Origin of the sequence: Streptomyces antarcticus, from assembly GCF_026627255.1 — a bacterium.
Taxonomy (GTDB): domain Bacteria; phylum Actinomycetota; class Actinomycetes; order Streptomycetales; family Streptomycetaceae; genus Streptomyces; species Streptomyces antarcticus.
The window spans coordinates 228,776-286,446 of sequence record NZ_JAPNLM010000007.1; the positions used below are offsets into that span (position 1 = coordinate 228,776).

The 57,671-nt window shown below is 68.9% G+C and carries 46 protein-coding genes and 4 pseudogenes (1 of these 50 cut by a window edge); 26 read left to right on the forward strand and 24 right to left on the reverse strand.

Translation table 11 applies throughout. The features are described 5' to 3' along the window. Nucleotides 1–338 precede the first annotated feature (338 nt). The 12 genes from OTB16_RS13820 to OTB16_RS13875 all read left to right on the forward strand — a co-directional run bounded on the left by OTB16_RS13820 (nt 339) and on the right by OTB16_RS13875 (nt 12,802). A complete protein-coding gene (locus tag OTB16_RS13820) occupies nt 339–1,241 on the forward strand; it encodes a ParB/RepB/Spo0J family partition protein (protein ID WP_267720433.1) in 903 nt (300 codons plus the stop codon). A gap of 115 nt (nt 1,242–1,356) precedes the next feature. Further along, nucleotides 1,357–2,280, forward strand: coding sequence for an aminoglycoside phosphotransferase family protein (locus OTB16_RS13825; RefSeq protein ID WP_267720434.1), 924 nt, complete (start codon nt 1,357–1,359; stop codon nt 2,278–2,280). Nucleotides 2,281–2,359: 79 nt separating this feature from the next. After that, nucleotides 2,360–3,406 carry an inosamine-phosphate amidinotransferase 1 gene (locus OTB16_RS13830; protein WP_267720435.1) on the forward strand — a complete coding sequence of 349 codons (1,047 nt, stop codon included), beginning with the start codon at nt 2,360–2,362 and terminating at the stop codon, nt 3,404–3,406. A 90-nt stretch (nt 3,407–3,496) separates the two neighbouring features. Then, the gene (locus tag OTB16_RS13835) at nt 3,497–4,342 is read left to right on the forward strand and encodes a glycosyltransferase (protein WP_267720436.1); all 846 of its coding nucleotides are present in this window, start codon (nt 3,497–3,499) and stop codon (nt 4,340–4,342) included. A gap of 9 nt (nt 4,343–4,351) precedes the next feature. Further along, the gene (locus tag OTB16_RS13840) at nt 4,352–4,951 is read left to right on the forward strand and encodes a streptomycin biosynthesis protein StrG (RefSeq protein ID WP_267720437.1); all 600 of its coding nucleotides are present in this window, start codon (nt 4,352–4,354) and stop codon (nt 4,949–4,951) included. Nucleotides 4,952–4,963: 12 nt separating this feature from the next. Continuing rightward, nucleotides 4,964–6,133 carry a dTDP-dihydrostreptose--streptidine-6-phosphate dihydrostreptosyltransferase gene (locus OTB16_RS13845; protein WP_267720438.1) on the forward strand — a complete coding sequence of 390 codons (1,170 nt, stop codon included), beginning with the start codon at nt 4,964–4,966 and terminating at the stop codon, nt 6,131–6,133. A gap of 14 nt (nt 6,134–6,147) precedes the next feature. After that, a complete protein-coding gene (locus OTB16_RS13850) occupies nt 6,148–7,176 on the forward strand; it encodes an NAD-dependent epimerase/dehydratase family protein (RefSeq protein ID WP_267720439.1) in 1,029 nt (342 codons plus the stop codon). 31 nt (nt 7,177–7,207) lie between these two features. After that, nucleotides 7,208–8,020, forward strand: coding sequence for a glucose-1-phosphate cytidylyltransferase (locus OTB16_RS13855; protein ID WP_267720440.1), 813 nt, complete (start codon nt 7,208–7,210; stop codon nt 8,018–8,020). A gap of 13 nt (nt 8,021–8,033) precedes the next feature. After that, complete coding sequence (locus OTB16_RS13860; protein WP_267720441.1) at nt 8,034–9,200, forward strand: Gfo/Idh/MocA family protein; 1,167 nt, start codon at nt 8,034–8,036, stop codon at nt 9,198–9,200. Continuing rightward, a complete protein-coding gene (locus tag OTB16_RS13865) occupies nt 9,197–10,579 on the forward strand; it encodes an alkaline phosphatase (RefSeq protein ID WP_267720442.1) in 1,383 nt (460 codons plus the stop codon). The genes OTB16_RS13860 and OTB16_RS13865 overlap by 4 nt, the downstream gene beginning before the upstream one ends. Nucleotides 10,580–10,694: 115 nt before the next feature. Beyond that, complete coding sequence (locus OTB16_RS13870; protein WP_267720443.1) at nt 10,695–11,831, forward strand: DegT/DnrJ/EryC1/StrS family aminotransferase; 1,137 nt, start codon at nt 10,695–10,697, stop codon at nt 11,829–11,831. A 26-nt stretch (nt 11,832–11,857) separates the two neighbouring features. Continuing rightward, a complete protein-coding gene (locus tag OTB16_RS13875; protein ID WP_267720444.1) occupies nt 11,858–12,802 on the forward strand; it encodes an aldo/keto reductase in 945 nt (314 codons plus the stop codon). 86 nt (nt 12,803–12,888) lie between these two features. Here OTB16_RS13875 and OTB16_RS13880 read toward each other — a convergent pair whose 3' ends face one another. The 8 genes from OTB16_RS13880 to rpmG all read right to left on the reverse strand — a co-directional run bounded on the left by OTB16_RS13880 (nt 12,889) and on the right by rpmG (nt 20,523). Next, nucleotides 12,889–13,956, reverse strand: coding sequence for a GNAT family N-acetyltransferase (locus OTB16_RS13880; protein ID WP_384130773.1), 1,068 nt, complete (start codon nt 13,954–13,956; stop codon nt 12,889–12,891). A 443-nt stretch (nt 13,957–14,399) separates the two neighbouring features. Continuing rightward, entirely contained in the window at nt 14,400–15,299 is a 900-nt protein-coding gene (locus OTB16_RS13885; protein ID WP_267720445.1) for a geranyl diphosphate 2-C-methyltransferase, read from the reverse strand. Nucleotides 15,300–15,314: 15 nt separating this feature from the next. Continuing rightward, on the reverse strand, nt 15,315–16,601 hold the full coding sequence (locus OTB16_RS13890) for a family 2 encapsulin nanocompartment cargo protein terpene cyclase (protein ID WP_267720446.1): 1,287 nt from the start codon (nt 16,599–16,601) through the stop codon (nt 15,315–15,317). Between the two features lie 95 nt (nt 16,602–16,696). Continuing rightward, nucleotides 16,697–18,109 (reverse strand): family 2B encapsulin nanocompartment shell protein, encoded by a 1,413-nt coding sequence (locus OTB16_RS13895; protein WP_267720447.1) that lies wholly within the window; start codon nt 18,107–18,109, stop codon nt 16,697–16,699. A gap of 400 nt (nt 18,110–18,509) precedes the next feature. After that, nucleotides 18,510–18,749 (reverse strand): 30S ribosomal protein S18, encoded by a 240-nt coding sequence (rpsR, locus tag OTB16_RS13900; RefSeq protein WP_267720448.1) that lies wholly within the window; start codon nt 18,747–18,749, stop codon nt 18,510–18,512. A gap of 106 nt (nt 18,750–18,855) precedes the next feature. Beyond that, nucleotides 18,856–19,998 (reverse strand): CobW family GTP-binding protein, encoded by a 1,143-nt coding sequence (locus tag OTB16_RS13905; protein WP_267720449.1) that lies wholly within the window; start codon nt 19,996–19,998, stop codon nt 18,856–18,858. After that, entirely contained in the window at nt 19,995–20,252 is a 258-nt protein-coding gene (locus OTB16_RS13910) for a type B 50S ribosomal protein L31 (protein WP_267720450.1), read from the reverse strand. The genes OTB16_RS13905 and OTB16_RS13910 overlap by 4 nt, the downstream gene beginning before the upstream one ends. Before the next feature lie 106 nt (nt 20,253–20,358). Next, the gene (rpmG, locus tag OTB16_RS13915) at nt 20,359–20,523 is read right to left on the reverse strand and encodes a 50S ribosomal protein L33 (RefSeq protein ID WP_079430716.1); all 165 of its coding nucleotides are present in this window, start codon (nt 20,521–20,523) and stop codon (nt 20,359–20,361) included. 69 nt (nt 20,524–20,592) lie between these two features. Here rpmG and rpmB point away from each other — a divergent pair, with 69 nt between their 5' ends. The 4 genes and pseudogenes from rpmB to OTB16_RS13935 all read left to right on the forward strand — a co-directional run bounded on the left by rpmB (nt 20,593) and on the right by OTB16_RS13935 (nt 22,922). Further along, nucleotides 20,593–20,829: a 50S ribosomal protein L28 gene (rpmB, locus tag OTB16_RS13920; protein ID WP_267720451.1), complete on the forward strand. Its 237-nt coding sequence runs from the start codon at nt 20,593–20,595 to the stop codon at nt 20,827–20,829. Beyond that, on the forward strand, nt 20,829–21,134 hold the full coding sequence (gene rpsN, locus OTB16_RS13925; RefSeq protein ID WP_267720452.1) for a 30S ribosomal protein S14: 306 nt from the start codon (nt 20,829–20,831) through the stop codon (nt 21,132–21,134). The genes rpmB and rpsN overlap by 1 nt, the downstream gene beginning before the upstream one ends. A 422-nt stretch (nt 21,135–21,556) precedes the next feature. Continuing rightward, nucleotides 21,557–22,332: pseudogene (locus OTB16_RS13930) on the forward strand (response regulator). 155 nt (nt 22,333–22,487) lie between these two features. After that, entirely contained in the window at nt 22,488–22,922 is a 435-nt protein-coding gene (locus OTB16_RS13935) for a VOC family protein (protein ID WP_267720453.1), read from the forward strand. 475 nt (nt 22,923–23,397) lie between these two features. Here the strand turns inward: OTB16_RS13935 and OTB16_RS13940 are convergent, their stop codons facing one another. Beyond that, complete coding sequence (locus OTB16_RS13940) at nt 23,398–26,535, reverse strand: DNRLRE domain-containing protein (protein WP_267720454.1); 3,138 nt, start codon at nt 26,533–26,535, stop codon at nt 23,398–23,400. A gap of 316 nt (nt 26,536–26,851) precedes the next feature. On the opposite strand from OTB16_RS13940, the gene OTB16_RS13945 reads away from it, so the two are divergent. Then, on the forward strand, nt 26,852–34,432 hold the full coding sequence (locus OTB16_RS13945) for a polymorphic toxin-type HINT domain-containing protein (RefSeq protein WP_267720455.1): 7,581 nt from the start codon (nt 26,852–26,854) through the stop codon (nt 34,430–34,432). A gap of 555 nt (nt 34,433–34,987) precedes the next feature. Here OTB16_RS13945 and OTB16_RS13950 read toward each other — a convergent pair. The 7 genes from OTB16_RS13950 to OTB16_RS13980 all read right to left on the reverse strand — a co-directional run bounded on the left by OTB16_RS13950 (nt 34,988) and on the right by OTB16_RS13980 (nt 40,763). Then, nucleotides 34,988–36,298 carry a tyrosine-type recombinase/integrase gene (locus tag OTB16_RS13950; RefSeq protein WP_267720456.1) on the reverse strand — a complete coding sequence of 437 codons (1,311 nt, stop codon included), beginning with the start codon at nt 36,296–36,298 and terminating at the stop codon, nt 34,988–34,990. Continuing rightward, a complete protein-coding gene (locus tag OTB16_RS13955; protein WP_267720457.1) occupies nt 36,298–36,522 on the reverse strand; it encodes a helix-turn-helix domain-containing protein in 225 nt (74 codons plus the stop codon). The genes OTB16_RS13950 and OTB16_RS13955 overlap by 1 nt, the downstream gene beginning before the upstream one ends. Then, nucleotides 36,519–37,952, reverse strand: coding sequence for a replication initiator (locus OTB16_RS13960; RefSeq protein ID WP_267720458.1), 1,434 nt, complete (start codon nt 37,950–37,952; stop codon nt 36,519–36,521). Before OTB16_RS13960 ends, OTB16_RS13955 begins: the two co-directional genes overlap by 4 nt. A gap of 150 nt (nt 37,953–38,102) precedes the next feature. Further along, a complete protein-coding gene (locus OTB16_RS13965; RefSeq protein WP_267720459.1) occupies nt 38,103–38,795 on the reverse strand; it encodes a DUF2637 domain-containing protein in 693 nt (230 codons plus the stop codon). Nucleotides 38,796–38,831: 36 nt separating this feature from the next. After that, nucleotides 38,832–40,223, reverse strand: coding sequence for a cell division protein FtsK (locus tag OTB16_RS13970; RefSeq protein WP_267720460.1), 1,392 nt, complete (start codon nt 40,221–40,223; stop codon nt 38,832–38,834). A 1-nt stretch (nt 40,224) separates the two neighbouring features. Further along, the gene (locus OTB16_RS13975) at nt 40,225–40,413 is read right to left on the reverse strand and encodes a hypothetical protein (protein WP_267720461.1); all 189 of its coding nucleotides are present in this window, start codon (nt 40,411–40,413) and stop codon (nt 40,225–40,227) included. Next, nucleotides 40,410–40,763, reverse strand: coding sequence for an SCO3933 family regulatory protein (locus OTB16_RS13980; protein WP_267720462.1), 354 nt, complete (start codon nt 40,761–40,763; stop codon nt 40,410–40,412). Before OTB16_RS13980 ends, OTB16_RS13975 begins: the two co-directional genes overlap by 4 nt. A 165-nt stretch (nt 40,764–40,928) precedes the next feature. Between OTB16_RS13980 and OTB16_RS13985 the strand changes: the two genes are divergently transcribed. The 3 genes from OTB16_RS13985 to OTB16_RS13995 all read left to right on the forward strand — a co-directional run bounded on the left by OTB16_RS13985 (nt 40,929) and on the right by OTB16_RS13995 (nt 44,162). Further along, the gene (locus tag OTB16_RS13985) at nt 40,929–41,819 is read left to right on the forward strand and encodes a GntR family transcriptional regulator (protein ID WP_267720463.1); all 891 of its coding nucleotides are present in this window, start codon (nt 40,929–40,931) and stop codon (nt 41,817–41,819) included. A 602-nt stretch (nt 41,820–42,421) separates the two neighbouring features. After that, nucleotides 42,422–43,669 carry a helix-turn-helix domain-containing protein gene (locus OTB16_RS13990; protein WP_267720464.1) on the forward strand — a complete coding sequence of 416 codons (1,248 nt, stop codon included), beginning with the start codon at nt 42,422–42,424 and terminating at the stop codon, nt 43,667–43,669. 154 nt (nt 43,670–43,823) lie between these two features. Then, nucleotides 43,824–44,162 (forward strand): hypothetical protein, encoded by a 339-nt coding sequence (locus tag OTB16_RS13995; protein WP_267720507.1) that lies wholly within the window; start codon nt 43,824–43,826, stop codon nt 44,160–44,162. Nucleotides 44,163–44,349: 187 nt separating this feature from the next. Here the strand turns inward: OTB16_RS13995 and OTB16_RS14000 are convergent, their stop codons facing one another. Beyond that, complete coding sequence (locus tag OTB16_RS14000; protein ID WP_267720465.1) at nt 44,350–45,378, reverse strand: IS630 family transposase; 1,029 nt, start codon at nt 45,376–45,378, stop codon at nt 44,350–44,352. 476 nt (nt 45,379–45,854) lie between these two features. On the opposite strand from OTB16_RS14000, the gene OTB16_RS14005 reads away from it, so the two are divergent. Continuing rightward, on the forward strand, nt 45,855–46,400 hold the full coding sequence (locus OTB16_RS14005) for a barstar family protein (RefSeq protein ID WP_267720466.1): 546 nt from the start codon (nt 45,855–45,857) through the stop codon (nt 46,398–46,400). Nucleotides 46,401–46,493: 93 nt separating this feature from the next. Here the strand turns inward: OTB16_RS14005 and OTB16_RS14010 are convergent. From OTB16_RS14010 to OTB16_RS14020, 3 genes and pseudogenes are all read right to left on the reverse strand, one after another. Further along, nucleotides 46,494–47,365 (reverse strand): annotated as a pseudogene (locus OTB16_RS14010) (tyrosine-type recombinase/integrase); the annotation flags it as partial. Nucleotides 47,366–47,685: 320 nt separating this feature from the next. Then, entirely contained in the window at nt 47,686–48,894 is a 1,209-nt protein-coding gene (locus OTB16_RS14015; protein WP_267720508.1) for an IS256 family transposase, read from the reverse strand. Nucleotides 48,895–49,331: 437 nt separating this feature from the next. Continuing rightward, nucleotides 49,332–49,736 (reverse strand): type II toxin-antitoxin system PemK/MazF family toxin, encoded by a 405-nt coding sequence (locus OTB16_RS14020; protein ID WP_267720467.1) that lies wholly within the window; start codon nt 49,734–49,736, stop codon nt 49,332–49,334. Nucleotides 49,737–49,902: 166 nt separating this feature from the next. On the opposite strand from OTB16_RS14020, the pseudogene OTB16_RS14025 reads away from it, so the two are divergent. The 4 genes and pseudogenes from OTB16_RS14025 to OTB16_RS14040 all read left to right on the forward strand — a co-directional run. Next, nucleotides 49,903–50,781, forward strand: a pseudogene (locus tag OTB16_RS14025) (IS701 family transposase); the annotation flags it as partial. Between the two features lie 96 nt (nt 50,782–50,877). Then, on the forward strand, nt 50,878–52,404 hold the full coding sequence (locus OTB16_RS14030) for an ISL3 family transposase (protein WP_420717690.1): 1,527 nt from the start codon (nt 50,878–50,880) through the stop codon (nt 52,402–52,404). 253 nt (nt 52,405–52,657) lie between these two features. Next, on the forward strand, nt 52,658–52,834 hold the full coding sequence (locus tag OTB16_RS14035; protein ID WP_267720468.1) for a hypothetical protein: 177 nt from the start codon (nt 52,658–52,660) through the stop codon (nt 52,832–52,834). 14 nt (nt 52,835–52,848) lie between these two features. Further along, nucleotides 52,849–53,187, forward strand: a complete 339-nt coding sequence (locus tag OTB16_RS14040; RefSeq protein WP_267720510.1) for a Tn3 family transposase — start codon at nt 52,849–52,851, stop codon at nt 53,185–53,187. A 248-nt stretch (nt 53,188–53,435) separates the two neighbouring features. Here the strand turns inward: OTB16_RS14040 and OTB16_RS14045 are convergent, their stop codons facing one another. Next, nucleotides 53,436–54,401: a helix-turn-helix transcriptional regulator gene (locus OTB16_RS14045; protein WP_267720469.1), complete on the reverse strand. Its 966-nt coding sequence runs from the start codon at nt 54,399–54,401 to the stop codon at nt 53,436–53,438. 63 nt (nt 54,402–54,464) lie between these two features. On the opposite strand from OTB16_RS14045, the gene OTB16_RS14050 reads away from it, so the two are divergent. Beyond that, complete coding sequence (locus OTB16_RS14050) at nt 54,465–54,851, forward strand: VOC family protein (protein WP_267720470.1); 387 nt, start codon at nt 54,465–54,467, stop codon at nt 54,849–54,851. 301 nt (nt 54,852–55,152) lie between these two features. Here OTB16_RS14050 and OTB16_RS14055 read toward each other — a convergent pair whose 3' ends face one another. From OTB16_RS14055 to OTB16_RS14065, 3 genes and pseudogenes are all read right to left on the reverse strand, one after another. Further along, complete coding sequence (locus OTB16_RS14055; RefSeq protein ID WP_267720471.1) at nt 55,153–56,496, reverse strand: IS630 family transposase; 1,344 nt, start codon at nt 56,494–56,496, stop codon at nt 55,153–55,155. 322 nt (nt 56,497–56,818) lie between these two features. After that, nucleotides 56,819–56,944: pseudogene (locus tag OTB16_RS14060) on the reverse strand (restriction endonuclease); the annotation flags it as partial. Nucleotides 56,945–57,248: 304 nt separating this feature from the next. Then, nucleotides 57,249–57,671: the end of a hypothetical protein gene (locus tag OTB16_RS14065; protein ID WP_267720472.1), read on the reverse strand. It continues 474 nt past the right edge of the window; only the last 423 of its 897 coding nucleotides appear in the window; its start codon lies off the right edge, out of view — the gene reads right to left on this strand; it ends in the stop codon at nt 57,249–57,251.

Below are 57,671 nucleotides of genomic sequence, written 5' to 3' on the forward strand. Positions count from 1 at the left end.
CCAGTCGCTTTACCTTACTTTACTAACGGCACGGCACCTGATAGGCATATGCGGGGGGAAAGATTGACGGGGGCGCTTCGGTATGCCGTGATGCGGCATTTCTTTTCATCGAAGGGGTGTCAGTGAATCCTGTTCTGGGAAATGATTCTCTCCGTGTACGCGCTCAGCCGGAACACTATCCGGACGAAGCCGAGGGAATTTCTCCGTTATTATCCGGCACGGTCAGCGTATCCATTTCTTCCCTCTACCCTTCCGATTCCCCGCGCAGCGCGGGCGAGGACATGGAACACGTCCGGGCCCTGGCGGAGTCAGACGCACCGCTTCCCCCCATCGTGGTGATGTCCTCGACGATGCGGGTGATCGACGGCATGCACCGGCTGCGGGCCGCCGTGCTCCGGGGCGCCACCGAGATCGACGCACGCTATTTCGAGGGCGAGGAGAAGGACGCCTTCGTCCTCGCCGTCAAGTCCAACATCGCGCACGGACTGCCGCTCTCCCTCGACGACCGCAAGGCGGCCGCGGGGCGCATCCTGGACAGCCACCCCCTCTGGTCCGACCGGGCCATCGGACTGGCCACCGGCCTCTCGGCCAAGACCGTCGGGACCCTCCGCTCCTGTTCAACCGAGGGACTTCCCCAGTCGAACATCCGCATCGGCCGGGACGGGCGGGCCCGGCCCCTCGACCCCACCGAGGGGCGGCTGCTCGCCGGCCGCCTGATGCGGGAGAACCCCTCGGCACCGCTGCGCCAGATCGCCGCCCAGGCCGGCGTGTCCCTCGGCACCGCGTCCGACGTACGCAAACGGCTGCGCCGCGGCGAGGGTCCGCTGCCCGAAGGATCCCGCCCCCGCGCGGAGCCGGAGGCCGACGCCGGGCAGATGAGACAGCGCCGCGCCGACGAGGCCGAAGCGAGGCGGCCCTCACGCGCCCTGATGCTGCACCACCTGAGCCGTGACCCGTCCGTCCGGCTGACCGAGGACGGGCGCGCCCTCCTCCGGTGGCTCAACATCGTGGCGGTACGCAGCGCGGACTGGCACCGGCTGCTCGGCAACGTGCCGCCGCACCGGGTGGGAGCCATCGCCGAACTGGCGCGCGGCTGCGCCGAGATCTGGCAGCAGGTGGCCGAGCAACTCGAACAGGCGGGTGGCGAAGAGGCGCCGGCCGCGATGAACGGGCCTTTGGGCGACGCGGCCGACATGAGTACCTTCTCCCCGGTGGCGAGGCGCACAGAAGCCCGCGGCTGAATTCCGGAGTAGCGTGCGCAACGGCCCCTCCCCCCGCATCGGCTTTGGCCCGGGCGCCGGCCCACGAGCGCACTTCCGCGCTGCACCATCGATCTCCCTGAAGGAAATTCTTCCTATGAGCACGTCGGAAACCATCGACGTCCCGGACGCGCTGGTCGCGTCGTACACCAAGAGCGGTGACGAGGCCGGGCGGGCCTGGATCGCCGCACTGCCGCACTTGGCCTCCGCATTCCTCGACCGCTGGGAACTGAAGCGGGACGGCGCGGCCGGCTCCGGTGAGGCCTCGCTGGTCCTTCCGGTGGTACGGCGGGACGGAACCCGCGCCGCGCTGAGGTTCCAGATGCCCCGGGAGGAGACCGCGGCGGCGCTGATCGGGCTGCGGACGTGGAACGGTGACGGGGTGGTGCGCCTGCTCGACCACGACCCGGTGAGCGCCACCATGCTGCTGGAACGGCTCGACGGCTCGCGCACCCTGGAGTCCGTCGAGGACGACGACACCGCGATGGGCATCCTCGCCGGGCTCCTCGCCAGGCTCGTCCGCGTACCCGCGCCGCAGGGCCTGCGCGGTCTCGGCGACATCGCCGCCGAGATGCTGGAGCAGGTGCCGCGGGCGGTGTCCGCCCTGGTGGACCCCGCCGACCAACGGCGCCTGCACACCTGGGCGTCCGCGGTGGAGGAGCTGGTGGGCGAACCCGGGGACCGGATGCTCCACTGGGACCTGCACTACGGCAACGTGCTCGCCGCCGAGCGCGAGCCCTGGCTCGCCATCGACCCGGAGCCGCTGGCCGGGGACCCGGGCTTCGACCTGTGGCCGGCCCTGGACAGCGGCTGGGAGGAACTCGCCGCCACGGGCGACGACCTGCGCGTGGTGCGGCGCCGGTTCGACCTCCTGACCGAGGCCCTGGGGCTCGACCGGGACAGGGCGGCGGGCTGGACGATGGGCCGGCTGCTGCAGAACTCCCTGTGGGACATCGAGGACGGCAGCGCCGTCCTGGCTCCGTCCCAGATCGCCGTCGCGGAGGCGCTGGCGATCCGCTGACCGCACGCGCCGGGCAGGTTCCGCACTCCCGGCGGCCGGACCGATACCGAACGCACACCGATACCCAATGAGGAGTGGCATGAGTCTCGTCAGCGTGCACAACGAATGGGATCCGCTGGAGGAGATAATCGTCGGTACGGCCCTCGGGGCGCGTGTCCCCCGAGCCGATCGCAGTGTTTTCACCGTCGAATACGCCGACCAGTACGAGAACCAGGACCAGGTCCCCTCCGGCCCCTATCCGGACCGCGTGCTCAAGGAGACCGAAGAGGAACTCCAGGTCCTGGCCGAGGAGCTGACCAAGCTCGGGGTCACGGTCCGGCGCCCCGGCGAACGGGACAACTCCGCGACGATCACCACCCCCGACTGGCAGACCGACGGCTTCCACGACTACTGCCCGCGCGACGGCCTGCTCTCGGTCGGCCAGACGGTCATCGAGACCCCGATGGCCCTGCGCGCCCGGTTCCTGGAGCCGCTGGCGTACAAGGACATCCTGCTGGAGTACTTCGCCTCCGGCAGCCGCTGGATCTCCGCACCCAAACCGCGGCTCACCGACGACATGTACGATCCGTCGGCGCCCGCGGGGGAGCGGCTCCTGGAACGGGAACCGGTCTTCGACGCCGCGAACGTCCTCCGCTTCGGCACCGACCTGCTGTACCTGGTCTCCGACAGCGGCAACGAACTCGGCGCCACATGGCTGCAGTCGGCGCTCGGGGACACCTACACCGTGCACCCCTGCCGCAAGCTGTACGCCTCCACCCACGTCGACTCCACCATCGTGCCGCTGCGACCCGGCCTGGTGCTCGTCAACCCCTCGCGGGTCAACGACGAGAACATGCCGGACTTCCTGCGGTCCTGGCAGACCATCACCTGCCCCGACCTGGTGGACATCGGCTTCACCGGCGACCGGCCGCACTGCTCGGTGTGGATCGGGATGAACCTGCTCGTCGTCCGCCCCGACCTCGCGGTGGTGGACCGCCGCCAGACCGGGCTGATCAAGCTGCTGGAGAAGCACGGCATGGACGTGCTGCCGCTGCAGCTCACCCATTCCCGGACCCTCGGGGGCGGTTTCCACTGCGCCACCCTCGACGTCCGGCGCGGCGGGTCCTTGGAGACCTACCGCTTCTGACCGCTCCGACCGCCCCGCGGCGGCCGTTCCCCCGAGCCGCCGCGGGGCACCGCACCCTCACATCCCGACCGCGACAGGAGGCTGTCCCCCATGATTGGCTACGGGGTCTGCGTCGGCCCGACCGACCTCTTCGACCGTATCTGCCGCCCGGGCATCGAGCGCGTCCGCACCCCGGGCAGCCCGCTGTTCACCATGCGCCACCAGCGCTCCATGTTCGAGGCGTACAACGCCCTCTTCGACCAGGCGGCCGCCAACTCGGACATCACGGGGCTGGTGATGCTCCACGACGACGTCGAACTGCGCAAGAATCCCGTGGACGTGGCCGGACCGGTCTTCGAGGACGAGTCCGTGGGCATGCTCGGCTCGCTCGGCGGCTCGGACACCGTGTCACTGGCCTGGTGGAACGAGAAGGCCACCCGGCGCGGCCGGGTGGCCGACTACGACAAGGTGCACGACCACGGCGCCGGCCGGTTCGACGTCCACGCCGTGGACGACGTCATCCTGTGCGTGAACCGCTGGGTGATCGAGAACGTCCGCTTCCCGCAGGGCCACTACCGCGGCTTCGAGGGGCTCGGCGTCATCCTCGCCACGCTGGTGCGCGCCGCCGGAAAGAAGGTCGTGGTCGAGGACCTCCAGGACGTGATGCACCACAACGCCGGCCGCGGATTCAACGGGCTGAAGGACTGGCGCCACAACGAGCTGCGCTGGCACCGGGAGTTCTTCGACCTCGGTCCGCTGGAGCGGCTGGGAAACCACCTGGAGGACCTGGCCGTACCGGCCATCCCCGCCCGGATAGCCGCGCGGCGCCTCGCACTGCGCGCCGCGGGCCGCGGCCGCGAGGTCAGCGACGGGGAGTCGGGCGACCCGGCGATCGACGTCCTGGTGGACGGCTGGTACCGGCGGTGCAGGCGGCTGCGCGGCCGGATGACGGTGTGAGGAGAGGACATGGCGAACTACACGCGGCTGCGCTACGACGTCACGAAGATCCCCGTCGCCGAACTGGTCCGCGAGATCATGGCGGTGGACGACCTGGAGGGCCTGGCCGCCAGTGACGTGCCGGCCACCCGCGAGACCGACCAGAGCACGCCCTACCACCGCCGCTTCTACGACAACTTCGACGTCGTGGCGCCGGTCTACCGCAAGCTCGCCCAGGAGCTGTTGGGCCAGGACACGGAGGAGCTCTACCTCCAGCGGGTGCCGACCTTCCGGGTGCACCTGCGCAACTCCCTCGCCGTCGGCTCCTGGCACCGCGACCGCGACTTCGGCCACGACCCCTCCGAGGTCAACTACTGGGTGCCGCTCACCAGGGCGTTCGGCAACAACACCGTCTGGATCGACCACGAGCCGGTGCACGCCGAGTACGGCGAGGTCATCGTCTTCGACGGGGCCAACTCCTGGCACGGCAACGTCGTCAACGACACCGACATCAGCCGGGTCAGCATGGATTTCCGCACCCTTCCCCGTGACCGGTACCGCCCCAACGCGAAGACATCGGTGTCCTTCGGAATGCCGTTCCTGCTCGGGGAGTACTGGGACATCATCTGAAAGGCGGTCGCCATGGACACACCCCCGCACGCACCCCCGCACGCACCCCAGGGCCGTCCCGAGGACGAGCGCACCGACGAGGCCCTCGTCCATCTGGACGACCGGTTCCGGCAGTTCGTGGCCGGCCTGCCGAATGACCGTCCGGTGTGGTTCTGCTTCTTCTCCTCCGGGCTCCTGCACGTCATCCAGCACTTCCTGCGGTTCCTCCCGCCGGACCTGAACTGCGCCTTCGTCTGCACCGGGCTGACCCCCGCCGAAGTCGAGGTCCGCGACAGGATGAGCCGCGGCCTGCCCGCCTTCGACATGGACGAGCCGGTCGGCAGCCACGAGATCTTCGAGTTCCTGCTCCGCAACCTCGACCGGCCCTTCGGCATCGTCGACAGCGACTGCTTCGTCATGGAACCCGACTGGTTCACCCGGTGCACGGACGGCCTCGCGCCGGACGTTGCGGTCAGCGGACCGCTCAGCTACGGTCCCATCCCACTGGCCGCTCCACCGTTCCTGGCGATCAACCCGGCGGCCCGCCCCTCCATCGAGCGCGCCATCGGCGGGCCCGTGTCCCCGGCCGCCTACGCCTACGCCCCTCCCGGACCGGAGCAGGAGATCGACGGCGCCATGGTGCGCCTGATCCGGCCCCACCACGAGGCGGCGCTGGCCCGGGTGCTGGCGCTCGAGGAGCACCGGCTGCCGTTCCCGCAGGGCGGACTGCTGGACGTACTGGACGACGGGCGCGAGGTCCGCAGCCAGGAGCGGTACCACCACGTACAGGACGGCCACAGCGTGATCCGCGTCGTCTTCGACGGGCTCATGTTCTACCAGCTGATGGCCCTGGCGGCGGGCTGGCGCATCGCGCACTTCCACAGCTTCCCCGGCACCAAGGTCTTCGCCCCGGAACTGGTCCACGCGGGCGGCATCTCCTACTGGCACCGGCTGCGGCCCAGCGAGGTCGCCGCCGGAATCCACGAACTGCCGTGGTCGGCGCACATCGACGCGCTGCTGCTGGAGGACTTCAACTCCCGCCCGGACGCGCCCGATGCGTACCTGGCGCGCGGCACCCGGCTCGCCGCGAACCTGCGGCGCTCCGAACTCGATCTGGCGGGCCTGCGCAAGCAGCTGCGCGAGCGGCTCGCCGGGGCCGGCGTCGACGTCACCGATCCCCGGTGGCATCCCGTGGTCGGCTGAGGGCGGGGCGGGCGATGCGCGTACTGCTGACCGGCCACCAGGGCTACCTGGGGACCGTCATGGCCCCGGTCCTGGCCGCGGCCGGACACGAGGTGACGGGCCTGGACAGCGGCCTGTTCGCGTCCTGCGTCCTGGGGTCGCTCGACACCCCGGACGTACCGGGGCGGGCCATGGACCTGCGCGAGGTCACCGTGGGGACGCTGCGCGGCTTCGACGCCGTGGTGCACCTCGCGGCGCTGTCCAACGACCCGCTGGGCTCGCTGGCCCCGGAGGTGACCTTCGCCGTCAACCACCACGCCTCCACCCGGCTGGCCCGGCTCGCCAAGGAGGCCGGGGTGCGCAGGTTCGCCTACGCCTCCACCTGCTCGGTGTACGGGGCGCAGTCCGGTGACGGCCTGGTCGACGAGGACGCCCCGCTGAAGCCGGTGACGCCGTACGCGGTGTCGAAGGTGCGGGTGGAGGACGACCTGGCCGAGCTGGCCGACGGGCACTTCACGCCCTTCTTCCTCCGCAACGCGACCGCGTTCGGCTTCTCGCCCCGCCTGCGCACGGACATCGTGCTGAACAACCTGGTCGCGGCGGCGGTGCTGACCGGCAGGGTCACCGTGCTGTCGGACGGCACCCCCTGGCGGCCGCTGGTGCACGCCGAGGACATCGCCCGCGCGGTGGTCGCGGGGCTCGCCGCGCCGTCGGACGCGGTCCGGGCCCGGGCGTTCAACGTGGGCACCGAGGAGAACAACCGAACCGTCGCCGAGATCGCCGAAGCCGCCGCGGAGGCGGTGCCCGGCTCGGTGGTGGACATCACCGGCGAGACCGGCAGCGATCCGCGCTCCTACCGTGTCGACTTCGCGCGGGCCCGCACCGAGCTGGGCTTCCGGGCACGGTGGAGCATCCCGGACGGCGCGGCCGAGCTGCGCCGGGAGTACACCGCGCGCGGGCTGACGGAGACGGCGTCCCGGGGGCAGTTCACCCGGCTCGAGGTGCTCACACGACTGCGGCGGCACGGAACGGTGGACGAGTCCATGCGGATCCCGGCGGGTTGAGACGGCCGGTCCGAGGAGGGAGGAGAGCAACGTGAGCAGGGTGACGGGAAACTCGGACATCCCGGTCGTGCTCCTGTGCGGGGGCTACGGCACCCGCATCCGGGAGGCCAGCGACCGCTTGCCGAAGGCCATGGTCGAGATCGGCGGCCGGCCGATCCTGTGGCACATCATGAAGATCTACGGCCATTACGGCTTCCGCCGGTTCGTGCTCTGCCTGGGCTACAAGGGCTGGGAGATCAAGCGGTTCTTCCTCAACTACCGGGCCCAGATGTCCGACTTCACGATCTCGCTCACCGACGAGCACCGGATGCACTTCCACGACGACCGGGCCGACGAGAACTGGGAGATCACCTTCGCCGAGACGGGCCTGGACACGGCGACCGGCGCGCGCCTGCGCCGGGTGCGGCACTACGTGGACACCGACGACTTCATGATGGGCTACGGCGACGGCGTCGGGAACATCGACCTGGCCGCGCTGGAGAAGGAGCACCGCGCCGCCGGACGGATCGGGACGGTCACCGGCATCCATCCCACCTCGAAGTTCGGCGAGATGGACGTCGCGGGCGGCGAGGTCGTCGAGTTCAACGAGAAGCCCACGCAGGTGACGGGCTTCGTGTCGGGCGGGTTCTTCATGTTCCGCCGGGAGTTCCTGGACGACTACCTGGACGACGATCCGATGCTGTGGCTGGAGAGCGAGCCCCTGCAACGGCTGGCCAGGGACAAGCAGTTGACGCTCCATCAGCACCACGACTTCTGGTGCGCCATGGACACATACAAGGACCACCAGCACCTGAACGCCCTGTGGTCGGCGGGCAACGCCCCCTGGAAGGTGTGGGACCAATGACGGGAGTGCGCGCATGAAGGTGGGGATCGTCGGAGCCGGCCGGATGGGCGGGCTGCACGCGAGAACGCTGGCCGCCCTGCACGAACCGCCCTCGCTGCTCTTCCACGACGTCGACCAGGGCGCCGCCGAGCGGCTCGCCGGCTCGCCCGGGACGGGCCCCGGCGGGCCGGGCCGGGCCCGGCGGACCCTGGAGGAGGTGCTGGCGGAGTCCGACGCCGTCGTGGTCGCCACCCCGGCCGGCCGGCGCCGGGCGGCCCTGTCGGCCGCCTGCCGGGCGGGCCTGCCCGTGTTCTGCGAGAAGCCGCTGGCCGCCGACGTGGAGGAGGCGCGGGAGCTCGCCGCTTCCCTCGCGGGAGTCCGGCTGCACGTGGGGTTCCAGCGGCGCTGCGACCCCGAGTACCGGGTCCTGCGCGAGGAGATCGCCTCGGGACGGCTGGGGCGGATCCTGCTCGTCCGGTGCACGGCCTTCGACCGGGAGCCGCCCGCGGGCGCGTACGAGCGGACCGCCGGGGACATCTTCACCGACTGCCTGGTGCACGACATGGACGCCGTGCACTGGCTGACGGGACAGCACACGGTCGCGGTGCAGGCCGATGGGGCCCGGCTGCTCGGCGGTGGCGGGTACGACGTGGCCACCGCCGTACTGACCCTCTCCGGCGGCGCCCGCGCCGTCCTCTCGGCCTCCCGGCTCGACCCCGAGGGCTACGACCACCGGGTCGAGGTCCTCGGTACGCGGGGATCGCTCGCGGTGGGGCTCGGCGAGCGGACGCCGCTGCGCCGGGTGGGGCCGGGGCCGGCCGGCGGGGCGGCTCCGGTGGGGCCCGGGCCGCGGTCCCCGTACCGGGACTTCACCGACCGCTTCGAGGAGGCGTACCGGCAGGAGATGCGGGCGTTCCTGCGGATGGTGACGCACGGCGAACCGAGCCCGTGCACCCTGCGGGACGCGCTGCTGGCCCAGGAGGTGGCCGCGGCGGCGGGCCGCTCGGCGCGGACCGGCGCCCGGATCGCGCCGGGCGGGGGTCCGCTCCCACCGGAGGCCGGGGCGGGGGCATCCGCGTCTCCTGCGACCGCGTCCGCCGAGACCGTGTCCCCGGCGACCGCGACTCCGGTGACCGCGTCCCCGACGACCGCGGTCGCGACCGCGGTCGCGACCGCGACCGCGTCGGGCCGGACCCGGTGACGGCCCGGACCGCGGGTGCCGCGCTGTCCGGCGGGTGGCGGCGGGGCGCGGTGGCGGGCGCGGCCGTGCTGACGCTCCTGACGGTGTCCGCGGCCACCCCCGCCAAGGGCAGGGCCCCCGCCACGGCCCCGGACGCCGGTGCGCCGGTGCGCGACGTGATCCTTCTGGTCGGGGACGGCATGGGCGACTCCGAGATCACCGCCGCCCGCAACTACGGCCCGGGAGCGGGCGGCCGGCTGGCCATGGACACCCTGGCGGTGACCGGCTCCTCCCTCACCTACGCGGTGGACGGGCGCGGCAGGCCGGACTACGTCACCGACTCGGCCGCCGGAGCCACCGCCTGGGCCACCGGCCACAAGACGCTGAACGGCCGGGTCTCGAAGTCGGCGGACACGAACCGGCCGCTGCCGACGCTGCTGGAGCTGGCCCGGAAGCACGGGTACGCCACCGGCAGCGTGACCACGGCCTCGGTCGCCGACGCGACGCCCGCCGCCCTCACGGCGCACGTGACGGATCGTTCCTGCAAGGGTCCGGCCGACATGGAAGCCTGCCCGGCCGACACGCGCGCCGCGGGCGGCGCCGGCTCCATCGCGGAGCAGACGCTGGCCTCGCGCCCGGACGTCCTGCTCGGCGGCGGCGCGGACCTCTTCGCGCAGACCGTGACCGACGGACCGTACCGGGGGCGGTCCCTGCTGGAGCAGGCCCGCGCGAGCGGCTACCGGGTGGTGCGAGACCGGGCCGAGCTGCGGTCGGCCCGGCCCGGCGAGCCGGTCCTGGGGCTGTTCGCGCCGGACTACGTACCGGTCGAACGGGTGGGCCCCCGGGCGGCCGCCGGCGGTACACCGCCCCAGCGCTGCGCCACGGCCAACCCCGCCCGGCCGCCGGGCACGCCCACCCTGGAGGAGTCGACCCGGGCCGCGCTGGAACTGCTGGGCGCGGGACGTGGACGGCACGGGGCGGGCGGCGGCAAGGGCTTCCTGCTCCAGGTCGAAGGAGCCTCGATCGACGACCGCGCCCACGACGCCGACCCCTGCGGCCAGATCGGCGAGACCCTCGCCTTCGACCGGGCCGTACGGGCCGCGCTCGACCACGCCGCCCGCAACCCGCGCACGCTGGTGATCGTCACCGCGGACCACGGCCACGGCGGCCAGATCCTCCCGGCGGACGCGCGGTCCGCGGGGCTGTCGGCGACGCTCGTCACCGACGAGGGCGGGCTCATGCGGCTCGGCTACGCCAGCGGGCCGGCCGACGACGTACAGGAGCACACGGGGGTCTCCGTACGGGTCGCCGCCCAGGGGCCGCTGGCCCACCGGGTGTCCGGCCTGAACGAGAACACCGCCCTGTTCGACACCGTGCGCAACGCGCTGCGCCTGCGCTGAACGACTCCCCTTCCCCTTCCCCTTCCCTTTCTCCCTTTCCTCCTTCCCCTCACCCTGTCCGCTCACCGATCCGACCCTCAGCACGCCCTCCGCGGCATCAGAAAGGTGTGAAGTCTTGAGCAACTTCCATGAACTACCGAGGTGGCCCCAGCTCTCCGACGACGACGTCGAGGCAGCGGTCGCGGCCCTGCGCTCCAACCGGCTGGTCGGCCTGGGCAACCCCGTGGTCGACGAGTTCGAGGCGGCTCTCGCCGCCGGTCAGGGCGTCGGGCACGCGGTCGTCGTCTCCTCGGGCACGGCCGCGGTCCACCTCGCGCTGCACGCCCTGGACGTCGGGCCGGGCGACGAGGTGATCGTGCCCACCCACACCTTCATCGGGTCGGCGAGCCCGGTCACCTATCTCGGGGCGCGTCCCGTGTTCGCCGACGTCACCCCCGACACGCACTGCCTCGACCCCGACTCCGTCAAATCGCTCATCACCGAGCGCACCAAGGCGATCGTGGTCGTGCACATCAACGGCTGCGCCGCCGACATGAAGGCCCTGGCCGCGGTGGGCGCCGAGGCCGGCGTCCCGGTCGTCGAGGACATGGCCCAGGCCCTGGGCACCAGCATCGGCGGGCGGCCCGTGGGCGGCTTCGGCGACCTGGCCTGCGTCAGCCTCTTCGAGCAGAAGGTGATCACGTCGGCGGGCGAGGGCGGCGCCGTCCTCACGGACAACCCCGTCTTCGCGGAACGGGTACGGCGCCTGCGCAGCCACGGCGAGGGGCTGATCGAGGGCCGCCCCGGCCTGATCTGGGCCCACGAGGTCGGCTACAACTACCGGCTCACCTCGGTACAGGCGGCGGTGGGCCTCGCCCAGCACGCCCGGCTCGGCTCGATGGTCGCGGCACGCCGGCGCAATGCCGCGTACCTCTCCGAACGCCTCGCGGGGATCGAGGGCCTCGAACTGCCCGTGGAGCCGGAGGGCACGGTCCACGCGTTCTGGAAGTACGTGGTGCGCGCCGTTCCGGGCGGGGGCCGGCCGCCGGCCGCCGAGATCGCGGCGACGCTGCGCTCCCGGGGGGTCCCGGTGCTGCTCCGCTACCCGTTCCCGCTGCACAAGCAGCCCGCCTTCGCCGACCACGCCGAGGTGTCCCTGCCGGTCGCGGAGCGGCTGTCGCAGGAGCTGCTGGCGCTCCCCTCGCACCCGGGGCTGGCGGAGGGCCACCTCGACCACATGGCCGACGAGGTCCGCAAGGCCTTCGCGCCGTGACCGGGCCCCGAGCCGCAGGAGAGCCGATGTCCGATTCCGTGTTCCCCGCCCCGCCGCTCGCCGAGGGGCCGCCGGTGCTCCTGGGCACGTCGGCCTTCGGCCAGGACGAGCGGTCCTTCCCCGTCTACGACGCCTACTGGGAGGGCGGCGGCCGGGCCTTCGACACGGCGTGGCTGTACGGCCACGCCTACGGTCCCGGCTGCTGCGAGCGGTCCTTCGGCGCGTGGACCCGCTCCCGCGGCCTGGAGAAGGAGGTGTGGGTCCTGGCCAAGGGGGCCCACACACCGGAGTGCCTGCCCGACCGGGTGGAAGGACAGCTGACCGAGAGCCTGGAGCGCATGCAGCGGGACGGCGCGGCGCTGTACATGCTGCACCGCGACAATCCCGAGGTGCCCGTCGGCGAGTTCGTGACGGTCCTGGCCGATCTCGTCGCACGCGGGGTGATCGGCGGGTACGGGATGTCGAACTGGCCGCTGGAACGGGTGCGGGAGGCGGTGGCGTACGCGCGGGCCCACGGCCTGGTGACGCCGTCCGGGGTGAGCAACCAGTTCAGCCTCATCGACATGGTGCACCCCATCTATCCGGGGACGGAGACCTCCAACGACCGGGCGTGGCGGACCTGGCTGGCGGAGGAGTCCCTGCCGCTGTACCCATGGGCGAGCCAGGGGCGCGGCGCGCACGCCCTGGCGGACCCCAGCGAGCTGCGCACCGGTCCGCTCGCGGAGAGCTGGTACAGCGAGGCCAATGAGCAACGGTTGCTGCGGGCACGGGAGTTCGCCGCCGACCGGGGAATCTCCTCGACCGGGGTCGCCCTCGCGTGGACGCTGTCCCAGCCGTTCCCGGTCGTCGCCCTGATCGGGCCGCGCCAGCCGGAGGAAGTCCGGGACTCCCTGACGGCCGCGTCGTACCGGCTGACCGGGGCGGAACGCGACTGGCTGGAAACGGGGACGGGCACGCTCCCGACGCGCTGACGGCCGGGGACCGCGGCGAGCGGCGGCCCGACCGGGACCTCCCGGGCCGGGCCGCCGGTCGGGCAGCCGGCCGGGCAGCCGACTCCTCAAGGGCGGCGGTCGCGCATCCTGCCGACCGTTTCCAGGGTGCGCACCGCCGCGGTCTTGAGCTGGGGACGCTCCCGTACGAAGCGGCGGACCGCACGTGACGGCTCGCGGCTGAGCCAGTGGAGAGCCGCACCCGGCCTGGGCCGCAACAGGGCTCCTTCGTGCACCGTGAGCTCCCGCGTCTTGAGGGAATCCTTGTAGGCGGCGTCCCCCCTGCCCAGGTCGAGCATGTCGATGCCCGCGGCAGCGGCCGCCTCGATCATGCGGAGATGGAGAACGAGACCGGGGGACAACGGGGCGAAGTCCCGGTCATAAGCGGGGAACCAGCACGACAGTACGGTGCGTGAGCGCAGCCCGAAGTGTGCGGCCACGGGCCGTTCGCCCGCGTAGAGCACCGACAGCACGCCCGAACAGTCGGGTGTGCGCGTGCCGGCGAGGATGTGCACCAGGTTGTTGATCCACTGCTGGGCGAACCGGTCGCGCCGGCCCGTCCGGCGGTACTGGGCCGACTTCCATGCCATGAGCGTTCGCAGGGCCGCCGGGTCCCGTTCGTCGAACACGAACCTCAGCGGCCCGACCCGGCGTTGCAGCCGGCGGTCCTGCGCCAGCGTCGCCTTCAGGAACTTGCGGGAACCCGCGCGGAGCAGGTCCTCGTAGTGGGCGTAGCCGCCGCTGAGGTCGATGACGGGCGAGGCGAACCGCCCCGTCGCGAACGGCAGGAACAGGTCCTGGCCGCTTTCGAGATGGTTGAACTCCCAGACCGTCAGGGAACTGGCGCGCAGGAGCTGGTGCGGATCCACGCGTACGTCGGGATGCAGCACAGCGCCCTGACAGTCGGAGACGCCCAAGCCGATCGCCCGGCCGCGGCCCCACCGGCCGCGCTCGAAGGGGAAGAAGCCGGCGGGCTCGCCGTCCTGACGTACGACCGCGACCCTGGCACCCGGCCGGACCCGGCCGACCGCCCGGCAGAACCCGGGGCTCATGAAGGGATTGGCGACGGGCGCCGTCCTGGCCCGCAGCGCGCTCCACAGCTGGAGGTCCGCCGGGCTCATGTCGGCGGGGTGCATCACGTCGATGCGTTGAGTGGGCACGTCGGCTCCTGGTTCATGGGATGGCTCGCGGGGTTCGGACAGCCGCAGGAGGCGACGCCTCGGCGGACCCCGGCGCACCACCGCGTCGGCCAGGAGGTCTTCGTCAGGCCACCCGCCCGTCTGACCGCGGGGAGTGGCGTCCCGCCGGTGCCGGTGCCGGTGCCGGTGCCGGTGCCATCGCCGTCACGGCGAAGGCGGCAGCCCGCGTCACTCCCCGTCCGGACGCCGAAGCGAACCGGGAAAGGAGGGGTGAGGGGAAGAAGGAGGAGCACCACGCCATCATGTCTGGACCCATGATCGGCGAGTCGGGGCGTGCGGCGCCGTGGAACGGGAAGGCTGGTGCATTCGAACCTTTGCCCCAGGGGGCCTCCCGAGGAGTGAGCCCGGCGTGCGGACGGCCCGGCGGGCAGTGCCCTCCGTCAGACGCGGTCGGCGGCGATCAGGACGTATTGGAAGGAGCCGTCCTTGTAGGAGTTGATGAACGCCTCTTCGATGCCGGTGACCAGGCGGGACGTGGCCCGCAGCTCCCAGTAGGGCAGGGTCTCGGGGGTCAGGTCGATGACGGCCTGCGGGACCAGACGGTTGTCGGCCATGGCGCGCAGGTACTCCCGGCGGGAGTGGATGTTGCACTCGAAGTGCGCGTTGATCTGGGAGACCCACTTCGAGGGCTGGCCGTAGCGCGGGTTCCAGCAGCCGGTGATGGTCACGTAGCGGCCGCCGACCTTGAGGATGCGCGAGTGCTCGGCGAAGAGGTCGTGCAGGTCGACGTACATGCTGGACTCGTTGTTCCACGAGGCCGCGGCGCGCCCGGTTTCGAAGGGTGTGCCGAGCATGTTGCAGACACGGGCGTTGACGCGGTCGTCGATGCCGAGTTCGCGGGCACGCCGGTTGGCGAAGTCGGCCTGTTTGGCGGACAGGGTGACGCCCTCGACGTCGCATCCGAAGCGCTGGTGGGCCATGACCATCGAACCGCCGCGGCCACAGCCGGCGTCGACGAGGGTGTCCTCGCGCGTGACGGGACCGAGGTGGTTCAGGAGGACTTCGGCCTGGGCGGACTCGAGGCGGTGGAGTTCGGCGATGAGGTTCTTCTCGTACGCGGCGTCCCCGGTGTCGCCGAGGGCGGTGTGGTCGACGTCGCCGATGCCGTAGTGGTGGTGGTACAGCCCGTCGACGTCACCGAGGCGCAGGTTCACGGGCCTGGCCTCGTGGTCCCAGTACCGGGCGATGTCCCCCTGGTACGGCGTCGTCGGGGCGGGAATGACCACGGAGTTGCCGGCGGAGGTGGTGGTGGTCGTGGTGCTGAGGTCGTAGCTCGTCATGGATTCGTCCCATCGTTACCAGAAGTCGGGCAGGCTGTAGCGGTAGGTGTTGGTCTGGTGCCAGTAGTGGTTGCCGTCGACCCAGGCGGCCACTCCGCGCAGGAAGCGCGCCATGCCCGGGATCGGACAGTCGGCCACCAGGACGGCGGCTTCGGCTTCGAAGTCGTGCATGAGGTCGTTGTGGACCTCGACGGCTTTGAGGTAGGCCTCCCGGACGGGGAGGTCCTCGCGGTCGGCGATCACCACGGGCAGGTTCAGGTGACGGCCGGGGGCGGCGAGTTCTTTGGTGTAGGAGTACAGGTCGTTGACGAGGGTGGTGGCGTTCCCGGCGAGCGCGATGACGCGCTGCACGGCCGGCTGCGCGTGGAGGTCCGCCGGCAGTTCGTAGCCGCCGACGGTGTCGGTGATGGTCGGGCAGGGGCGGAAGTTGTTGAACTGCCGCATCGCCAGGTACTCCCACACCTCGGGCACGTGGTCCGTCTGAGCCCAGGCCGCTTCGGCGAGGTACCCCAGGTGGAGACGGGCCATGTCGTGCCGGTACCGGTCGGTCTGCGAGGGGCTCGCCTCCCGTACGAAGTACTCCATGGCGGAGCGGTAGGCGCGGCGGGGCGCGTCCGCGTGCAGGGATGCGGCCCACTGGGGTTCGTATTCCTTCGTCGTGTGGAGGGGGTCGAGGGCGGTGTGCGCGAGGAGGAGGCGTCCGCCCAGGCCGATGGGCGAGCCTCCGTGGTCCTCGCAGTAGCAGTCGTCGAGCGCGTTCTCCGCGACCATCAGCCGGGTGGCGATCATCAGGTGGTCGACGGTCGGGGCGTCCGGGTGGCAGGCGACCATGTAGCGCCCGACGGAGAAGCCGTCGAACTGGTCCTCCCAGTCCTCGGGGTAGAGGTCGACCTCGTCCAGCGCCCAGGCCTTGATCCTGCGGCTGACCTCCTCCACCCGGACCGGATCGGGCTCGGCCACGGGGTGGTGGTAGAGCCCCGGGATGGGGTTGCCCGGTGCGGCTTCGGCCGGGGGCGGGGCGGGCGTCGGTTCCTCGCGCCGGGTCGGGTAGAGACCCGCGGTGCCCAGTCCGCTGGGGCCGCGCAGGATCCGCGCGAGGGCGGGGCTCGACCGGCTCGCCGGCGCGGCGGCCCCCGCGGCGACCCCCACTGCGGCGGTCCCCTCTGCCGCGGCCTTCTCTGCCGCGGCCTCCGCGGCGGACACGGGAAGGGCATGGTGAGCCCCGGTGAGGACGGCGGCGCCGAAGCGGGCCCCGGCGGCGGGCAGGCTCGATTGCACAGGGGAATCCCCGGTTTCGGACATCCGTGGCTCCTTGGTGAGGCGGAAAGGGCTGTCCCGGGCTCCGGGCGCGCGCGGCCGCCCCGGGAGAGCTCGGGGTGTGTGCCGAGGTCACAGCACTAGTCGCGCCTGCGGCCGATCTGCACGTTTTCCAGGACACCCAGCGCGTCCGGCACCAGGATGGCGGCGGAGAAATAGGTGGTGACCAGGTAGGAGATGATCGAGCGCTCGTCGATGCCCATGAACCGTACGGACAGTCCGGGCTCGTACTCCTCCGGCAGTCCGGTCTGACGCAGGCCGATGACGCCCTGGTTGTCCTCGCCGGTGCGCATGCAGAGGATCGAGGTGGTGTTCTCCTTGCTGATGGGGATCTTGCCGCAGGGCAGGATCGGGACGCCGCGCCAGGCCGGGACCTGCTGACCGCCGAGATCGGCGTGGTCCGGGTAGAGCCCGCGGGCGTTGAACTCGCGTCCCATCGCCGCGATGGCGCGGGGGTGGGCGAGGAAGAACTTGGATCCGCGGCGGCGGCAGAGCAGCTCGTCCAGGTCGTCGGGCGTGGGCGGGCCGGAGTGGGTCTGGAGCCGCTGCTTGAAGGAGACGTTGTGCAGGAGCCCGAACTCGCGGTTGTGGAGCAGCTCATACTCCTGGCGTTCACGCAACGCCTCGATGGTGAGCCTGAGTTGCTCCTCGGTCTGGTTCATCGGCTCGTTGTAGAGGTCGCCGACCCTGGTGTGAACCCGCAGTACGGTCTGGGCGAGGGAGAGTTCGTACTCGCGCGGGTGGGGTTCGTAGTCGACGTACGTGCCGGGCAGCTCGGCCTCACCGGTGTGGCCGGCCGACATGGCGATCTCGGCCTCGCCGTGCCGGTTCTGCCGTTGGAGGGGCAGTGCGGCGAACTCCCCCAGGTGCGTCCGGAGGGCCGGCGCGGTCGACACGACGGCGTCGAACTCGGCGCGGGACAGGGTGAGGAGTGTGCCGGCGGTCTCCGCGGTGGCGGTGCGGTCCCACCTGGCACCGGCGTCCAGCAGGGCGTGCTCGCCGAAGTGGTCACCGTCGGCGAGGACGGTGACGGCGATCTCGTCGCCGTACTTGCCGACGGAGGTCTGGGAGACCCTGCCGTGGGCGATGAGGTACATCTGCTCGGCGGCATCGCCCCGTTCGGCCAGCACCTCACCGGCCCGGAAGTCGCGCTGGACGCACCGGCCGGCGAGGGCCGTCAGCACCTCCATGTCGTCGAAGCCGCGCAGCAGGGCCAGTTCGCCCAGCTCGCGGGGGATCACCCGGACGCGGGCGCCGTCCTGGACGAACTCGACGCGTCCGTCGCCGACCGTGTAGCTCAGCCGTCGGTTGACCCGGTACGTGCCGCCCTTGGTCTCCACCCAGGGCAGCATCCGCAGCAGCCAGCGGGAGCTGATCTCCTGCATCTGAGGAGCTGACTTGGTGGTGGTGGCGAGATTGCGGGCGGCCGCCGTGCTGAGACTGGACTGACGCGGCGGCGCCGGCTGCGCCTCCGGGCTGCTGTCAACGGTCATCGGGCGAGCTCTCCTTGCTCACGGGGGCGAACGGCGTTCTCCATGCGTGAGCGCCGTTCGACGAAATGGGGAATGCGTGCGAATTTTCATGGGAATCAATCTGGCGTCATGGAGGAAAGTAGCGGCCTGAGTGGTCCGCTTCCGACGGCACCGAGGCGATGTGCCTCAATGTAGTGATCTCGTCCCGCGCGGAGTTTGCCCTGCGGGGGATTCGTTTGAGCCAGAGTGCAACACCAGTACGGCGGCTTCCATGGCGGTGAGTATCTGGTGGGAGACGATCGCGCAGGCTCTCTTCACGCCGTGCGAGGCTGTGGCCCGTGGCCCGTGGCTTGAATGAGGGTGATGCGGACCGCGCGCCGCGGCACCAGACCCCGAGCCCCTCTTGTCGGGACCTGCTCGTCTACCGCCCGGCGCCGTAGGGGAGCAGGGCCATCTCGCGGGCGTTCTTGATCGCTGCGGCGAGTCGGCGCTGCTGCTGTGCCGTGACGCGGGTGACCCGGCGGCTGCGGATCTTGCCGCGGTCGGATGTGAACTTCTTCAGCAGGTCGGTGTCTTTGTAGTCGATGTAGGTGATCTTCGCCGCGTCCAGCGGGTTCGGACGGGACTTCGGCGGAGTGTGGGGGGCTTGGCGGCGGGCCATGAGGATTCCTTGCGGGATATCGACGGGATATCGACGGGATATTGACGGGTAGTGACGGGGTGTTGGCGGGGGGACCGGTTCCGGAGGTCCCGGTAGTCCCCGGTGGTCAGGAAGCGTGGTCGAGGAGGGAGTCGAAGGCGGCGGGAAGTGCTTTCCACGCGTCTCGTCCTGCCGCGAATTCGGCGTCGGTGAGCAGGCAGGACTCCAGGAGGTGTTCCAGGCCCTGCCGGTCGAGTGCGGGTGAGGTGAAGACGAGGTGCTGGCAGCAGTCACCGTGTTCGGGATGCCAGTCGAGGGAGGCGGCCGCTCTGCGCATCGGCGGCACCATGTCCCAGGCTGCGTCCGGGAGGGAGGCCAGCCAGGGGCCGGCGTTCTCCACGCAGAGCGCACCGCCCGCGGCGTCCCAGGCGAGCAGGGCGTCGGGGCGGTCGGCGAGCCAGAACCTGCCGCGGCTGCGGGCTGCCGCGCAGCAGAGGTCTTCCAGCGCAGCGTAGAGGCGTTCGGGGTGGAAGGGGCGGCGGCGGTGCCAGACGAAGGTGGTGACACCTGCCTCCTCAGCATCCTGGGGGAGGAGGGCACAGGCCGGATGCTGGGCCGCGGCCGCCGTTTCCACGTCGAAGCCGGCGAAGGCCGCCCGGGCGAGTTCTCCGGACGCGGCGGGTACCCGGCGGGCGGTCGGGTGGAGCTGGGCGAGGAGGGCGCGGTCCTCGTCGTTGGCGGCTTCGCTTTCGATGAGGGCGAGTACGGGGGCGTATTCCAGCTGCCGCGCCCAGGTGTCCCCTACGGTGCGCTGGTCGGTGGCGGCCGCGGCGAGGCCCACCTCGGCCAGGTCGTCGCCGTTGACGAGGTAGGGCAGTACGAGCGCGGGATCGACCGCGGTGATCACGCCGGTGAGGTTGAGCGCGTCGCCGCCGTGTGCGGTGACGACCTCGGCCATCGCCTTGGGCTCGACGGAGTCCCACAGCTCGACCACCGCCAGGCGGGTCGTGCCGTCGGCGGCCAGGCGTTCCAGCTCGGGGACCAGGTCCTCGCGCAGGGCGCAGCAGGCGCAGTCGTTGACGAGGGGAGCCTCGCCGCGGGACAGCTCGCCGGAAGCGTCGCGCACCAGGCGCCGCACCGTGCCCGCCGGAGCGGTGGCCAGGTCGTGGTGGAGGGCGACGCTGCCGGGCACGGAACGCAGCAGACGGTCCACGACCTCCTTGCGGGCGTCGGAGTGCAATCCGCCGACGATGACGACGGGCAGGTTCACGGCTTGCTCCCGTAGCGGCGCTCGAAGCGCTCGACGCGGCCGGCGGTGTCCAGGACGCGGGCCGTACCCGTGTAGAAGGGGTGGCTCTCGGAGGAGATCTCGACGTCGATGACGGGGTAGGTGTTTCCGTCCTCCCACACGATCGTCTTGCCGGGATCGGCGCTGGTGGCCGTGGACCGGGTGAGGAAGGCGAAGTCCGCGGCCTTGTCGCGGAAGACGACGGGGCCGTAGGCGGGATGGATTCCGGGCTTCATGGCGGTGTCCTTCAGGCAGGTCAGTTGAGGTCAGGGCAGGTCAGGCGGGGGCGGGCGGGCGAGGACGGGCCGGGGCGGGCTGAGGAGTGCTGGGGCGGGCTGGGGATCAGCGTTCCTCGCGGAAGTCGACGTGCCGGCGTACCACCGGGTCGAACTTGCGCAGCACCATCCGGTCCGGATCGTTGCGGCGGTTCTTGCGGGTGACGTAGGTGAAGCCGGTCCCCGCGGTGGAGCGCAGCTTGATGACCGGGCGTACTTCGTTGCGTGCCATGCCGCTACTATACGGGAATGGAAATCGTTTCCAATAACGGTTTCGGCTCAAAGAGAGGCAGGTAACACCGTGTCCGCCCACTGCCAACTGACCGGGTCCCAGCCGGGCTTCGGCAACACCATCTCCCACTCGCACCGGCGCACCTCCCGTCGCTTCGACCCCAACGTCCAGCGCAAGAGGTACTGGCTGGCGAGCGAGGGACGCCACGTCCGTCTGACGCTCAGCGCGAAGGCGATCAAGACGATCGACGCCATCGGCATCGAGGCCGCCGTGGCCCGGATCCGCGCCCGGGGGGTGAAGCTCTGATGGCCAAGAGGAGCAAGATCGCGCAGAACGAGAAGCGCAAGGCGATCGTCGAACGGTACGCCGCCCGGCGGGCCGAGCTGAAGGAGGTCGTGCGGCGGCCGTCCTCGACCGGGGCCGAGCGCGATGCCGCGCTGGCGGAGCTGCGCGGGCAGCCCCGCGACGCCAGCGCGACCCGCGTGCGGAACCGGGATGGAGTCGACGGCCGCCCCCGCGGACACCTCCGGAAGTTCGGACTCTCCCGAGTCCGCATGCGAGAGCAGGCCCACGCCGGGTTCCTCCCCGGGGTCACCAAGTCCTCCTGGTAGCGGCCGCGCGTCGGACGGGAGGGCGCGGGCCCGCCGCTTCGGCGGGGTGCGGGCCCGCGCACCGGCGCCCGGCATGCCCGGTGCAGCCGTACGGGGAGCGGCGGCCCGCTGGGCGTCGGGAAAGCCGTCACCGGGTGGGGCCGGTCAAGCGCCACCTGTTCGTGGCCGCGCTGCTGCCGGCGGCCTCTGGCGCGGGGAGTACCGGTCCACGACGGAGCCGGGTGCGGCGCGTCCCGGTCCGTGCCCGCCGCGCGCCGGCGATCTCAACGAAGCCGCCGGGCCCGCGCGCGCCTGTCCGGCCGGTGAACGTGAGGGCCTGCCAGGGGCACGTGTGCCTCCTGAGATCGCGCGCCAGATCCCGGAGCGGGGGAGGGTGACAACCATTGTTGTCGCAGGGGCGGTCAGCGGCCTACAGTGCCCGTATGCCTGGCAAGAACTTCGTGTTGCGGACCACCCCCGAGGAGACGGCCGCCGCCGCGGACGCGGCCGTCGGCCGGCTCGCGCACCGTCTTGTCCTTGAGCTACTGGAAGACGCACCGCCCGGACCGGACGGTCAGCCGGCCCACGCCCTGGCCCGGTTGCACCTGCTGGACCAGCTTCAGCAGGCCACCGAACGCCTCCAGCGGGGCGCGGCCGTGGCCGCCGCGCGCGCGGGCGCCGGATACCCCCAACTCGGCGCCGCCTGCGGCCTGACCCGCCAGGGCGCGCGACGCCGCTGGCCGGGGCTCTTCCACCACTCCACCGAAGCACCCACCACGGAACAACCGATGACGACCACCCCCGCCCGCCCCTTCGACGTCCTGCTCGTCGAGGACGACATGGCCGAACCCTGCTCATCGAGGAAGCCCTCTCCGAGCGCGGCGCCCGCAACCTGGTCCAGGTCACCGACGGGGTCGCCGCCCTCGAACACCTCCGCACCCCCGGCAGCGTGCGCCCCGACCTCATCGTGCTCGACCTGAACATGCCGCGCATGAACGGCCGGGACCTCCTGAAGGTCCTCAAGGCCGACGAGGACCTGCAGACCATCCCGGTCGTCGTCCTCACCACGTCCTCCGCGCCCGACGACGTCGTCGGCGCGTACAGCAGCCACGCCAACGCGTACGTGACCAAGCCGGTCAACCTCGAGGAGTTCGAGCAGGCCGTGCAGAGCATCGACGCCTTCTACCTCGACACCGCGAGCCGCCCCCGCCACGCCTGACGTGGAGTCCTGACCACCTCGACGCCCCCCGGGATCACGGCAGTCCGGCGGGCCGGCGCCGGGCACCGTTCGTGCGGTCCCGGTTCCCCCTGGGCGCTGAAGGGCGGCGAGCCCGTGGCGGCTCGCACCGGAATGCCCCCTGTTATGGTGCGCCGATGTCATCGATCAAGCAGTTCCAAGTCACCTTCGACTGCGCGGAACCCGAGCGCGTCGCCCGCTTCTGGTGCGAGGTGCTGGGGTACGTCGTCTCGCCGGTGCCGAAGGGGTTCGACACGTGGGACGACTACCATCGCTCACTGCCGCCTGACCATCAGGTGCGGTGGTTCTCCTGTGTTGATCCCTCAGGTGTGGGCCCGCGCCTGCTCTTCCAGCGCGTTCCCGAAACCAAGGTCGTCAAGAATCGGGTGCACCTCTGCGTGCGGGCCGGAACCGGGCTCGTGGGGGAAGAGCGCCTCGCCACGCTCCGGGCCGAGTGCGCACGACTGGCCGCACTCGGCGCGGTGCACGTGCGTACGATGCTTGCCGACGGCACCAACGAGTCGTGCATCGTGATGCAGGACTTCGAGGGCAACGAGTTCTGCCTCGACTGAGCATCCTCCGGGCCGGCGCGGCGGGAAGCCGCGTCCGTGCCGAGTCAGTGCCGCGTCAGGGCGAGGAAGTCCTCTACGAGCCGGTCGGGCAGGGGTCTGTCAAACGAACGGCTCTGTCGCACATTCGGTGGTGACGGATCGTGAGCATCGGGCGCCGTCAGTGGCAGAGAGTGCGAATGGCGCTCCGACCTCGGTGTTTCACGAGCGGGCGGCGCTGCAGTGGGGATGCGGGGACCGGCAGGCCGGGCTCACATCGGCCCCTGCGCCGGCCACCGATGCCATAGAACGAACCGCTCCAACGTACTGACCTGCGACTCTGTGATCGCTGGGTTTGTTCACCGACATCATCGCCCTCCGTCACCACCGAATGTGCGACAGAGCCGAACGTTTTACAGTCCCACGGCGGGAACAGGGACGGGCGCCCGGTCGGAGGTGTCCGGCCGGGCGCCCGTCTGTTCAGTGGGGTGGTGGCTGGTTAGCCGATGGTGAGGAAGGTGTTCCAGTTGTCTTCGTCGGCGCCTGACGCGGAGCCGGGCATGGTGGCGCGGGCGCCGGGGAAGAGGTACTGGTTGCCGTTGGTGCTGACGGTCCAGATGTCGGGGATCTGGTCGCCGTTGGCGTCGGGTGTGCCGAGGACCATGGGGAGCTCGGCTCTGCTCCACTTGGTGGTGGCGTAGGTGGTGTCGACGCCGCCGGCGGAGTCGGCGGCGGTCTGGAGCGAGGTCAGGTCGGTGCCCCCGCTGGGACCCGGCTTGCCCTTGCGGAGGACGAGGCCGCGGTTGCTGTTGGCGTCGTCGCGGTACAGCAGGTCAGGGACGTTGTCGCCGGAGATGTCGCGGACGCCGATGATGTCGCGGGGCGCCCAGTTGGTGGCCATCTTCTTCGAGGCGGTGAAGCTGGCTCCGGTGTATCCGGTGAGGGCCCAGAGTGCGCCGGCGGTGTCGATGGCGAACATGTCGGCGAAGGTGTCGCCGTCGACGTCTTCTGCGGCGACGAGCTGGCGGAGGGTGGCCGGGTCGGGTGCGCCGGCGGGCAGGAGGATCTCCATGCGGCCTCCGACGTCGAACTGGCCGGTGCCGGTGCCGGGGTAGACGTACATCTTCCCGTCGGGCATGCGTGCGATCAGGTCGGTGAGGCCGTCGCCGGGGAACCAGTCGGTGGAGTGGGCGATGAGTGCTGACTTCCCCGTGGCGGCGTCCTTCCAGTAGCCGCTCTGGACTGGCTTGCCGTTCTCGACGGCGCCGGGGATGTAGGCGTCGGTGTCGCCGTAGGCGTCGCCGGCGTAGGTGCGGAGGTTTCCGTCCTTGTCGATGCCGAGAATGTCGGGGTGGCCGTCACCCGTTGCGTCGCCGGGCTTGTCCAGGCCGGCCCTGGGTTTGACGAGGAACAAATACTCGGCTTGAGGCGAGATGTTGCCGAACTTGCTGACCGTGCGGACGTACAGGACGTTGGGGCCTGCGGTGTCGACCTGGAGTTTGACCGAGGCCACGTCGCCGGCCGTGGGGGCAGCTGTCTGGTTGAAGTGGGGCTTGTTCAGGCTCCACTGGTACTCGCGGATCTCCTCCGCCTTGGCGCCGTTACCTACAATCTCGACGACCTGGTCCTTGGTTCCGGCCTCCTCAACGCTCCATTCGGTGTGGTCGGCGCCGGGCGCGGGGAAGGCGGTGGAGCGGACCGCGGGTGCGGGCGGCGCGGAGTGGTCGACGGTGAACGTGCACCATCCGCCGCCTCCGGAGTCGGCGGGGCCGCTGCCCGGGGATCCCCACCCGTCCCAGTCGTTGGTGCGGGAGAGCCAGTAGTACTTCGTTCCTGTCTTGAAGTAGTCCCAGGGAATGTCTTTGGTGATGACCCCGTCGCTGTTGGGCCACAGCCATTCCTCATAGGTTTTGACGCCGGTTGCGGCTTCCCAGATCTCGATCTGGACCTGCCTGAGGTTGCCGTCCTGGTCAGTTCCCTTGACCTGGAAGGTCAGGTCGGTCTTCCCGATGCTGGTGCCGGCACCGCTGGTGAGACACGGACCGCCGGGGAAGGTCTGCATGTTCGCCGCGACCGGCACGTCCGGCGGCGTGTTGTAGACGATCTCCAGGTACGGAGCGGTCTCGCCGTTGGCCAGGAGCTTCTTCCAGTAGTACGAGTCGGACTCGTTCGGGGCCGCGAAGCCCAGCGACAGAGCGCCCCAGCGGGCGTTCGCCGCCTCCGCCACCAGCCCGTGGATGTCGGTCGCCACCCAGTTGTCCGGGCAGGAGCTGTTGTATCCGTACCCGGCGTCCTCGGAGGCGACCTTTCTGCCCCACCAGCCCGTCGTGTTGTCCCAGGTGTTCGAGGAGCCGACGAACGGCGTCGAGTAGATGTCCATCCGTTTGCGGTCACAGGACCAGGAGTAGGTCTGCAGCGCCCTTACGGTGGCCGACCTGATTCCGGCGCCGTGGAGCTCGCTGCCGAAGTAGAAATTGAAGATGGACCGGGAGGTACCGCCCGAAGTGGACTCGTAACCGACGCGGGCCTCATTGGTGCCGCTCGCGTTGTAATTCTGGCCGTTGTAGAAGCTCGATCTGCCCTGGGTCTTGTAGAGCAGGCTCCAGGAGTGCTTGTGCCCCTTGAAGGAGGGGTCGATAAAGACCGGATATACCGTTTCTGGGGCGTTGAGCCAGGCATTGTCCGGTGTAAGGGAAAGCGTGTTGTCGGCGAGAGCGGAACCGGCGACGTTCATGTGTGCGCCCTCCGCTCCGGCGAGCCCGGCGAGGGCCAGGGTGGGGTGCGCGGCGGCGACCTCGGTGGGCTTCCAGGCGGACGCGTCGTCGGTGGTGGCGACCTTGCCGCTGGAGTCCCACATCAGGGGGGACGGCGCGCCGACGACTTCCTCGCCCCGGTCGTCGTGGGCGCTGACGGAGCCGGATGGCGCGTTCAGGTGGAATGTCAGGGTGGGTGAGGCGAGGCGGTAGTCGAGCCGGCTCAGGAGGGGGTCGGCGGCGGCCTGCTTGTCTTTGATGACCAGGAGGTGGGAGTAGCCGCCGTCCTGGGCCGTCATGACGAGGTCGATGCCGGGCCGGACGTTCTCGTACAGGGCCCGGGGGCCGTCGAGGACGGGCTCGGGAAGGGGGCCGGGCCAGCTCACCACCATGTCGTGGCCGTCGGTGTTCAGCCGGACGAGTTCCGTCCAGGCCGTGGACGGCGTGTCACGCTGGAGGGCCGCGGGTGTCAGCGATATGCGTGTTGCGGCGCGCGAGGCGCGCTGCCCGCCGTCGGTCTGCTGCTTGGATCCGGCGCTGAAGACGACGGAGCCGTTGACCGCCTTGGCTGCGAAACCGCCCTCCACCCGTTCCAGGTCGGTGTTGATCGGCTTCCACACGCCGCCGGCCTTGGCCCGGATCGCCGCGGAGTAGACCTGCTTCCTGAACAGGCCGTCGCTCTGGGCCCAGGTGGTGGTGTTCGCGCCGCGCTCGGCGGTGACCTCTACGTCCTTGCCTGCTTCACGGGCCAGGCGGCGGGCTTCCGGCCCGGACACGGGCGCGTCGGGGTCGACGCTTCTGCCGTTGCTGTCCTCGTCCAGGGTCAGGTGGACGCCGGCCGGGACCGCGACGGCCAGGGCGAGGAGGGCGGCGAGGCCGCCCACGGTCCTGCGCCGCTGAAACCACCGTCGCGCGGGTACAGCGGCTCCCGGTTCCGCCGGAGCTGTTGGCGGACTGCCGTCCACGGGTTCACTGACAGCCATCGTTGTTCTTCTCCCCCCTCGGGCACACGGTTCCGCAGCCCTCGGCACTCACAAATGATTCAGCCATCAACTTGATGGCGAAAGGTCCGTTCCCCGCTCGCCTTTCACGCAAAGAATGCGCGAGCCGAGCATGGACCATCGCACTGACATCATCGCCTCTGGCATTCACCATCCAGGTCGCCGTTAACGACCGTTTTGCATTATTTATCCCAGATATGTGGACGGTAAGGTGATTAAGGCCACATCGATTATCGGGGTATGGATTTTCTTCTTTGATGGCCGCAGGATTAGCAGGATATCTGTCAGTTTCCTGCCTGCCGTGTGCCATTGCCGCGGCGGCAGATCGTGGGGGGTCCACATGTCGCCGTTCTCGGCGAATTTCCGCCTGCCCGGAAACAGAAAGGCGCGCCCTAGACGCGCGCGCCTCGCCGGGCAAGTCGGCATCACGCTGTCCGTGGTGCTGGTCGCATCTCTTCTTCCCGTTCAGGCCTGGGCCGCGCCACCGGGCGACCGGTCCGGGATACAGCTCCCAGATCTCCAGAAGGACCTCAAGGCCAAGCTCGACGAGGTCGCGGCCGCGAAGCTCAAGGGCTGGGCCGGCACCGCGCCGCTCCCTCCCGGGGCATACGAGCCGAAACAGAAGACGCCCCAGGAGGGCGCGGGCACCGTCAACCTGCAGCCTGCAGCAGGCGACGCGCTCGTCCCGGTCGGTTCCCTTCCCGTCAGCATCGGCAAGGCAAAGGGCTCCGACACCGCCCCGTCGGGCACCTGGTCGGTGTCCATGGAGGCGCGTGCCACCACCGAGGACGCCGACATCGACGGCGCCCTCATCAAGATCACACCGCCTGCCGGCGGGGCCACTCCCGTTGACGTCGCGCTGGACTACGCGAAGTTCAAGGACCTCTACGGCACGGAGTGGGCTACCCGCCTGAAGCTGAAGCAGCTACCCGTGTGCTTCCTTGAAAAGCCGCTCCGGGACGAATGCACCGTCTCAACCGACATCCCGAACACCTCTGACCCGTCTGGCAAGAAGATCCGGGCCACCGTTGATCCGGCCGCTTCCCCGGATCCCGGCATGCGCACGATGAGCGGAGGCGGGGGTGGCTCCTTCCTCCTTGCGGCGAGCGACGGAGGTGCGGGAACGGGTGGCAGTTACAAGGCCACGTCGCTCTCCCCTTCGGGTACCTGGACGGCCGGCAGCAGCGGTGGGGGTTTCTCCTGGACCTATCCGCTGACAGTGCCGCCGGCTGCCGCGGGACCCACACCCAGCATCGCGTTCTCGTACTCCTCCCAGGCGGTGGACGGCAAGACGTCGGCAACCAACGGCCAGGCCTCCTGGGTAGGCGACGGCTGGGATTACAACCCCGGCTTCATCGAGCGCCGCTACCGATCCTGCGCCGCGGACGTGAAGGCGAACCCGAGCAAGCCCAACAACGACAACACCAAGGACAAGAAGAAGGAAGACCTCTGCTGGGCGGGAGACAATGTCGCCCTGTCCCTCGGCGGCAACACCACCGAACTCGTCCACGACACCGCGAGCGGCAAGTGGATACCCGCCTCTGACGACGGCTCCAAGGTGGAGCGGAAGACAGGCGGCGCGAACGGCGCCAAGGACGGCGAGTACTGGATCGTCACCACCCGCGACGGGATGCGCTACCACTACGGTCGCCACAACGTCGGCACCCACGGCGACGGCACGTCGCCGCAGAACGTCACCAACTCGGTGTTCAACGTCCCCGTCTTCGGCAACCACCCTGACGAACCCTGCTACAAGCCCGCCTACGCCGACTCTTCCTGCAAGCAGGCCTGGCGCTGGAACCTCGACTACGTCGAGGACGTCCACGGCAATGCCATGGTCATCGACTGGCAACCGGAGAACAACCGCTACGCCAAGAACGAAAAGTACGGGGAGAAGGACAGCGACAAGGTCGGATACGTCCGCGGGGGGTATCCCCTTCGCATCCTCTACGGCCTCCGCGCCGACAACCTCGCCGGCGCACCCGCCGGCCGGGTTGAGTTCGGGGTAGAGGAACGCTGCTTCGAGGACCGCGACACCAAGTGCGGCGATGCGCAGTTCGGTTCCAAGAACGCCGTGGACAAGCGCGGGTGGTGGGACACCCCCACCACCCTGCACTGCAAGACGGACGCGGCGAAATGCTACGTCTCCTCACCAACCTTCTGGTCGCGCAAGCGCCTTGCCGCAGTCACCACCTATGGACAGCGCACCGAAGGCTCGACCGCCCTGTCCAAAGTCGACCAATGGGCCCTAAAGCAGTCCCTGCCCGCGCATCGGACCGACACGCATCCGCCGCTGTGGCTGGAGTCGATCACCCGCACCGGGTACGGCGCCAAGGACAGCGCCACCGGCGTGCCGATGCCGGCGGTCTCCTTCCTGGCCAATGAGATCGACATGCCCAACCGCGTCGCGAAGTCGGCCGATGAGGACGCACCCGACTTCGACCGGCTGCGTGTGGAGACGATCCGCACCGAAACCGGCGGGGACATATACGTCAACTACTCCGACCCGTGCCCGGTCGGAGCCACCCGTCCAAAGCCCGAAGAGAACACCACGCGCTGCTTCCCCTCCCGCTGGTCCGCGGACTCCGGACTGGAGCCGGAGAAGGTGCCGGTGGAGTGGTTCAACAAGTACGTCGTCGAGAGCGTCGTCGAAAAGGACCGCGTCGCCCGCCAGCCCGACATCACCACCACGTACACCTACGAGGGCGATGCCGCCTGGGCGAAGGACACCGACGAGTTCACCAAGTCAGATCTGCGCACCTACAGCCAGTGGCGCGGCTACGCCAGCGTCCTGACCAAGCGCGGAGTCACCGCGAACGCGGGCAAACCTGACTCCACCGAGCAGTCCCAGACCCGTACCCGCTACTTCCGTGGCATGTCCGGTGACGCGGGCCGCGCGAAGATCACGGTCAAGGACTCCACCGGCGCCGAGAACCTCGGCGAAGACCTGATGCAGCACCAGGGCCAGGCCGCCGAGACCATCACCTACTCCAAGACCGGCGGGAGCATCGTCTCCCGGGTACTCACCGTGCCCTGGAGCGAGCGGACGGCAGTCCGGACCCGGACCGACACCACAAATCTCGAGGCATTCCGACGGGGCACCTCGCGAACTGACGAGATCCAGAGCGTCAGCGGCGGAAAGTCTCGCATGGTGCGCACCCGCACCACCTATGACAGCGACGACGCCACCGACGCCGTCAACTACGGTCTGCCTTTCACCACTCAGATTGAGACCCTGACGCACGACGGCACCAGATGGGTTGAGGTCGAGCAGGCCTGCGCCAAGCCGGTCTACGTACACAACACCGAGAAGAACCTGATCGGCCTTCCCCAGCAGAACCGGAAGACCGCCGGTGACTGCTCGAAGACCGCAACCGGCACGGTCCTCGCCGACGAACGCATCTCCTACGACGCTCCCGCCGCGTTCGGAGCAGCCCCCACGAGGGGCCTCCCCTACCAGGTCGACACCCTCGACGCGGCAGGCACCGCCTGGGTGACCACGATGCGAACTGAGTACGACGCGCTCGGGCGTGCCGTCAAAAGCTACGACGGTGCGGGCAACCCCTCGGCCTCTGCCTTCAGCCCGGCGACGGGGCCGGCGTTCAGCGTCACCTCCACCAACGCTCTCGGGCACACGGTGACGACCAAGCTCGATCCTGCCCGGGGCAACGTCCTGGAGACGACCGACGCAAACGGCGGCAAGGCCACGACGGCCTACGACGAACTCGGCCGCCGTACCGAAGTCCGGACGGCTTCGCAGAAGGCCACCGACAAGGCCGCCTACACGTTCGAATACCAGATCTCCGAACTCAAAACGCCGGTCGTCATCTCCCGTGCGCTCAAGGACAACGGAACCTACAGCACCTCACTCACCATCTATGACGGCCTCCTGCGCCCCCGCCAGACCCAGGCCGAGGCCCTGGGCGGCGGCCGGATCGTCACCGACACGCTCTACAGTGCGAACGGCACCGTCCGCCAGACCAACAGCGGATACCTCGCCGAAGGCACCCCGGACACCGGAATTTTCGTACCGAAGTCCATGACCGAAGTACACAACTCGACCCAGACCGCATACGACGGACTCGGCCGCGCACTGCGCACCACCACCCTCTTCGAGGGAGTGCCCATACAGTCCGCCACCACCCAGTACGGCGGTGACTGGACACTGGCACGGACGGGCATGTCCGCCAACGGCGCATCCCCGCTGCCGGGAAGCCGCGCGGTCAAGACCACCACCGACACCCAGAACCGGACCGCCCTGGTAGAGCACTACACGTCCACCACGGTCGACGCGGACAAGGTCGAGGACCCCACCACGACCAAGACCAGGTACTCCTACGACACCCGCGGAAACCTGGCCAAGGTCACCGACGCCGCCGGCAACAACTGGACCTACGCCTACGACGCCCGCGGCCGCATGACGTCCTCCGACGACCCCGACATGGGCCGCTCGACGTTCACCTACGACAACCTCGACCAGCAAGTCTCCACCACCAACTCCCTGAACCGTTCCCAGGTCACGAAGTACGACGCCCTCGGCCGCAAAACCGCACTTCACGCGGACACTGCCGACGGCGCCCTCATCTCTGCCTGGACCTACGACACCCTCCCCAACGGCAAGGGCCTGCCCGTCGCCTCCACGCGCTACACCGGCGGCGCCAACGGCACCGCATACACCAGCGAGGTCACCGGCTACGACACCGAGGGCCGGCCCACCGGCTCCAAGACCACGATCCCGGACGTCGGCGCCACCAAGGGCCTGGCCGGAACCTACGCCTACAGCACCACCTACACCCCGACGGGCAAGGTCCAGTCCTCCACCCTTCCTTCCACCCCGGGCGGGCTCGCCGCCGAAAAGCTGATCACCCGGTACAACACCGACGGCCTCCCCCAGACCATGTCCGGCCTGGCCTGGTACACCGCCGACACCATCTACAGCCCGCTCGGACAAGTCCAGCGCACCGCAACCGGCAGTGCCCCCAACCGCGTGTGGTCCAGCACTCTTTACAACCAGAACACGGGCCGCGTCACGGAAGCCTCCAACCACCGCGAGACCACCGACCCCCTCGTCTCGGCGCTGGCGTACACCTACGACGCAGTCGGCAACCCGACCTCGATCACCGACACCCAGCCCGGCGGCCGCGTAGAGCGCCAGTGCTTCACCCACGACACCATGGGCCAGCTCACCCAGGCCTGGACCGGCAAGACCGCCGCCTGCACCGCCCCCACCCTCGAGAACGTCGACGCCGGCCCAGACAACGACGGATTCTGGCAGGAATACCAGTTCGACAAGATCGGCAACCGCACCAAGTTCATCAACCGCACCCTCACCAGGGGTCTTGACGGCAAGGTCGCGTACGCCACCGACGACGAAACCTCGTACACCTACGGCGTAACCGTCGCCGGCAACGGGACCCAGCCCCCGGTCACCACCCAGCCCCACGCACTGGCCAAGGCCGAGGAGACCACCCGCAAGGCGGGATCAACCGTCAACTCCCTGTCCACCTACACCTACGACGCGACCGGAAACACCAAGACCCGCCGCATCGACGGCGACACCCAGACCCTCGGCTGGGACCGCCGCAACAAGCTGGTCAACGCCACCAGCCCCGGCATCGGCGGCGTAGCCGTCACCGGCCTGGCCGGGAAATGCCTCGACGTCGAAGACGGCAAGAACACCGACGGGACACCCGCACAACTCCTGTCGTGCAACGAGTCCAAAGCCCAGCAGTGGCGCATCACCGGCGACACCATCCAGGCCCTCGGCAAATGCCTCACCGCCCAGGACGCCCGGGCCCGGCTGGCAACCTGCAACGGCAGCGAAGAGCAGAAGTTCACCCACAACGCCGCGGACAAGACCCTCTACAGCACGGCCGCCAAGGCCTGCGTCACCGTCCCCAACAACAACCCCGCCGAAGGCAGCGACCTTCACGTCTTCACCTGCGCCAGCGGAGCCGCCGCCCAGCAGTGGACCTTCAGCAACGCCACCAGTTACCTCTACGACGCCGGCGACAACCGACTCATCCAGGAAACCGGCAGCGCACGCACCCTCTACCTCGGTGAAACCGAGATCACCGTCAACAAGGCCGGCCAGCCCATCGACGCCGTCCGCTACTACACCGGCCCCGGCGGCACCACAGTGCGCCACACCGACGGCAAGAAGGACAACCACAAGCTCTCCGTCCTGGTCACCGACCACCACAACACCGCCACCGCCAACGTCGAACAAGCCGAAAACCAGAAGATCACCCGCCGCAAATCCGACCCCTACGGCAACCCCCGCGGCGCACAGCCCGCCGACTGGCCCGGCAACCGCACCTTCCTCGGAACCGGCACAGACGACAACACCACCGGCCTCACCCACATCGGCGCCCGCGAGTACGACCCGGTCACCGGCCGCTTCATCAGCGTCGACCCCATCATCGACATCACCGACCCGCTCCAGATGAACGGCTACACCTACGCAAGTGGCAACCCCATCACCGGATCCGACCCCAGCGGCCTGCGCAGCGAAGAATGCGGAACCCTCTACAGCTGCAACGGCAACACCACCATCACCGCCTCCAACTCCAGCCAAATCGACTACATGCCCTGGTCCCACCAGTACATGTACTACGAATCCCGCGTCGGCCGGAAATCCGGCCAACAAGGCTGGAACCGCAGCACCATCAGCGAACAAATCTCGGCAAACTTCCAAAGAAGGGCACCCCGAGACCCCTACAAGGGATACAAACCACGCCAACTCTCCCTGAAGAACATGGCCGGTGGCATAGGAAAAAGCTTCGTTGAGGTTGCCGACTACGCCGTCTTCGGTTCAGGGACCATTACTAGGCCGGGGCCCTTCGCAACAGGGTACGGCGCCCTAATGCAACACCTCGGCGTAGACACGAACAGTGGTTCGTACCTCCTGGGCGAAGTGGTAGCACCCATGCCGGGCGGATTGGTAAAGGGTGGAGTCAAGGCTGGCACCAAGGGACTCGCAAAACTCCTGACGAAGGTATTCGGGCGCTGCGACAGCTTTACCGCAGGAACCAAAGTCCTCCTGGCCGACGGCACCAGCAAACCCATCGAAGAATTGACCACAGGCGAGGAAGTCACCGCAACCGACCCTGAAACAGGGGAAACTGCAGCCAAGACGGTCACAGCCACAATCTTCACCGAGGACGACAAGAAATACGTCGACCTCGGAATCGAAACCAACAACGGCATCGCGACCATCACCACAACAGGCCACCACCCGTTCTGGTCCGAAACGGATCAGACTTGGGTGAACGCGGACGAGCTCAAGCCAGGCACAACCCTCCGGACCGATGAGGGACAAACAGCGGCCGTGGTTCGGATCCGCACCTACCAAGCCGTCAACGAGACCTACAACCTCACCGTCGCCGACCTCCACACGTACTATGTACTCGCAGGCGATACGCCAATTCTGGTTCACAATAGCGGCGGGCTGGGCCCGGGGCAGATACACCTCTGGCGCGGCGTTACTGCTAATGAACTCGCGGATATATCGGCAAATCGGACTTGGAATAGCCCGCAGGGCGTCAAGTATTTCTCCTTTACGGAAAAGGGTGCTGCCGAGTATTCCCGCAGGGCCTACGCGGCCTATCCTAAAGAAGGTCCGTATACTATGATTCGCACCACGGTTAACGTTGCGGATCTGCCTGAGGGTGCCCGCATGGCGTACACTGCCGATGTGATTGATGGTGGAGTTGCTCTCAATAATGGCGAATTGGAGATCCTTGGAAGGCCTTCAATCATGACCGGTATGAGCTGCTGATGAGATACATAGTCGCGGCATCTACCGAGCGAATCATGGAGGCGTGCCGGGAAGCCTTGTGCGGGCTGCCAGGAGTTGAGTTCCGGGTTGGATCAGTACCTGAAACGGGAGCAGACTGTGACGCTGCGATTTTGAGCTTTCCGCTTGCTCATGAACGCTATGGCGGAACCCCGCGAATTGGGGTAGCACAGGCCCTGGTGAACACGCGAGGGGATGGCGCGCCAAGTATAATCATGGCAACCCCTCCCGCTCCTCCGCAAACTTCGGCGACTAGTGGTAGAGATTCAGAGATCGAAAGGTACGTATTCCATGTCCTGGACTCGTGCGTGGCTGAGTTTTTGAATACTTTTCCCGAGCGCGGGGAAAGCTCGAAAATTCTCGTCCACCTGGAGGCGGCTGGAATTGATCGCAAGGACCTCACTGCACCTCTCAAGGGGGTTCTGAAATTCCTGTCGCAGGTGCGCCCGCTATAGGCGAATAGGGCGCCAGAGGCCCCATCGGAACATTTCCGATGGGGCCTCTGGAGTATCTTGACGGCAACGGTTGACGGCAACGTCAGCGGACGATTGCTGCGCGAGGCGGCGGATCGTCGCCATCGTCGGGCTGACTTGCCGTCTCGGTGAGAGTGCGGAGAGCGTTGCTGAGGAGGTCGATGGCGTCGCGTTGGAGGCGGAGCCGGACGTGGGCGTAGACGGTGGCGGTGACGCCGATGTGGGCGTGGCCCAACAGCTCCTTGATCACGACGAGTTCCACTCCCTGTTCCAGGAGGAGGGTTGCCGCTGAGTGTCGGAGGTCGTGGAACCGGATGCGGCGGAGCTTTGCCTGGCGGAGCAGGGTGTTGAAGTGGCGGGTGAGGGTGGACCCTTCGACCGGTGCGCCGTCGGGGCGGGTGAAGACGTAGCCGCTGTTCTGCCAGCCTTCCCCTGCCGCTTCGCGTTCCTGGCGCTGGCGGTCGCGGTGCTGTTCGAGGGAACGCAGGCACGTGGTCGGCACGGCGATGCGCCGTTCGGAGTTCTTGGTCTTGGTCGGGAGGGCGGTCAGGCCGCTGGAGTTGGTGCGTTGGAGGGTGCGGCGGATGCTGGCGGTTCCGCCGGCCAGGTCGAGGTCTTCCCAGCGTAGGCCGAGGAGTTCGCCCTTGCGGAGTCCGGTGTGCAGGGCGAGTTCGAACAACGGCTGCAAGCGGTGACGGCTGGCGGCGGCCAGGAACTCGCGGGCTTCTTCGGCGGTGAGGGGGTCGAAGCGGCGGGGGCGGGGTGTGCCGGTGCGGACGTTGCGGGCGACGTTGCGCGGGATCTCCTCCTCGCGTACCGCGTGCTCCAGAGCGGACTTGAGTACGGAGTGGACGTAGGCCAGGGTCAGCGGCGAGAGTCGCTTTGAGCAGCACTCACCAGCGGCGCAGCAGCGGGACTCCTCGCGAGCCGCGTCGAGGCCGCGCGTGCAGCACTGGCAGGTGGTGCGGAGCTCGTTGAGCCAGGTGCGGACGTCCTTGGCGGTGAGCTTCGCGAGCTTCTTCTTGCCGAGGCCGGGGACGAGGTAGAGCCGGGCGACGGCGGTGTAGCGGGTGTGCGTGTTCTCGCGGAGCTGGTGAACGGCGACGTTCTCCAGCCAGTACGTGAGGTACGCGGCCAGGCTGCCCTGCGCGGATGGGGCGGGGAGGCCGCGGTTGCTGGCGGCGATCTTCTCGGTGAGCTTGGCCAGTGCTTCCTTGCGGGTGGTGCCGTAGACACGGATGCGCTTGCGGGTGTTGCCGGGGGCGAGGACGTATCCGGCGGCTTCCCAGCGGCTGTCTTTGCGCTGGTAGACGGTCCCGTCGCCGTTCGCACGGGTACGGGAGCGGCGGGACGAAGCGGGGAGGGGCGTGGTCATCAGGCGGCGTCCTGTTCCAGGCGGGTGCGGATGAAGTCGGTGAGGGCGTGAGTGGGGATGCGGCGGGCGCGGCCGAGGGTGATCGAGGCGAGTTGCCCGGTGCGGAGCAGGTCGTAGACGGTGGAGCGGCCGAGCTGGAGGCGGGCCATGACCTGGGGGACCGTCAGCAACTCCAGCGCCGGGCCCGTCCCGGCGTGGAGGACGGCAGTCGGGGGCGAGGTCATGAGCAGCCGCCTTCGGCCGCGAACTGGCGTTCCAGTTCCTTGCGGTGCCAGACGTGGGCGGCGAGGAGGCTCGCGCCGGGGCTGTAGCCCGAGCCGAGGTAGTCCCAGTGGCCGATGACGAGCGTGGTTGTCGGGTCGGGTTCGGGAAGGCCGGCGTGGGCGCGGGCCTGTTCGGTGCGCCAGGCGCGGCGGGCGTCGCGCAGCGCGCCGAGAGTGAAGGAGTACCGGCGGGATTTGGTGGAGAAGTGGCCCCGGAAGCCGAGCATGTGCGCCCACTTCCAGAGCTTGAGTTCGGCGAACTCGGGCAGCCTGCCGAGCTCCCAGCAGGTGCGGATCATCTGCCGGACGTGGCGGGCGACGGCGAGGCGGGGCAGCGGGCGGGCCTGCCCGGTGCCGTCGCAGGCGGTGCACGGGAGCGGGGTTCCGTGGGGCAGGAGGGTGGCGCCACGTCCCTGGCAGGGGCGGCAGTACAGGGCGCGGTCGAGGGTGCCGGAGGCGTCGGCGGACTTGGTGGCGTACTTGGCCACGTAGGCGGCCACGGCCTGGTCGGTGAGTTCGCTGTCGGTGCCGAAGGCGGCGATCTCGCGTACGTCGAGCTGCTGGCCCCAGGAGAGTTCGCGTTCCCCGATCGCGTCCGAGGTGACTGAGATGCGGGCGCGTGGTGCGGCGGAGCGAATGGCGTCGGTGAGTACGGCGGCGGTGGCGTAGGACGGTGGGGGCTGGGTGTTGCCGTCCGGGCCGTCGAGGCGGATCACGGCGTGGAAGTGGACCAGGCCGCGCTTCTGGTACTCGGCGACCTTGGCGAAGGACACCCGAAGCACCGCGCGGGCGGCCTTCTGCGTAATGCCGAGCCGGGTGGCGAGTTCCCGCCGCAGGTAGATCGCGAAGCGGGCCCACAAGGCTCCGGCGTGGGCATTGAACAGGACCGCGCCGACGTAGTCGTACGTCGCCGGATTGAGCGGCGTACCGAGCAGCGCGTCTGTGGGTTCGTGCCGGGTTCCGCAGCGGCAGGGCCGGGCGTCGGGGCGGTTGTGGACGGGGCCGGAGGAGGGGGCGGTGAGGGTGACGAAGACGCGGGGGTGGGTGCGGACGGTGTCGGGGACGGTCTTGCCGCCGGAGAGGCCGGCGCGGATGAGGTGGTAGGTGTCGGCGGCGTAGAGGCGGGAGCAGGCCGGGCAGCGGGAGGCGCGGCGGTTGCCGCATGCGGTGAGCAGGCTGCCCGTGGGCTCCTCGGCGGAGCTGTAGGAGCGCAGCACCTCGCCGGTCGTGGTTTCGATCGTGGTGCTCTGGCCGGTCAGGCGGACGGGCTCGGTGCAGCCGCCGAGGTGTTCGATCTGCTGGTGTGCGCGGTCGAAGTCGGGGTGGTTGGCCAGGTGGAGCAGGTCCCGTACGGCGGGGCTTGCCACGTGGCGCAGGTCCAGGGTGACCATTCGGGGCGTGTCCCTTCAGTTCGGGTGGGTGGCCCCGAGCAGCAACCAGCCAGGCGGGGCGGCGTGTTGGTGCTGCTCGGGGCATGACGAACCAGGCCCATGGGCGGGCGTGGGGTTCAGCGAGGGGATGCGGCCGGTGAGGGCCGGGGCTCAGAGCTGAGCGAGCGCGGTGGTGGCCACCGGCAGGGCGATGCCCATGCGCGCGCCGAGGTGGGCGGCGGTGATCGGGGTTCCGTGCTCGGCGCGGTGAGTGTCCGCGATGCGCCGGGCCGCGTCCAACAGAGCGGACGGCAGGGCCGGGCCGGAGACGGAGCGGGCCGTCTTGGCGAAGGCGGCCGGAGCCGGGATGGGGATCGTCGGTGCTGATTCGAGTGCGGGTGCCTCGTCGGGCACCGGCTCGGAGAGAGGAGCGGCAGTTTCCTCCGGGTGCGGGGCGGGGGCGATGGGTGTGTGGAACTGGGCGAGGAAGGCAGGGCCGACGTGGCCCCAGCCGAGGAGCAGGAGCGGGGCGACGGTGTCCAGGCAGGCCCGGCCGTAGCGTCCGGCCAGCAGGGGTTCGGCGGTGTTCAGTGCGAGGGTGAGCAGGCCGCACAGGTGCAGCAGCCGGGTACCGGCCCGCAACTCCGCCTTGGGCACGCCGCGCAGGGCCAGGAACCGCAGCGCGACCAGGAGCCCGACGACCGACAGGTCCACCATGGGTGCGATCAGCGGCGCGATCGGGCGGGGTACGCCGAGTCGCAGGGCGAGCGCCCAGACGTTGCCGAAGGAGAAGACGAAGGCCAGGGCCGCGATGATCGCCATGACCACGGTCACGGTGCGCCGGGTGAACCGCTCCTCCGCCATAGTCTCAACCTCCTTTCTGCCGTGGGCGTTTCGGGATCACTTGGTGAGTGAGGACGCGGGCGTTGCCGTCCGACCGGTCGAGCGGAGAAGGGCGTCCAGGCACAGGTTCGGGTCGGCGGTCAGGTGCGAAGTGGCGTCCGCGACGCGGGCCGCGTCGGTGTCGGAGACGTAGGGGGTGCGGATGCGGGTGTAGCCGGGGCGGCCCTGCATCGCCATCACCGCGACGCCGACGTAGGCGGGGTCCTGCAAGGCGACCGGGCTGGCGTCGGGCCAGTTGCGGATGTCCTCACCCAGCGCGGCCACCGCGGCTTCCACGGTCTTCTGCGCGAAAGACAGCCCGATGGGGCACACGTCGCGGATAAGGGTGGGGATGGCGTCGCCAGTGGTCTTCTGGCTGATCAGGATCACCAGGATGCCGACGCTGCGGCCCTTCTTGACCAGGTCCTCCACCAACCGGGCATTCTCCGCCGTCAGCGCGGCCAGACGTTTCGCCGTCGCATCGCTGCCCTTGTACTCGCGGAAGAACGTGTGCGCCTCATCGATGATCAGGACCGTGAGCGGCCACTGTGGTGACGGGCCGACGTGCCACATGTTCTTCACGCCCAGTACGTCACGGATGGTTGCAGAGCGCCGCTTGCGCAACTCCACCAGGCGCTTGAACAGCGCGTTCGCCTCATCCAGGTCATCCCCGCAGAGCGCGAACATCCGCTTGACCAGGTCGGCGTAGTCACCCTCCGAGGCCCGCGACACCTTCCCGTCCGCAGTCGCGATCTGCACGGACGGAGACGGCGCGAAGTCGCAGACGAACTTGTTGACCCCCGAGGTCTTGCCCGCACCAGGGACGCCGGCCACTGTCACCCCGGGCACGTTGGCCAGGGACACGGACACCTGGGCGGCGAACTCGTCCACCCCCAGCTCCCAGTGCGTCAGGTCCGTGAGCGGCAGACCAGTGGGCCGGTGGGTGGTCGGCGTGGTCAGCGGGTCGGAGCGCACACCCCGGATCACCACCTTGCCGGGGCCGTCCGGCAGCACGGACACCCGCGTGCACCGCCAGGCATCCGCCAGGAACCGCGCCGACTTCTGGTACTCCTCCAAACCGACCTGCGGCAGCGTGCGAGCCCGCACGATCACCCCGTACTGATCGGGCTTGACCTTGATCTTCGGAGTCAGCACCCGGGGCGCGGGGACCGCACCGTCCTTCTGGGCGGTGATCTGCGCGAGCAGGCTCGGGGTCTTGTCGGTGACCGTCAGCCCGGCCATCCGCGCGAGCCGTACCCAGCCCCAGCGCACCCGCACGGCCTGCCGCATGCTGACCCGGGTGCCCTGGTCGGCCCGCACGTAGCGCACCACCGTCACCAGCAGCCACACACCGGCCAGCGCAGTAGCGATCGGCAGCACATACGACGCGTATCCCGTGATGGCTTCCATGTCAGGCCCCCTCTTCGTGTATCAGGCGCAGCACGTCGCGCAGGTCCAGGCGGGCCGCCTGCTCCGGGCTCAGGGCGAGCAGATCGAGCATGGCGGCCGAGACGGCGAAGGTGGCCTTGCCCTCGGCCCCCGGCAGGGGCCGGAGCGGGGACAACTCCCGCTCCGGCGCACGGTGTTCGAAGCGAGTCACTGGTTCGCCTCCGCCGTCACCAGCTCCAGGCGGGTGGCCCGGTAGGCGACGCCGTCGGAGAGCTGCCCGTTGAAGATCCGAGCCCACGGGGTCGCGAACAGCTCCACCGGCCGCACCATCGCCCCCGGCTTGAGTCCGGTCGCAAGGCCGGTCTCCGGGACGGTGAGCTTCAGGACTTCGGCGCGGCCGTCCTCCATGAGCATCACGGTCACCGTGTACAGCGACGCGCCGGTCTCCCGGTCGGTGGCGACCTCCCCGGTCTGCTGGTCCTTGATCTTCAGCGCCGGTTCGGTGCCCGCGATGCACACCGCCGACGGCAGCAGGGCAACACGGATACGAGTCATGGCCATGCCATCACACCCCTTGTTCGGTGGAGCCGCTTGATCGACTCGCCATAACCATAGCGGCACGCCCGCTACACACGCAACGGTCGATTCGTATCGCTACACCGATACGTCTGGAACGCCGAGGACACCCGGGTGTGCCATGAGTGCCGACGCCGATACCCTCGTGCCATGAAGCTGCCCCTGGGAGAGGACCCCCGGCCGCCGTACGTCCAGGCCGCCGATGTCCTGCGCGCCGCCATCCACGACGGCGAGCTACGCCCAGGCGAGCGCCTCCCCGCCGCGCGCGAGCTGCAACGACGCTTCGGCATCGCCAGCTCCACGGTCCAAAACGCCCTGCGACTCCTCAAGCGCGAGGGATTGATCTACTCCGTCCTCGGCCGAGGCAGCTACGTCCGCACGCAGGAGACGCCGGCCGAAGGGGAGCCGGAGACCGCAGCGGAAAGCGAAGGAACTGATCCCGGCGAGTCCGATCCCGCGTACACCGGTCTCGGTGATCTCCAGCGCGGATGGCAGACCGCCACCAGCCCCGCTGACGATCCCCGCCCCCCGTACGTGCGGACTGCGGACACGCTCCGCAAGCAGATCCAGGACGGCCGACTCGCACCAGGCGCCAAGCTGCCGTCCGCCCGCGAACTGCAAGAACAGTTCGGCATCGCCAACTCCACCGCACAGAACGCCCTGCGGGTCCTCAAGGAGGAGGGGCTGATCTACTCCGTGCAGGGCCGGGGTGTGTTCGTTCACCAGCTCAGCCCGCGCGACCAGTTCCTCAAGCGCTACCACGAGGGGTTGGAGGAGGCGACGGCCCAGCACCGGGCGGACGAGGAGGCCGTACGGCTCAGCGGCAAGAGCGACGACGAAGTGGCCGCCGAACTCGCCGCCGCCGAAGAACGGTTCACCAAGGCCAGCACAGAGTTCGAAGCCGCCACCACCCACCGCGACGCCATGCGCGCCGTCATGGAGCAACGCAAGCGCCTCAGCGGCAACTACACACCCGAAGAGACCGCCGCCAAGGCCCAGCGCCTGCACGACCGGCTGAACGAAAGCAGACGCCGACGCTGAACCGGCCACACCCGTCGGAGCGGCAGGACACGCAGTACCGGGTGAGCTGTTCAGAGTTTCTTTACTTGATCAAGGCGGCCCGCTGACGCGGCCCGCGCGCGCTCCGGCCCCTCGGGGCCGCCGCCCGCTCCTGTCTCCGCCCCGCTTGCCGGCGGCCCCGCCAGTCCGGGCGCGCAACACCACCAGCAGGCACTGTTCTGGGGCTCTGCCCCAGGCCCCGGCCCTCTCTCCGAGGGGGAGGAGGCCGACCTACGAGTGCGGCTCCGTCGTGGTGATGGGTGATCGGGGTCGCGGGAGGGGTCGCTCGTCGCCCGGCCCCCGGAGGCGTACCAGGAACCCCCGGGGGCCGCCAAGGCCAAGCGCAAGCGTCACCCGGTGAGCCTTGGCGGCCCCCGGAGAACCCTGGTACGGCGAAGCTGCCCGACCGACGAGGGACCCCTCCCGCTCAGGCCCCGATGCTGCCGGGGCCTGGCCCTGCACCGTTCCTCCGCCTGACCGGCACCGAGTGCGGTGGTGGGTCACCGCTTCGGGCGGGTATCTGCCGGATAGCCCTCGGTTGACTCGTCGGACCGGCGTACCGTGGCGCTGGAGGTGGTCAGCTGATGATTACGGAACTGGCGGACAACGTCCGTAAGTACCGGCGTCGGGCCGGGCTGAGTCAGGAAGATCTGGCCCACGCCGCGGCCGTCTCGCCGGGCACGGTGCGCAAGGTAGAGCAGGGCGGCACGGTCCGCATGGAGACGCTTCACGCCCTGGCCCGCGCGCTGAGGGTGACCACCGGCGCGCTGATGGCGTCCGACGCCCCCGAACCCGTGGGCCGCGCAGAGGAGCCGAACCGGGTCAACCTGATCCAACTTCGCGCTGTACTCACCCCGGCTGTTGGGCTCGTGGACCAGGACGCCGAAGTGTTGGGCGAGGAACCCAACCTGCGCGCCTTCAGCCGGACGGTGGGAGACGCGCGAGTCCTGTACTTCTCCGACAGCTACAAGAGTGTCGCGGCTCAACTGCCGGACCTGCTGCGCGACGCAGCGAGGGCCGTTGCCTACTACGACAGCGGAGACGAGCACCGCCAGGCCCTACTCGCTCGCGCCGAGGCGCTACGCCTGGCCGGCACCTATCTCACGCAGGTGCGGCAGTACGACATCGCGTACACGGCCCTGGCAAGCGCGATCACGGATGCCCGACAGGCTGGTGACATGCTCGCGGCAGGCTCGGGTGTCGGCGGTATGTGCTGGCTGCTGGTGCGGCAGGGCAGGCTGGACGAGGCTGAGCGGATCGCCGCCCAGAGCATGGACGCGGTGGAACCGAAGATCACCGGCGCCGAGCCGGACGACTACGCGGTGTGGGGCGGATTGGCGATGGAGGCCGCAGCCGCAGCCGCCCGCAACAACCGCCCGGATGCGGCCAAGGAATACCGGAAGGCAGCCCGCGTGGCGGCAGCCGCCGTTGGTACATCGCACCGCAACCTCTCCCGGCACTGGTCCGTCTTCGGGCCGGTCACAGCGGCGATGAAGGCGCTCGAAGACTCCATGGTGGTCGGAGACGCGCGCGCCGTGGTGCGCAAGGCAGGCGAGCAGGAAGAGTTGTCACCCAAGGCGTGGAAACGCTTGGGCAGGCCCAGCACGAACGACGGGAACCGCTTCACCCTCGACGTGGCCCGCGCCCACACACGGACCGGCGACCTGTCGGCCGCCATGGATGAGCTGACCCGCGCCCGGGAGGCGGCCCCGGAGTGGATGCGGCACCAGAACATGGCCGCCGAGACCATGCAGGAGATCCTGGGCAAGCGCAAGCGCACCCTCACGACAGAGATGCGCGAGATGGCCGACTACCTGGGCGTCGTCGGATAGCTACCACGCAACGCGATACTTCCAGCACCCTCTGTCGCCAACTGACATGCCTCAGTGATGGAGTGACGGACAGTAGGCCCCTACGGTCGCCGTATTCCATTCGGCGACCCAGGTGGGGTGCACCGTGAGCACATCCAGGACCGACGCAGACCGCATGCGACGCAGGGAGCTGCACGACGCCGCGGCAGGCGTGACCGGTCCCCGCTTACTGCCATGGACCACTCAGGACGGAAACCCCTGCTACCTCAGCACCGACGGCAGGGGCTACCTCTCCTCCCTCGCCGACAGCATCGAAGAAGTGCAACTCGACATGGGCGAAGAACTCCTGGAGTACGCCCGAAAGGCCGTGGCCCCAGGAGCCCAGGAGCTGTCGGCCGTCGAGTACCGCTGGCTCGCCTGCCGGCTGACCGAAGCACTGACGGACGCGCTCAGGGTCGCGGAATCGCGCGGGGAGCGCATCCCGGACCCGCCTGAGACGACCGAAGGCGGCTGACGCCGGGAGCACCGCGACATGCGGGGCGGCGTACGGCTCCTGACGGCAGTAGCGACGGCAACAACCACGGATTTCCACGCACTACGACGGACGTCAGCGGAACCCCAAAGCGCCGTTCACCTGCATATACGCAGTTGAGGACGTGTCAGCCAGCACACGTACTATTGAGCCGAAACTGATGGGTTTCCTACTGGATTGTGTAGCGGACGTGTCGGGCGGCGAAGTACCCGCAGACGATGCGGGGCTGGTGCTGTCTGCGGTGCAGGAAGCGCCGGGTCTCACGGGCGAGGTCGTCAGCGGAGGTAGCGCGGGCGGCGTGGACGTGGTGTTTCAAGTCGGCGTTCAGCAGCTCGTCGGGGTTGAGTTCCGGGCTGTAGCCGGGCATCAGGTGCAGTTCGATGCGCTCGGCGTTGTCGGCGAGCCAGGCCCGGACGGCTTTGCTGCGGTGGACCGGGTGCCGGTCGACGATCACGTGGACCTTCCGCCCGGCCTGGCGGGCGAGGCGGTCGAGGAACGCGCACATCACCTTCGCGTTGAACTTGCCGGGGAAGACGGTGAACCACAGCGCGCCACGGGAGGCGACCGCCGACATGATGTTGACGCGGAACCGGCGGCCATTCACCCGGACCAGCGGGGTCTGCCCGGCCGGCGCCCACGAGCGGCCGGGCGGGGCGGTGTCCGATCGCAGTCCGCACTGATCGGCCCAGACCAGCTCGGCCTTCTCCCCACTCGCCCTGGCCCGGATCGCCGGATACTCCTCCTCAAGCCACCGCTGGACCTGGTCGTCCCGCTGCCGGTAGGAGCGGCGGGCGGGCCGCTGCGGGGTGAAGCCGTGCCGGCGCAGCCACTTGCCCACGCCCTGCTCGGTCATCACCACCCCGCACACCAACTTGATCAACGCCCTGACCGAGGCGCGGGTCCACAGCACGCCGCTGTGCCCGATGTCGGCCGGGGTGTAGTCACGCATCGCCGCCAGGACCGCCCCGCGAGCGGACACGTCGATCAACTCGCCTTTGCCCGCCCGGGGTTCTCGAACTACCGCGAGCAGCGCGCTTCGGCCACCCGCGCGGCTGGCTCGCCACCACGTCCCCACCGACCGCGTGGAGACCCCGAACACCTCCGCCGCCTGCCCATACGTCCGAACCCGCCCCGACTCCAGCGCCGCCACCACCCGCAACCGCAGATCCTCCTGCGCAGCCGGCGACAACCGCCTCATGTCTCCACCGTCGATCACACACCATCAACGAGCAGGCAACCCATCAGTTTCGGCTCAATATGTGCTGGCAGGTAAGACTCCGGTCTTGGTGCATAATTCGTCGCTCTGTCAGACTCACGGTGGTGCAGGCGGTAGTCCGACCGGTGCAGGGCTTATGTCGGGTGCCGCTCCGCAGCATGCGGAGGATATGCTCAACATGGTGAACAGCCGTCCCGGAGGTATAGGGAAAGTTCCGGGATACAACGGAAATGCAAACTGGGGCAACAACTTGGGTCAATTGCCGGGAGGAAAGTATAAGGAGTGGGATGTGAATGCCACATCCAACCTCCCAGTCTGTAGCGCCCCGGGCTGCGGTAAGGCGATTAGAGGCCCCGAACGCCTACTGACGCCGAAGGATGGCCCAGGGCCCGCGTATTACACCCCGGACCACTATGGGACTTTCTACTATGCCGGCGAATTTACGGGGTGAATCGGTCATGATTTCATTCGATGTGAGCGAGACCCGGGGCCCCTGGGTGATTTTTGGGTCGAAGGAATCAGGGGTGCTCCGTCGACAGCTTGGCGTGCTGGAGGGCAGGGGCGGCCGAGTGTATGACTTTCAGGCCCGGGATCTTCGTCGGGACGAGGATGTCTTTCGGGTTTTCGCCGATAGGCTCGAATTTCCGAGCTACTTTGGGCGGAACTGGGACGCCATGGTCGACTGCCTCGATGATCTTTGCGTGGAAGTCACTGGCGGAGTCGGAATGGTTGGCGTGATCCATGAGGCTGATTCGCTCATTGACTCAGGGAATCTGGAACTGTTTGTATCTGTTCTTTGCCAAGGTGCCGCTCGCGCGAATTCCGATGTCGACCTGGATGGGGACCCGCTCGACCGGCCTGCAATTGCCCAGCATTTCGTCTTCTTGTTGAATGACTTCGATGTGGTGGATTTTGTGGACAAGGTTGAGCACCCCGACCTGACCGTCGTTAAAGACGGGGAATTCGTCACGGTCACCTTGAACCCTGAGGTCTGGTTCGCTTAATCACCCTGAGGCGTACGGGTTTCGTCCAGCAGCCCCTCCAGATTCAATCTGGAGGGGCTGCTGTGGCGTTTGACGGCAACGGTGACGGCAACGTCAGCGGACGACGGGTGCTACGGGTGGGTCATCGTTGCCGTGTTCAGCCAGCCTCAGGGCGTCGTTGAGGGTGTCGATGGCCTGGCGCTGGAGTCGGAGTCGGACATGGGCGTAGACGCCAGCTGTGACGCCGATGTGAGCGTGGCCGAGGAGTTCCTTGATCACAACGAGGTCGACGCCCTGCTCCAGGAGCAGCGTTGCGGTCGAGTGCCGGAGGTCGTGGAAGCGGATGCGCCGCAGCCCAGCTCGGTCGAGGAAGCTGCGGAATCGGCGGGTGAGGTTGGCAGGGTCGAGAGGCCCCCCCCGGTTGGCGTGGTGAAGGCGAGGCCGCTGTCCTGCCAGCCCGACCCGGCCTCTTCCCGCTCCTTCCTCTGCCGCTCCTTGTGCTCCTTGAGGGAGTGGAGGCATTCGGTCGGGAGCGCGATCCCGCGCTCGGAGGCCCGGGTCTTGGTGGGCAGATGCGTGAGGCCGCCGGTGCGGGTGCGCTGGAGCGAGCGCCGGATGCTGGCCGTTCCGCCGTTGAGGTCGAGGTCTTCCCAGTGCAGGCCGAGGAGTTCGCCCTTGCGGAGGCCGGTGCGCAAGGCGAGTTCGTACAGCGCGTGGAGCCGGTCGGCGTGGGCAGCGTCGAGGAACTGGCGGGCCTCGGTTCCGGTGAGGGGCCGGAAGCGCCTGGGCCGGGGTGCGGTGGTCTTGACGTTGCGGGCGACAATGCGGGGCAGTTCGTCTTCGCGGACGGCGTGTTCCAGGGCGGACTTGAGCACCGAGTGCACGTAGGTCACGGTCAAGGCGGACAGCCGTTTCTGGCAGCACTCGCCGACCGCGCAGCACCTCTTCCGTTCGGCGTCGAGTCCCTGGGTGCAGCACTGGCAGGTGGGGGAGAAGTTAACGGCTCTGTCGCACATTCGGTGGTGACGGATCGTGAGCATTGGGTGCCGTCAGTAGCAGAGAGTGCGAATGGCGCTCCGACCTCGGTGTTTCACGAGCGGGCGGCCCTGCAGTGGGGATGCGGAGACCGGCAGGCCGGGCTCACATCGGCCCCTGCGCCGGCCACCGATTCCCTAGAACGAACCGCTCCAACGTACTGACCTGCGACTCTGTGATCGCTGGGTTTACTCACCGACATCATCGCCCTCCGTCACCACCAAATGTGCGACAGAGCCAAGTTAACGGCTGATCTTGGTTTTTGAGGTTGTCAGTGGTCAGTGGGGGTGAGGCGGCCGTCGAGGGCGATCTGGAAGGCGTTCAGCGGGGCCTTCCAGCGCATGGTCCACTTCTTGCGGCCCTTGCCCGTGGTGGGGTCGAGGGACATCAGGGCCATGTAGGCGCACTTCATGGCGGCGGCCTCGTTGGGGAAGTGTCCGCGGGCGCGGACGGCCTTGCGTATCCGGGCGTTCACGGACTCGATGGCGTTCGTTGAGCAGATGACCTTGCGGATCTCGACGTCGAAGGACAGGAACGGGACGAACTCGGCCCAGGCGTCCGACCACAGCTTGATGATCGCCGGATACTTGCGGCCCCAGGCTTCCTGGAACTCCAGGAACCGCTCCGTCGCGGCGTCCTCGCTCGGCGCGGTGTAGACCGGCTTGAGCGCCTTGGCAACCTTGTCCCAGTCCTGCCGGGCGGCGTAACGGAAGCTGTTCCTCAGCAGATGAACGACGCAGGTCTGGACGATCGTTCGAGGCCAGACGGTGTTCACCGCGTCGGGCAGGCCCTTCAGGCCGTCGCAGACCAGCATCAGGACGTCGTCCGGGCCGCGGTTCTTCAACTCGGTGAAGACGTGCAGCCAGAACTTCGCGCCCTCGCCGCCGTCACCGGCCCAGATCCCGAGAATGTCGCGGTGGCCCTCGGTGGTCACGGCCATCACGACGTAGATCGGCCGGTTCGCGACCTGCCCGTCACGGATCTTGACGTTGATGGCGTCCACGAACAGGACCGGATAGACGCGGTCCAGCGGGCGGTTGGACCATTCCGCCATGCCGTCCATGACCTTGTCGGTGATGGTGGAGATGGTCTGCTTGGAGACCTCCGCACCGTAGACCTCGGCCAGATGCGCGGAGATCTCCCCGTGCGTCAGCCCCTTCGCCGACAGGGACAGCACCATCTCGTCCACGCCGGTCAGCCGGCGCTGCCGCTTCTTCACGATCTGCGGCTCGAACGTGCCGGATACGTCCCTGGGCACCCGCACCTCGACCGGGCCGACGTCGGTCAGCACCGTCTTGGCCCGGGTTCCGTTGCGGGAGTTCCCGCTGTTCCGACCCTCGGCATCGTGCTTCTCGTAGCCGAGGTGATCGGTGATCTCGCCCTCCAGGGCGGACTCCAGCACACGCTTTGTCAGCAGCTGCAGCAGCCCGCCCTCCCCGGTCAGCTGCAGCCCCTCAGACCGGGCCCGGTCCACGAGCATCGCGACCAACTGCTCGTCCGACGCCGCCCCAGCGGCCGGCTCCTTCACCGACACCTCGGCCGGCTCGAACTCAACGACGGTGTCCGTCATCTGGCGTCTCCTTGATCATCGGATCCGCCGTTATTCGTACACTCCCCAGCCCTGGGGAATTACGTGACCGTCGACACTCATAGCCGGAGAACGCCCAGCACGGAGTGGAGGTTTCGTATGGGAGGCCGTTCCACCCCATCGTGTGCCACACCGGCTTCGAGCTCGGAAGCCCCTGCAAGCACTGTTCCGAGCATCGTGAGCGGTGCCCATGCCTAGGCCCGCGCCTCCTAGTACTCCAGCCGTAGATCGTGATCTCGATGGTGAGGGGCGCCGAGGAGACAGGTGGCCAGCGTCGATCATCTGGACGAGATCGACCACGCCATCGGGGGCGTCCGTTCCTTCTCGGCCTAACCGAGTCCACCGAGCCGGAGGGCGTCCCTTATCTCGCTGAGCTTCGCGGTCGTCGCCGGGGTCCGCTCCTTCGCCTGTTCACCGAGACGGAGGGCATCCTCAATCTCGCTGAGCTTCGCTGAGGACAGGGCGCCCGCCCGCTCGATCAGGTCGTCCCGGGACACGGTGGTCAGCCACGTGCAAGGGGTAAAGCCTGGACGCGGGAACGCGAACCGCAGCACGCCTTCAAAGGGCAGTCCTTCCATGGCGCCTACTACCACTTCGACGCCCAGAGCGCTGATGTCGACGCCCGCCGGAGCGACGACCTGCATCACCCGGATCCCGGACGCGTCGTCTCCCGACAGCAGTACGACCAGCCGCCGCTCGTCGAACTCGACCCACCAGACTTCGCCACGTTGCACATGTCCTCCTGACAGGGGACGGCAGGCGGACGCTGCGCGACCCTGACGCGCTGTGGAGACGGGTGCGGCCACCGTTGATCATCGGTGTGTGAAGACTGAAGATCATGCGGTGGCCGCAGGGCACAGCGTAGACCCTGCCCGCTGGCAGGAGGCGTTCGAGGGCCTGATGAGCCGGATAGCGGGCCGGTTCGCGCGGGTCGAACCCCGGCGTCGGGCGAAGCAGTTGGTGTTCGGGCTGCTGTCGGACCTGCCGCGCAAGAACTGCTGGACCATCGCCGAGTGGGCCGGGGAGGCCACCCCGGACGGCATGCAGCACCTGCTCGGCCGGGCCAAGTGGGAAGCCGACCAGGTACGCGACGACCTGCGCGACTACGTGGTGGAGCACCTGCACGACGACCAGGCGGTGCTGGTGGTCGACGAGACCGGGGACGTGAAGAAGGGCACCGGCACGGTCGGCGTCCAGCGCCAATACACCGGCACCGCGGGCAGGATCGAGAACGCCCAGGTCGCCGTCTACCTGGTCTACGCCGGCCGACGCGGGCACGCGGCAGTGGATCGGGAACTGTACGTCCCGCGCTCCTGGACCTCCGCCCCCGACTGCTGCCGCGCCGCTGGGCTGGGCGGGGAGACCCCCTTCGCTACCAAACCGGAGCTGGCCGCCCGCATGGTCGCCCGGTTCCTGGACGCCGGCCATCAGGCCGCATGGATCGTGGGCGACGAGGTCTACGGCGGCAACCCCAAGCTGCGAGACGCGCTGGAGAAACGCGGTATCGGCTACGTCCTCGCTGTGGCCTGCTCGCACGAAGTCACCACCGGCGCGGGGAAGTTCCGTGCAGACACGCTGGCCAAGAAGGTGCCCAGGCGGGCCTGGCAGAAGCTCTCCGCCGGGGCCGGAGCCAAGGGCCACCGCTTCTACGACTGGGCCGTCATCGACCTCGCCGACCCAAGGCCCGGCAGTCGCCAACTGCTGATCCGCCGCAACCGCAGCACCGGCGAACTCGCCTACTACCGCTGCTACTCGCCCACACCGGTGCCGCTGACCACGTGGTGCGGGACTGTAAAACGTTCGGCTCTTACAAGATTTTCGTGACCGGTGATCGATATCTCGTGACAGTGGGGTCGTGCGGTAGGACGCTGGGGAGTGTCTGACGAATTCTTGACCCTGTTGCTTCCTCAACTTGCTTCTGTGGCCGTCGAGTCGGTGACGGCGGATGGAGTGGTCTCTATCGTCGCGCGTACCCATGACGGGCCGGCGAAGTGTCCCGGTTGCGGGGATCTCTCGGACTGGGAGCACTCCCGCTACGTGCGGCACGTGGCCGATGAGGCGGTCGGGGGGCGGCCGTTGCGGATCGATCTGTCGGTACGTCGTCTGTATTGCGAGAATCCCGGCTGTGTGAAGGCGACGTTCGTCGAGCAGGTGGAAGGGCTCACCGTGCGCTATCAGCGCCGTACCCCGGCCCTGCAGCGGGTGGTCGACGCGGTGGCCGTGGCGCTGGCTGGCTCGGCCGGGGCCCGCCTGCTCGGTGTCCTGCACTCCACGCTGACCTGGGCGAGCGTGCTGAACTGCCTGATGCGCATCAGCGTGCCGGACCGGCCTGTTCCGCGGGTGGTGGGTATCGACGAATTCGCCCTGCGCCGTGGCCACCGCTACGCCAGCATTCTGATCGATGCCGAGAGCGGTGAGCGGATCGAGGTGCTCCCCGACCGGCAGAAGGAGACCGTCCTCGCCTGGCTGCAAGAACACCCCGGGATCGAGATCGTGTGCCGGGACGGTTCCGGGAGCTTCGCCCAGGCGATCACCGAGGCGGACCCCGGGATCGTGCAGGTCGCCGACCGCTGGCACCTGTGGCACGGCCTGGCTGAGGCGGCCCACAAGGAGGTCGGCGCACACAGCGGCTGCTGGGCCAAGGCCGGCCCGCCCCTGCGTGAGGGCAAGCGAGCGGCCACCACGCTGGAGCGATGGAAGCAGGTCCATGAACTCCTGGACGCCGGCGTCGGCCTCCTGGAATGTGCCCGCCGCCTGAACCTCGCCCTGAACACCGTCAAGCGCTACGCCCGCCACGCTGAGCCAGAACGCCTGGTCAGGGCGCCGCAGTACCGGCCCACACTGGTCGACCCCTACCGCGATCACCTGCGTCAACGCCGGGCCGAGGAGCCGGGTGTCCCCGTCGCCCGCCTCCTGCGGGAGATCAAGGAGATGGGCTACACCGGCGCTACCAACCTCCTGACCCGCTACATCACCCAGGGACGCGTCGAAGCCGACCACGCCACCCTCTCCGCACGCCGGGTCACTCGCCTCCTGCTCACCGACCCCGCCCACCTGCGCGAGGATCAGATCGTCCTGCGCGACCAACTGGCCGGGACCTGCCCCGAAATGACCACCCTGACCAGTCTGATCGGCGAGTTCGCCGGGCTCCTCGCCCCGGCCGAGGGCAATCCGGGCAAGCTCACGAAGTGGATCACCCAGGCCCGGGACGCCGAGCTGCCCTTCCTCCACTCCTACACCAATGGCGTCGACCGCGACCGGGTCGCCGTCGACGCCGCCCTCACCCTGCCGCACCACAACGGACGCACCGAAGGCGTCAACAACAAGATCAAACTACTCAAGCGGCAGACCTACGGTCGCGCAGGATTCCCCCTCCTCCGCCAACGCATCCTGCTCAACTGACCCACGATCACCGGCCTCGATCATCGGTCACGAAAATCTTGTAAGAGCCGAACATTTTACAGTCCCCCGGGAGAATGAGGCCAGGGCCCGGGCGGACGAGCTCCGTAATCAGATCGCGCATTTCAGTGCCGCCCTCGCAGAGACCGAAGCGCGTCTTGCGGACCTGGCCACCACCCGCAAGATCATCGCCGAACTCGCACCGGACGGGACCAACCCCGATCCGCCCGAGTCGGGCACCACCTACCAGGCCATCGTGAACGCCTTCAACCAGCACTCCGACCAGGTGTTCAGGGCCCGCAAGCTGCACGAACTCCTCGACATGCCCACCGACGAGGCATCCGTCAACATCACCCGCAGCCGCCTCGGACGCCTCACCCGCCAAGGCTTCCTCACCCAACCTGGACGAGGCCGCTACCAGAAACGGACTTAACGCCCTCTCAGTGGATCGGCTTCGGCAACCGTGGCGTCATCGCCGACAACGACCCCATTGAGCAGGAAAAGGCGATGAAGTTCAACGCGCTGCTCACGAACGCGGTGATCTTCCACAACGCCCTGGACATCGCGGAGATCGTGCGGCAGCTGCTGGAGGAGGGATGGGAGATCGACCCGGAAGACCTGGCGCACATCTCGCCGTACCTGACCGAGCACATCAACCGGTTCGGCGAGTACTCCACGCACGAGCTCGGCATCCAGCCCGACGCGTACGACCCGAAACTCGACGTCGACTTCACCCCGCTGCGCGAGCAGGACCTGACCGCTGCCGGACTCGACCAGGCCGCTTGACCGACCGCGAGCTGCGTACGACGATTGCGACCGGCGCTTGAGCCTGCGCGCCGGCCGAAGTGCCGGTGAGCGCACCGGCGCAGATCCTCAGCGCTGCATCTGCTACCCAGGACTTCTGTAGGTTGGCCATCGCGGACCCGCCGTCCGGGCCGGTCCTGAAGGCACCCGCTGATCACATCCGTCCGAAGGAGCTGAGCGACCCTCTGACACCAGTTGCGGCTGAGGTCTCGTACCCGGCGCAACGCCCGCTACCGGGGCTGACCGCCCCCGTTGTCCTCGAACAGGTCTCGGGTACGGCGCAGCAGCGCCTCCCGTACGTGGTCCGGTGACAGGATCCGTAGCGTGGTGCCCAGGCTGAGGAGGTATGTGGCGAGCTGGTCGGCGTCGTTGCCGCCGATTTCGACGATGGTGGCATCGGGGCCGTCCGGGTGATGGGTGCCGATCGTGGGCGGGACCAGCCGTAGCGCCTGGTCCATGGGGTGCGCTAGCCGGACTGTGACATAGAGCGGGTACACGACGCCCGCGATGGATCGAGAGACGAGGAGCGCCGGGTCGGGCGGGTCGACGAGTTCGACGGTATGTCCGGTCGGCTGGACCTGTACCACCCGGTCGGCCCGGAATGTCCGCCACTGGTCCCGGGCCACGTCCCGGGCGACGAAGTACCAGCGGCGGCCTGTGTGTACCAGGCGGTAGGGGTCGATGTCCCGAACAGTGGCCTTCCCCGCATGGTCGCGGTACGAAAGACGGGTGCGCTCGCCACGACGGCAGGCGGCGGCCAGTTCCAGCAGCACGCCGGGCGAGATCTGACGTCCCTCGGGCCTGGGAGTGTGTACGAAGGTCGCGTCCATCTCCCCCAGCCGGTCCGCGATCCGGGGCGGTAGGACCTGCCGTAGTTGCAACAGCGCCGACAGCGCGGCCTGGTCGCTGCCCAGGACGCCGCTGAGCGCGGCCTCTCGCAGCGCGATGGCCACGGCAAGCGCCTCCTCGTCGTCGAGGATCAGCGGTGGCACTCGGGTGCCACCGCCGAGGCGGTAGCCGCCCCAGGGTCCGGGGTCGGACTCGATGCCGTAGCCGAGTTCCCTCAGCCGGGCGATGTCCCGCCGGACCGTGCGGTCGGTGACCGCCATTCGCTCGGCCAGCTCGCGGCAGGTCCACGTCGGTCGAGTGGACAGCAGCGAGACCAATCGCAGCAGGCGGGCGGAGGTACTGATCACATCCCGAAGTGTTCCCCATGACCAGGACCGGAACTGTCCTGGTTCCGTCATAGCGTCCTCCCCATGAGTACCGAACCCACATCCGGACCCGCAATCCGCTTGCTGTCCGTCGACTTCGATTGCCCAGACCCCGCCGAGCTGGCCCGCTTCTACGGCGACGCGCTCGGCTTGCCCGTCGTCTACTCCAGCGACGACTTCATCCTGCTCGGTCGGGAGGGTTCACCTGGACTGGGCTTCATCCGGGTGGCCGACTACCGGCGTCCGACCTGGCCGGACCCGTCCCAGGGCAAGCAGGCTCACATGGAACTGGGCGTCGACGATCTGGACGCCGCCCACGCACGGATGCTGGCACTGGGCGCCATGGAACCCCCTGTCCAACCGCACCCCGATCAGAGGAGGGTCCTGCTGGACCCCGCAGGCCACCCCTTCTGCATCTCCACGCAGGACTGAGCGTCAGCGGTCGGCCGACGACCACGGCCGCGCGCCCACGCAAGATGGCGAACTCGTCGTTGTCCTCAGTAGGAGGGCGGCGGGAGTGCGACCGGAACAGGCATAGCGAGTAGGAACCTCTGGTCAGCGGTCCGTGGCTCCGACGCAGCTTGCCGCCGCAGTAAATGCCGGATTTACCGCGACGGAGCCCCTACCGTGATCATCGCGACCTGCGGCTGGCCGTTCCGGCTGCCGGGACGAGGTGTACGCATTTACTGCGGCAGCTCTAGTGTTCTGCGCCTGAAATAGGGCAGCTAAGTTTCTACCTCTTTTTGGTGTTCGGTGGGGTGATCTTTTCGAGGTAGTCGGCGAGGGAGTTGAGGATCTCGTCGGCGGTCTTGGCCCAGGTGAACGGTCTCGGGTTCTCGTTCCAGGTCTCGATCCACGCCCGGATGTCACGTTCCAGGGTTTGGACTGAGGTGTGCACACCCCGGCGGATGAGCTTGTCCGTCAGGAGGCCGAACCAGCGCTCGACCTGGTTCATCCAGGAGGAGCCGGTAGGCGTGAAGTGGACGTGGAAGCGGGGGTGGCGGGCGAGCCACTTCTGGACTTCTTCGGTCTTGTGGGTGGCGTAGTTGTCGCAGACGAGGTGCACGTCCAGTTCGGCCGGGACGGCCTTGTCTATGGTGATCAGGAACTTCCGGAACTCGATGGCGCGGTGGCGGCGGTGCAGGGCGCTGATGACTGTGCCGTCGGCGATGTTGAACGCGGCGAACAGGCTCGTGATGCCGTGGCGCAGGTAGTCGTGGGTGTGGCGCTCGGGCATTCCCGGCATCATCGGCAGCACGGCCTGGGACCGGTCCAGGGCCTGTATCTGGGACTTCTCGTCGACGCAGAGCACTACAGCGCGCTCGGGCGGGTTGTGGTAGAGCCCGACCACGTCGACGACCTTGTCAACGAACTGCGGGTTGGTGGAGAGCTTGAACGAGTCGTCCTGCAGGTGCGGCTTGAGGTCGAATTTCTTCCAGATCCGCCCGATCGTGGACTTCGACAGACCGGTGCGCTGAGCCATCGAGGCGCGCGACCAGTGCGTATCCCTGCCCGGTATCGACTCCAGCGTTGCCACCACGATGTCCTCGACCCGGTCCAACAGGATCGAGGGCGGGCGGCCCACGCGCTGTTCGTCCGCCAGACCGTCCAGGCGGTCCTCGATGAACCTCGCCCGCCAGCGGCTCACCGTGTCCTGGCCGATCCCCAGATCCTCCGCGACCTGCAGGTTCGTCGCACCCTCCGCGCACCGCAGCACGATCTTCGCCCGCAACGCCAGGAACTGGGCGGTCTTCGCGCGCCGCGCCCACCTCGTCAACTCGGCGCGCTCCGACTCGGTGAGCACCAGCTCCGCCATCCGCCGGCCCGGCCTCGACTCATCCGCCAGCCCCGCCATCCGCAGGTCGGCGAAACGACCACGCCACTTACGGGCCGTCGTCACCGTCACACCACATACCCTGGCAACCTCAACATTTGACGCACCATCAACACACGCAAGCACGATTCGCGCACGCTCGGCGAACCGACGCGACACCGCCCCGGCCACCCAACGCTCCAGCTCAGCGCGCTCCTCCTCGGACAACACGACTTCAACAGCACGGGGACCAGAACGCGTCATGCAAACACTCTAGCTAATTAGCTGCCTCATTTCAGGCGCAGAACACTAGAATCAACGCCGTTCAGTGTGGGCGGGGGTCGGGATGTCAAGGGCTGCTCGTGAGCATGTTGATGTTGATGGTGGCCTTGTAGGTGGTCCGGTCGATGGCGGGTCCGCGTGCGTTGTATTTGGAGATCGCTCGTTTGACGATGCGGTCTTTGGTGCGGATCCGCCGGGCGGGCAGGAGGTGGGCCAGCACGTGACGTCCGATGGCTCCGACCAGGTCGGTCATGGTGTCGGTGGTGATACCGGCGGCCAGGACCAACTGGTCGCGGGCGGCGGCGACGTCTGCGCCGTGTTCGTCGCGGACGGTCCCGTTGAATTTCTGGAGGTCCGGGCTGCCGACGGTGCGGTGCTTGGCGTACCGCTTGCACTGCACCACGATCTTCCTCCCGTCCGAAAGCCGGCCGAGCCGCGGCCCCCCGACGCGCGTTCCGTGAAAGAACCGGCCCTCTTGGACATGCTCTGAGGCCCCGTCAGCACAAGACCGAGAAATCCGCTCACGCAACCGCTCGCCTCTGGCTGCAGGTCGGCGCCCACCGAGTCGATTTCGACGTCGTTGAAGGTGTGCTCCCCGGTTCCGATGGCCCCGGCCTCCCTGCTCATCGCCTGCGGTGAAAACCTGGGTGCCTAAGCTGTGGATGAAGGTTCAGGCGTCCCTGCCCTACCAGATGAACACCGGTTCCGGGACGAAGAGGTGAGAGTGCGTCGGATCAGTGGTGGGCCGGATCGGCTGATGGTTGGTGTTTCTGGAATGCCTCGGTCATCTGCGCTCCGATCTCCGGGGTCAGCCGACCCGTCAGCTCGAACCCGAGTTGATGGGCGACGTCACGGCTGTGCATGTCGACCGAGGACTCCACGAGGTCCGCGTACACATCGACCGAGCGGCGGATCCGCCGTGGCGATACCAACAACAGCCAAAGTCCTGGCACGAGCGCGGGCCACCAGTACGCGCCGACGACCAGGTAGGCCAAACTCCACACCGGCGTTCGGGCGGCTGAGGCAGACCGCTCCTGGATCGTTGTCACCTCCACCCGTGCCGCGTCGGGCAGCACCAGCCACAGCCGCGGCCACGTGGTGGTCAGGTCGAGGCCAGTGCCGCGGCGGACGCGGTCGGCGACGGTACGTAGTCGGTC

Bases quoted from the DNA above. Each gene is read 5' to 3' on its own strand.
- OTB16_RS13935 (WP_267720453.1), top strand. From the start codon at position 22,488: ATGTCATCGATCAAGCAGTTCCAAGTCACCTTCGACTGCGCGGAACCC.
- OTB16_RS13860 (WP_267720441.1), top strand. From the start codon at position 8,034: ATGAAGGTGGGGATCGTCGGAGCCGGCCGGATGGGCGGGCTGCACGCG.
- OTB16_RS13845 (WP_267720438.1), top strand. From the start codon at position 4,964: ATGGACACACCCCCGCACGCACCCCCGCACGCACCCCAGGGCCGTCCC.
- OTB16_RS13835 (WP_267720436.1), top strand. From the start codon at position 3,497: ATGATTGGCTACGGGGTCTGCGTCGGCCCGACCGACCTCTTCGACCGT.
- OTB16_RS14015 (WP_267720508.1), bottom strand. From the start codon at position 48,894: ATGCTCGTGGACCGGGCCCGGTCTGAGGGGCTGCAGCTGACCGGGGAG.
- OTB16_RS13820 (WP_267720433.1), top strand. From the start codon at position 339: ATGTCCTCGACGATGCGGGTGATCGACGGCATGCACCGGCTGCGGGCC.
- OTB16_RS13880 (WP_384130773.1), bottom strand. From the start codon at position 13,956: ATGCACCCCGCCGACATGAGCCCGGCGGACCTCCAGCTGTGGAGCGCG.
- OTB16_RS13990 (WP_267720464.1), top strand. From the start codon at position 42,422: ATGATTACGGAACTGGCGGACAACGTCCGTAAGTACCGGCGTCGGGCC.
- OTB16_RS13895 (WP_267720447.1), bottom strand. From the start codon at position 18,109: ATGACCGTTGACAGCAGCCCGGAGGCGCAGCCGGCGCCGCCGCGTCAG.
- OTB16_RS14000 (WP_267720465.1), bottom strand. From the start codon at position 45,378: ATGAGGCGGTTGTCGCCGGCTGCGCAGGAGGATCTGCGGTTGCGGGTG.
- OTB16_RS14050 (WP_267720470.1), top strand. From the start codon at position 54,465: ATGAGTACCGAACCCACATCCGGACCCGCAATCCGCTTGCTGTCCGTC.
- OTB16_RS13985 (WP_267720463.1), top strand. From the start codon at position 40,929: ATGAAGCTGCCCCTGGGAGAGGACCCCCGGCCGCCGTACGTCCAGGCC.
- OTB16_RS13995 (WP_267720507.1), top strand. From the start codon at position 43,824: ATGCGACGCAGGGAGCTGCACGACGCCGCGGCAGGCGTGACCGGTCCC.
- OTB16_RS13850 (WP_267720439.1), top strand. From the start codon at position 6,148: ATGCGCGTACTGCTGACCGGCCACCAGGGCTACCTGGGGACCGTCATG.
- rpsN (WP_267720452.1), top strand. From the start codon at position 20,829: ATGGCCAAGAGGAGCAAGATCGCGCAGAACGAGAAGCGCAAGGCGATC.
- OTB16_RS13965 (WP_267720459.1), bottom strand. From the start codon at position 38,795: ATGGCGGAGGAGCGGTTCACCCGGCGCACCGTGACCGTGGTCATGGCG.
- OTB16_RS14005 (WP_267720466.1), top strand. From the start codon at position 45,855: ATGATTTCATTCGATGTGAGCGAGACCCGGGGCCCCTGGGTGATTTTT.
- rpmG (WP_079430716.1), bottom strand. From the start codon at position 20,523: ATGGCACGCAACGAAGTACGCCCGGTCATCAAGCTGCGCTCCACCGCG.
- OTB16_RS13955 (WP_267720457.1), bottom strand. From the start codon at position 36,522: ATGACCTCGCCCCCGACTGCCGTCCTCCACGCCGGGACGGGCCCGGCG.
- rpsR (WP_267720448.1), bottom strand. From the start codon at position 18,749: ATGGCCCGCCGCCAAGCCCCCCACACTCCGCCGAAGTCCCGTCCGAAC.
- OTB16_RS13875 (WP_267720444.1), top strand. From the start codon at position 11,858: ATGTCCGATTCCGTGTTCCCCGCCCCGCCGCTCGCCGAGGGGCCGCCG.
- OTB16_RS13970 (WP_267720460.1), bottom strand. From the start codon at position 40,223: ATGGAAGCCATCACGGGATACGCGTCGTATGTGCTGCCGATCGCTACT.
- OTB16_RS13830 (WP_267720435.1), top strand. From the start codon at position 2,360: ATGAGTCTCGTCAGCGTGCACAACGAATGGGATCCGCTGGAGGAGATA.
- OTB16_RS13890 (WP_267720446.1), bottom strand. From the start codon at position 16,601: ATGTCCGAAACCGGGGATTCCCCTGTGCAATCGAGCCTGCCCGCCGCC.
- OTB16_RS14055 (WP_267720471.1), bottom strand. From the start codon at position 56,496: ATGACGCGTTCTGGTCCCCGTGCTGTTGAAGTCGTGTTGTCCGAGGAG.
- OTB16_RS13960 (WP_267720458.1), bottom strand. From the start codon at position 37,952: ATGGTCACCCTGGACCTGCGCCACGTGGCAAGCCCCGCCGTACGGGAC.
- OTB16_RS13980 (WP_267720462.1), bottom strand. From the start codon at position 40,763: ATGGCCATGACTCGTATCCGTGTTGCCCTGCTGCCGTCGGCGGTGTGC.
- OTB16_RS13825 (WP_267720434.1), top strand. From the start codon at position 1,357: ATGAGCACGTCGGAAACCATCGACGTCCCGGACGCGCTGGTCGCGTCG.
- OTB16_RS13950 (WP_267720456.1), bottom strand. From the start codon at position 36,298: ATGACCACGCCCCTCCCCGCTTCGTCCCGCCGCTCCCGTACCCGTGCG.
- OTB16_RS13840 (WP_267720437.1), top strand. From the start codon at position 4,352: ATGGCGAACTACACGCGGCTGCGCTACGACGTCACGAAGATCCCCGTC.
- OTB16_RS13910 (WP_267720450.1), bottom strand. From the start codon at position 20,252: ATGAAGCCCGGAATCCATCCCGCCTACGGCCCCGTCGTCTTCCGCGAC.
- OTB16_RS13885 (WP_267720445.1), bottom strand. From the start codon at position 15,299: ATGACGAGCTACGACCTCAGCACCACGACCACCACCACCTCCGCCGGC.